Source organism: Vibrio owensii CAIM 1854 = LMG 25443, assembly GCF_000817815.1.
Lineage (GTDB): Bacteria > Pseudomonadota > Gammaproteobacteria > Enterobacterales > Vibrionaceae > Vibrio > Vibrio owensii.
This window is the reverse complement of sequence record NZ_JPRD01000001.1, coordinates 1-57,671: the sequence shown is the minus strand read 5'-3', so window position 1 is coordinate 57,671 and position 57,671 is coordinate 1. Positions and strand designations below refer to the sequence as shown.

The 57,671-nt window shown below is 46.3% G+C and carries 54 protein-coding genes, 4 tRNA genes and 1 other RNA gene (1 of these 59 running past the window's edge); 45 read left to right on the top strand and 14 right to left on the bottom strand.

Annotation, left to right across the window (positions count from 1 at the left end; all coding sequences use genetic code 11):
* Window positions 1-206, bottom strand: the 5' portion of a protein-coding gene (locus tag H735_RS00290) for a hypothetical protein (RefSeq protein ID WP_005534899.1). It extends 31 nt beyond the left edge of the window; 206 of the gene's 237 nt are visible here — the first part of the coding sequence; the start codon lies at window positions 204-206; its stop codon lies off the left edge, out of view.
* A 198-nt stretch (window positions 207-404) separates the two neighbouring features.
* Between H735_RS00290 and epd the strand changes: the two genes are divergently transcribed.
* From epd to mscS, 4 genes are all read left to right on the top strand, one after another.
* A complete protein-coding gene (epd, locus tag H735_RS00285) occupies window positions 405-1,442 on the top strand; it encodes an erythrose-4-phosphate dehydrogenase (protein ID WP_005436486.1) in 1,038 nt (345 codons plus the stop codon).
* A gap of 153 nt (window positions 1,443-1,595) precedes the next feature.
* On the top strand, window positions 1,596-2,756 hold the full coding sequence (locus H735_RS00280) for a phosphoglycerate kinase (protein ID WP_005436484.1): 1,161 nt from the start codon (window positions 1,596-1,598) through the stop codon (window positions 2,754-2,756).
* Between the two features lie 152 nt (window positions 2,757-2,908).
* Window positions 2,909-3,985 carry a class II fructose-bisphosphate aldolase gene (gene fbaA / locus H735_RS00275; RefSeq protein WP_005436482.1) on the top strand — a complete coding sequence of 359 codons (1,077 nt, stop codon included), beginning with the start codon at window positions 2,909-2,911 and terminating at the stop codon, window positions 3,983-3,985.
* A gap of 458 nt (window positions 3,986-4,443) precedes the next feature.
* Window positions 4,444-5,310, top strand: coding sequence for a small-conductance mechanosensitive channel MscS (gene mscS / locus H735_RS00270; RefSeq protein ID WP_005436480.1), 867 nt, complete (start codon window positions 4,444-4,446; stop codon window positions 5,308-5,310).
* Window positions 5,311-5,373: 63 nt separating this feature from the next.
* On the opposite strand, the gene H735_RS00265 is transcribed toward mscS, so the two are convergent.
* Both H735_RS00265 and H735_RS00260 read right to left on the bottom strand, forming a co-directional pair.
* The gene (locus tag H735_RS00265; protein WP_020196162.1) at window positions 5,374-5,856 is read right to left on the bottom strand and encodes a YbaK/EbsC family protein; all 483 of its coding nucleotides are present in this window, start codon (window positions 5,854-5,856) and stop codon (window positions 5,374-5,376) included.
* Between the two features lie 24 nt (window positions 5,857-5,880).
* A complete protein-coding gene (locus H735_RS00260; RefSeq protein WP_009707614.1) occupies window positions 5,881-6,510 on the bottom strand; it encodes a LysE/ArgO family amino acid transporter in 630 nt (209 codons plus the stop codon).
* Between the two features lie 142 nt (window positions 6,511-6,652).
* Between H735_RS00260 and H735_RS00255 the strand changes: the two genes are divergently transcribed.
* Both H735_RS00255 and H735_RS00250 read left to right on the top strand, forming a co-directional pair.
* A complete protein-coding gene (locus tag H735_RS00255; RefSeq protein ID WP_009707613.1) occupies window positions 6,653-7,549 on the top strand; it encodes a LysR family transcriptional regulator ArgP in 897 nt (298 codons plus the stop codon).
* Window positions 7,550-7,810: 261 nt separating this feature from the next.
* Window positions 7,811-8,506 carry an oxidative stress defense protein gene (locus tag H735_RS00250; RefSeq protein WP_009707611.1) on the top strand — a complete coding sequence of 232 codons (696 nt, stop codon included), beginning with the start codon at window positions 7,811-7,813 and terminating at the stop codon, window positions 8,504-8,506.
* 76 nt (window positions 8,507-8,582) lie between these two features.
* Here the strand turns inward: H735_RS00250 and serA are convergent, their stop codons facing one another.
* The 5 genes from serA to H735_RS00230 form a co-directional block, all read right to left on the bottom strand.
* Window positions 8,583-9,812 carry a phosphoglycerate dehydrogenase gene (serA, locus tag H735_RS00245; protein ID WP_009707610.1) on the bottom strand — a complete coding sequence of 410 codons (1,230 nt, stop codon included), beginning with the start codon at window positions 9,810-9,812 and terminating at the stop codon, window positions 8,583-8,585.
* 259 nt (window positions 9,813-10,071) lie between these two features.
* Window positions 10,072-10,728: a ribose-5-phosphate isomerase RpiA gene (gene rpiA / locus H735_RS00240; RefSeq protein ID WP_020196163.1), complete on the bottom strand. Its 657-nt coding sequence runs from the start codon at window positions 10,726-10,728 to the stop codon at window positions 10,072-10,074.
* Window positions 10,729-10,786: 58 nt separating this feature from the next.
* Window positions 10,787-11,380, bottom strand: coding sequence for a 5-formyltetrahydrofolate cyclo-ligase (locus H735_RS00235; protein ID WP_009707609.1), 594 nt, complete (start codon window positions 11,378-11,380; stop codon window positions 10,787-10,789).
* A gap of 5 nt (window positions 11,381-11,385) precedes the next feature.
* Window positions 11,386-11,570, bottom strand: a non-coding RNA gene (ssrS, locus tag H735_RS29725) — 6S RNA.
* A gap of 8 nt (window positions 11,571-11,578) precedes the next feature.
* Window positions 11,579-11,887 carry a cell division protein ZapA gene (locus tag H735_RS00230; RefSeq protein ID WP_005436471.1) on the bottom strand — a complete coding sequence of 103 codons (309 nt, stop codon included), beginning with the start codon at window positions 11,885-11,887 and terminating at the stop codon, window positions 11,579-11,581.
* 250 nt (window positions 11,888-12,137) lie between these two features.
* On the opposite strand from H735_RS00230, the gene H735_RS00225 reads away from it, so the two are divergent.
* The 3 genes from H735_RS00225 to H735_RS00215 are packed head-to-tail and all read left to right on the top strand — an operon-like array spanning window position 12,138 to window position 15,171.
* A complete protein-coding gene (locus tag H735_RS00225) occupies window positions 12,138-12,716 on the top strand; it encodes a YecA/YgfB family protein (protein ID WP_020196164.1) in 579 nt (192 codons plus the stop codon).
* Between the two features lie 40 nt (window positions 12,717-12,756).
* A complete protein-coding gene (gene ubiH, locus H735_RS00220; RefSeq protein ID WP_020196165.1) occupies window positions 12,757-13,935 on the top strand; it encodes a 2-octaprenyl-6-methoxyphenyl hydroxylase in 1,179 nt (392 codons plus the stop codon).
* A 27-nt stretch (window positions 13,936-13,962) separates the two neighbouring features.
* On the top strand, window positions 13,963-15,171 hold the full coding sequence (locus H735_RS00215) for an FAD-dependent 2-octaprenylphenol hydroxylase (protein WP_020196166.1): 1,209 nt from the start codon (window positions 13,963-13,965) through the stop codon (window positions 15,169-15,171).
* Window positions 15,172-15,249: 78 nt separating this feature from the next.
* Here the strand turns inward: H735_RS00215 and H735_RS00210 are convergent, their stop codons facing one another.
* The 3 genes from H735_RS00210 to ygfZ form a co-directional block, all read right to left on the bottom strand.
* Complete coding sequence (locus H735_RS00210; RefSeq protein WP_005449772.1) at window positions 15,250-15,456, bottom strand: DUF1107 domain-containing protein; 207 nt, start codon at window positions 15,454-15,456, stop codon at window positions 15,250-15,252.
* Between the two features lie 652 nt (window positions 15,457-16,108).
* Complete coding sequence (locus tag H735_RS00205) at window positions 16,109-16,582, bottom strand: aminoacyl-tRNA deacylase (protein ID WP_020196167.1); 474 nt, start codon at window positions 16,580-16,582, stop codon at window positions 16,109-16,111.
* The gene (gene ygfZ / locus H735_RS00200) at window positions 16,575-17,543 is read right to left on the bottom strand and encodes a tRNA-modifying protein YgfZ (RefSeq protein WP_020196168.1); all 969 of its coding nucleotides are present in this window, start codon (window positions 17,541-17,543) and stop codon (window positions 16,575-16,577) included. Before ygfZ ends, H735_RS00205 begins: the two co-directional genes overlap by 8 nt.
* Window positions 17,544-17,779: 236 nt before the next feature.
* On the opposite strand from ygfZ, the gene H735_RS00195 reads away from it, so the two are divergent.
* Entirely contained in the window at window positions 17,780-18,040 is a 261-nt protein-coding gene (locus H735_RS00195; protein ID WP_005429937.1) for an FAD assembly factor SdhE, read from the top strand.
* A complete protein-coding gene (locus H735_RS31505) occupies window positions 18,009-18,428 on the top strand; it encodes a protein YgfX (RefSeq protein ID WP_227741542.1) in 420 nt (139 codons plus the stop codon). Before H735_RS00195 ends, H735_RS31505 begins: the two co-directional genes overlap by 32 nt.
* A 34-nt stretch (window positions 18,429-18,462) precedes the next feature.
* On the opposite strand, the gene nadB is transcribed toward H735_RS31505, so the two are convergent.
* Complete coding sequence (nadB, locus tag H735_RS00185; RefSeq protein WP_027726688.1) at window positions 18,463-20,070, bottom strand: L-aspartate oxidase; 1,608 nt, start codon at window positions 20,068-20,070, stop codon at window positions 18,463-18,465.
* 558 nt (window positions 20,071-20,628) lie between these two features.
* On the opposite strand from nadB, the gene rpoE reads away from it, so the two are divergent.
* The 11 genes from rpoE (at window position 20,629) to acpS (ending at window position 29,848) form a co-directional block, all read left to right on the top strand.
* Window positions 20,629-21,207 (top strand): RNA polymerase sigma factor RpoE, encoded by a 579-nt coding sequence (gene rpoE, locus H735_RS00180; RefSeq protein ID WP_005449784.1) that lies wholly within the window; start codon window positions 20,629-20,631, stop codon window positions 21,205-21,207.
* Between the two features lie 26 nt (window positions 21,208-21,233).
* Window positions 21,234-21,860 (top strand): sigma-E factor negative regulatory protein, encoded by a 627-nt coding sequence (locus tag H735_RS00175; RefSeq protein ID WP_005449785.1) that lies wholly within the window; start codon window positions 21,234-21,236, stop codon window positions 21,858-21,860.
* Window positions 21,857-22,822 (top strand): sigma-E factor regulatory protein RseB, encoded by a 966-nt coding sequence (gene rseB, locus H735_RS00170; RefSeq protein WP_009707602.1) that lies wholly within the window; start codon window positions 21,857-21,859, stop codon window positions 22,820-22,822. The genes H735_RS00175 and rseB overlap by 4 nt, the downstream gene beginning before the upstream one ends.
* A complete protein-coding gene (locus H735_RS00165; protein ID WP_020196171.1) occupies window positions 22,819-23,289 on the top strand; it encodes a SoxR reducing system RseC family protein in 471 nt (156 codons plus the stop codon). The genes rseB and H735_RS00165 overlap by 4 nt, the downstream gene beginning before the upstream one ends.
* Before the next feature lie 127 nt (window positions 23,290-23,416).
* On the top strand, window positions 23,417-25,210 hold the full coding sequence (gene lepA, locus H735_RS00160) for a translation elongation factor 4 (RefSeq protein ID WP_005449790.1): 1,794 nt from the start codon (window positions 23,417-23,419) through the stop codon (window positions 25,208-25,210).
* Window positions 25,211-25,314: 104 nt separating this feature from the next.
* Window positions 25,315-26,214 carry a signal peptidase I gene (gene lepB, locus H735_RS00155; protein WP_005449792.1) on the top strand — a complete coding sequence of 300 codons (900 nt, stop codon included), beginning with the start codon at window positions 25,315-25,317 and terminating at the stop codon, window positions 26,212-26,214.
* Between the two features lie 20 nt (window positions 26,215-26,234).
* Window positions 26,235-26,912, top strand: a complete 678-nt coding sequence (rnc, locus tag H735_RS00150) for a ribonuclease III (RefSeq protein ID WP_005449793.1) — start codon at window positions 26,235-26,237, stop codon at window positions 26,910-26,912.
* Complete coding sequence (era, locus tag H735_RS00145; RefSeq protein ID WP_009698775.1) at window positions 26,905-27,867, top strand: GTPase Era; 963 nt, start codon at window positions 26,905-26,907, stop codon at window positions 27,865-27,867. Before rnc ends, era begins: the two co-directional genes overlap by 8 nt.
* Window positions 27,868-27,995: 128 nt before the next feature.
* Complete coding sequence (gene recO, locus H735_RS00140) at window positions 27,996-28,727, top strand: DNA repair protein RecO (protein ID WP_005426504.1); 732 nt, start codon at window positions 27,996-27,998, stop codon at window positions 28,725-28,727.
* The gene (pdxJ, locus tag H735_RS00135) at window positions 28,724-29,455 is read left to right on the top strand and encodes a pyridoxine 5'-phosphate synthase (RefSeq protein WP_005426507.1); all 732 of its coding nucleotides are present in this window, start codon (window positions 28,724-28,726) and stop codon (window positions 29,453-29,455) included. Before recO ends, pdxJ begins: the two co-directional genes overlap by 4 nt.
* A gap of 12 nt (window positions 29,456-29,467) precedes the next feature.
* Window positions 29,468-29,848, top strand: a complete 381-nt coding sequence (gene acpS / locus H735_RS00130) for a holo-ACP synthase (RefSeq protein ID WP_009707600.1) — start codon at window positions 29,468-29,470, stop codon at window positions 29,846-29,848.
* Between the two features lie 90 nt (window positions 29,849-29,938).
* Here the strand turns inward: acpS and barA are convergent, their stop codons facing one another.
* On the bottom strand, window positions 29,939-32,737 hold the full coding sequence (gene barA, locus H735_RS00125; RefSeq protein WP_020196172.1) for a two-component sensor histidine kinase BarA: 2,799 nt from the start codon (window positions 32,735-32,737) through the stop codon (window positions 29,939-29,941).
* Between the two features lie 192 nt (window positions 32,738-32,929).
* Between barA and rlmD the strand changes: the two genes are divergently transcribed.
* From rlmD to rpoS, 13 genes are all read left to right on the top strand, one after another.
* Entirely contained in the window at window positions 32,930-34,252 is a 1,323-nt protein-coding gene (gene rlmD, locus H735_RS00120; RefSeq protein WP_020196173.1) for a 23S rRNA (uracil(1939)-C(5))-methyltransferase RlmD, read from the top strand.
* Between the two features lie 124 nt (window positions 34,253-34,376).
* Window positions 34,377-36,596 (top strand): GTP diphosphokinase, encoded by a 2,220-nt coding sequence (gene relA / locus H735_RS00115; protein WP_005436441.1) that lies wholly within the window; start codon window positions 34,377-34,379, stop codon window positions 36,594-36,596.
* 208 nt (window positions 36,597-36,804) lie between these two features.
* Window positions 36,805-37,602 (top strand): nucleoside triphosphate pyrophosphohydrolase, encoded by a 798-nt coding sequence (gene mazG / locus H735_RS00110; protein WP_020196174.1) that lies wholly within the window; start codon window positions 36,805-36,807, stop codon window positions 37,600-37,602.
* Window positions 37,603-37,753: 151 nt separating this feature from the next.
* Entirely contained in the window at window positions 37,754-39,394 is a 1,641-nt protein-coding gene (locus tag H735_RS00105) for a CTP synthase (protein WP_009707596.1), read from the top strand.
* Window positions 39,395-39,472: 78 nt separating this feature from the next.
* Window positions 39,473-40,774: a phosphopyruvate hydratase gene (gene eno / locus H735_RS00100; protein WP_005425372.1), complete on the top strand. Its 1,302-nt coding sequence runs from the start codon at window positions 39,473-39,475 to the stop codon at window positions 40,772-40,774.
* A 654-nt stretch (window positions 40,775-41,428) separates the two neighbouring features.
* The gene (gene ftsB, locus H735_RS00095; RefSeq protein ID WP_005436434.1) at window positions 41,429-41,710 is read left to right on the top strand and encodes a cell division protein FtsB; all 282 of its coding nucleotides are present in this window, start codon (window positions 41,429-41,431) and stop codon (window positions 41,708-41,710) included.
* 1 nt (window position 41,711) lies between these two features.
* Window positions 41,712-42,419 carry a 2-C-methyl-D-erythritol 4-phosphate cytidylyltransferase gene (ispD, locus tag H735_RS00090; RefSeq protein ID WP_027726689.1) on the top strand — a complete coding sequence of 236 codons (708 nt, stop codon included), beginning with the start codon at window positions 41,712-41,714 and terminating at the stop codon, window positions 42,417-42,419.
* Between the two features lie 14 nt (window positions 42,420-42,433).
* Window positions 42,434-42,910 (top strand): 2-C-methyl-D-erythritol 2,4-cyclodiphosphate synthase, encoded by a 477-nt coding sequence (ispF, locus tag H735_RS00085; protein WP_009707591.1) that lies wholly within the window; start codon window positions 42,434-42,436, stop codon window positions 42,908-42,910.
* A gap of 45 nt (window positions 42,911-42,955) precedes the next feature.
* Window positions 42,956-43,999: a tRNA pseudouridine(13) synthase TruD gene (truD, locus tag H735_RS00080; protein WP_020196176.1), complete on the top strand. Its 1,044-nt coding sequence runs from the start codon at window positions 42,956-42,958 to the stop codon at window positions 43,997-43,999.
* On the top strand, window positions 43,999-44,775 hold the full coding sequence (gene surE / locus H735_RS00075; protein WP_005436425.1) for a 5'/3'-nucleotidase SurE: 777 nt from the start codon (window positions 43,999-44,001) through the stop codon (window positions 44,773-44,775). Before truD ends, surE begins: the two co-directional genes overlap by 1 nt.
* On the top strand, window positions 44,775-45,401 hold the full coding sequence (locus tag H735_RS00070; RefSeq protein WP_020196177.1) for a protein-L-isoaspartate(D-aspartate) O-methyltransferase: 627 nt from the start codon (window positions 44,775-44,777) through the stop codon (window positions 45,399-45,401). The genes surE and H735_RS00070 overlap by 1 nt, the downstream gene beginning before the upstream one ends.
* 14 nt (window positions 45,402-45,415) lie before the next feature.
* Window positions 45,416-46,339: a peptidoglycan DD-metalloendopeptidase family protein gene (locus H735_RS00065; RefSeq protein WP_020196178.1), complete on the top strand. Its 924-nt coding sequence runs from the start codon at window positions 45,416-45,418 to the stop codon at window positions 46,337-46,339.
* 80 nt (window positions 46,340-46,419) lie between these two features.
* On the top strand, window positions 46,420-47,403 hold the full coding sequence (gene rpoS, locus H735_RS00060) for an RNA polymerase sigma factor RpoS (protein WP_009707587.1): 984 nt from the start codon (window positions 46,420-46,422) through the stop codon (window positions 47,401-47,403).
* Window positions 47,404-47,491: 88 nt separating this feature from the next.
* On the opposite strand, the gene mutS is transcribed toward rpoS, so the two are convergent.
* Window positions 47,492-50,053, bottom strand: coding sequence for a DNA mismatch repair protein MutS (gene mutS, locus H735_RS00055; RefSeq protein ID WP_020196179.1), 2,562 nt, complete (start codon window positions 50,051-50,053; stop codon window positions 47,492-47,494).
* Between the two features lie 85 nt (window positions 50,054-50,138).
* On the opposite strand from mutS, the gene pncC reads away from it, so the two are divergent.
* From pncC to H735_RS00005, 10 genes are all read left to right on the top strand, one after another.
* Window positions 50,139-50,621 (top strand): nicotinamide-nucleotide amidase, encoded by a 483-nt coding sequence (gene pncC / locus H735_RS00050; protein ID WP_020196180.1) that lies wholly within the window; start codon window positions 50,139-50,141, stop codon window positions 50,619-50,621.
* Between the two features lie 200 nt (window positions 50,622-50,821).
* Window positions 50,822-51,865, top strand: a complete 1,044-nt coding sequence (gene recA / locus H735_RS00045) for a recombinase RecA (RefSeq protein ID WP_020196181.1) — start codon at window positions 50,822-50,824, stop codon at window positions 51,863-51,865.
* Between the two features lie 205 nt (window positions 51,866-52,070).
* Window positions 52,071-52,538: a recombination regulator RecX gene (gene recX / locus H735_RS00040; RefSeq protein WP_005425358.1), complete on the top strand. Its 468-nt coding sequence runs from the start codon at window positions 52,071-52,073 to the stop codon at window positions 52,536-52,538.
* A 142-nt stretch (window positions 52,539-52,680) separates the two neighbouring features.
* The gene (alaS, locus tag H735_RS00035) at window positions 52,681-55,263 is read left to right on the top strand and encodes an alanine--tRNA ligase (protein ID WP_020196182.1); all 2,583 of its coding nucleotides are present in this window, start codon (window positions 52,681-52,683) and stop codon (window positions 55,261-55,263) included.
* Between the two features lie 203 nt (window positions 55,264-55,466).
* Window positions 55,467-56,654, top strand: coding sequence for an aspartate kinase (locus H735_RS00030; RefSeq protein WP_020196183.1), 1,188 nt, complete (start codon window positions 55,467-55,469; stop codon window positions 56,652-56,654).
* Window positions 56,655-56,746: 92 nt separating this feature from the next.
* Complete coding sequence (csrA, locus tag H735_RS00025; RefSeq protein ID WP_004415691.1) at window positions 56,747-56,944, top strand: carbon storage regulator CsrA; 198 nt, start codon at window positions 56,747-56,749, stop codon at window positions 56,942-56,944.
* 242 nt (window positions 56,945-57,186) lie between these two features.
* Window positions 57,187-57,278: transfer RNA gene (locus H735_RS00020), tRNA-Ser, on the top strand.
* A 31-nt stretch (window positions 57,279-57,309) separates the two neighbouring features.
* A tRNA-Arg gene (locus tag H735_RS00015) sits at window positions 57,310-57,386 on the top strand.
* Window positions 57,387-57,415: 29 nt separating this feature from the next.
* A tRNA-Ser gene (locus H735_RS00010) sits at window positions 57,416-57,507 on the top strand.
* 85 nt (window positions 57,508-57,592) lie between these two features.
* Window positions 57,593-57,669, top strand: a tRNA-Arg gene (locus tag H735_RS00005).
* The last annotated feature ends 2 nt before the right edge of the window (window positions 57,670-57,671 follow it).

The following is a 57,671-nucleotide window of genomic DNA, read 5'->3' as shown; positions in this document are numbered from 1 at the left end:
TCTTTGTGTCCACATTCCTTACAGGTGACATAGCGATCCATATCGTAATAGTGACCGCCGTTCAGCAGGGTATGAGCCCAAAGCTTTAACGTTCCAAGAATTGATTTATCCGTATCATAACGACTTGGTTTACGGACCAGCACTTCTGAGTGTGGTGTTTCTCTATTGCATCGCTTGCAAAAGTGAGCAGCGGGAAAACCTGACATACGCATTTCCTTTGGTGGTCAAACAAGGAGCTAAAGTGCCAAGCGAAACACGTAACGTCAGAACTCAATATATTGGTGATATGAATATTCCGGGAAGTGAAAAGATAGTTTACCGCGAGTGAGATCACTTACTTAATGCGCTCAGCCTCCGTATCAGGTACTATCTGTGACACGAATTTTTGGTGAGGCGAAGGATAAATGCTAAAAGTTGCGATCAATGGATTTGGACGTATCGGTCGTAATGTACTGCGAGCAGTATATGAGAGCGGTAAGCATCAGCAGATAAAAGTTGTGGCGGTTAATGAACTTGCGCAACCCGAAGCGATGGCACATCTTCTTCAATATGACACCAGTCATGGCCGCTTCGGAAAGAAAATCTCGCACGACCAAGAACACCTCTATGTTCACCACGACAGTGGAGAATACGATCCCATTAGAATCCTTCACCTTGCTGAAATTGAACTCTTGCCATGGCGTGACTTAGAAGTCGACATTGTGCTCGATTGTACTGGTGTTTTCGGCTCACAAGCCGATGGCCAAGCTCATATTGAAGCGGGCGCGCAAAAAGTTCTGTTTTCACACCCTGGCGCAAGCGATCTCGATAACACCATTATCTACGGTGTGAACCACGAAACCCTCAAAGATGAACACCGCGTGGTGTCCAATGGTTCATGTACCACCAACTGTATCGTTCCTATCATCAAAGTATTAGATGAGGCCTTTGGCATTGAGTCTGGCACCATCACCACTATTCACTCTTCAATGAACGATCAGCAAGTTATCGACGCTTACCACAATGATTTACGCCGTACGCGTGCGGCCAGTCAATCCATCATTCCAGTTGATACTAAGTTGCATAAAGGTATTGAAAGAATCTTCCCGAAATTTTCCAACAAATTCGAAGCAATTTCGGTTCGAGTTCCGACAGTTAACGTCACTGCGATGGATTTAAGTGTCACAATTAGTACAAATGTGAAAGTTAATGACGTAAATCAAACCATTGTTAACGCATCTCAGTGTACATTACGTGACATTGTTGACTATACTGAATCGCCGCTCGTTTCCATCGACTTTAACCACGATCCCCATAGTGCAATTGTGGATGGAACTCAGACAAGAGTGAGTAACGGGCAACTCGTTAAAATGCTTGTTTGGTGCGATAACGAATGGGGCTTTGCTAACCGGATGCTGGATACCGCCTTAGCAATGCAAGCTTCTTCACAAGTGGAGCAATAATGGTGAAGAGGCGATGGAGAAATTTTTTATTTTAAGCCTTGAAATAAATCTGACGTATCTCCATATCAGTAACCAGTTTGAAGAATTAACGGGCTTGGCAGGATTGCCGAGTTTTTAAAAACTTTAATTATTTAATATTTGAGAGGACACATCATGTCTGTAATCAAGATGACTGACCTGGATCTTGCAGGTAAACGTGTATTTATCCGTGCTGACCTAAACGTGCCAGTAAAAGACGGTAAAGTAACTTCAGATGCACGTATCATCGCATCTCTTCCAACTATCAAGCACTGTCTAGAAGCAGGCGCTAAAGTTATGGTTACTTCTCACCTAGGTCGCCCAACTGAAGGTGAATACGCTGAAGAGTTCTCTCTACAACCAGTAGTTAACTACCTAAACGACGCACTAGACTGCGAAGTTAAACTAGCGAAAGACTACCTAAACGGTCTAGAACTAAACGCTGGTGAACTAGTTGTTCTAGAAAACGTTCGCTTCAACAAAGGCGAGAAGAAAAACGAAGAAGAACTGTCTAAGCAGTACGCTTCTCTATGTGACATCTTCGTAATGGACGCATTCGGTACAGCTCACCGTGCACAAGCATCTACTCACGGTGTTGGTATGCACGCAGACGTAGCATGTGCTGGTCCTCTACTAGCGAACGAACTAGAAGCTCTAGGTAAAGCAATGGACAAGCCTGCTCGTCCAATGGTTGCTATCGTAGGTGGTTCAAAAGTTTCTACTAAGCTAACTGTTCTTGAGTCTCTATCTAAAATCGCTGACCAACTAGTTGTTGGTGGTGGTATTGCTAACACATTCATCGCAGCTGCTGGCCACAACGTTGGTAAGTCTCTATACGAAGCAGACCTAGTTGAAACAGCTAAGAAGCTAATGGACGAGTGTGCAATTCCAGTAGCAACTGACGTTGCATGTGCGAAAGCATTCGACGAGAACGCAGAAGCTGAAATCAAGCACGTTTCTGAAGTACAAGACGACGACATGATCTTCGACCTTGGTCCAGATTCAACTGCTGAACTAGCAGAAATCCTTAAGAACGCTAAGACTATCCTATGGAACGGTCCAGTAGGCGTATTCGAATTCAAGAACTTCGAAGCAGGTACTAAAGGTATCTCTGAAGCTATCGCAGCTTCTGAAGGTTTCTCTGTTGCAGGTGGTGGTGACACGCTAGCAGCTATCGACAAGTTCGGTATCAAAGCTGACGTATCTTACATCTCTACTGGCGGCGGCGCTTTCCTTGAGTTCGTAGAAGGTAAAGTACTTCCAGCAGTTGAAATGCTAGAAGCACGCGCTAAGTAATATTAGTAAAGCGGGAGTCCTCTCCCGCTTTCTTGTTTGCTGCAACGAGAGTGGAACTCTGCTAAAATAGCCTCAGTTGTGAGCAAACGTTTGCAAGATTTTCAATTTAACAAGTTTTGTTTATAAAACGACAGATAAATAGGATTACATCCATGTCTAAGATCTTCGACTTCGTAAAACCAGGTGTTATCTCTGGCGATGACGTTCAGAAAGTATTTGAAGTAGCAAAAGAGAACAACTTTGCACTTCCAGCAGTAAACGTTGTTGGTACTGATTCTGTAAACGCAGTACTTGAAGCAGCTGCAAAAGTTAAAGCTCCAGTTGTTGTTCAGTTCTCTAACGGCGGCGCAGCTTTCTTCGCTGGTAAAGGCGTTAAACTTGAAGGTCAAGGTGCACAAATCCTTGGCGCTGTAGCTGGTGCTAAATACGTTCACGCTGTAGCTGAAGCTTACGGTGTGCCAGTAATCCTACACACTGACCACGCTGCTAAGAAACTTCTACCATGGATCGACGGTCTACTAGACGCTGGTGAAGAGTTCTTCGCTCAAACTGGTAAGCCTCTATTCTCTTCTCACATGCTAGACCTTTCTGAAGAGTCTCTAGAAGAGAACATCGAAACATGTGCTAAGTACCTAGAGCGCATGGCTAAAATGAACATGACAATCGAGATCGAACTTGGTTGTACTGGTGGTGAAGAAGACGGCGTTGATAACTCTGATATGGACGCATCTGAGCTTTACACTTCTCCAGAAGACGTTGCATACGCATACGAGAAACTAAGCGCTGTTAGCCCACGTTTCACTATCGCAGCATCTTTCGGTAACGTACACGGTGTATACAAGCCAGGTAACGTTGTTCTAACTCCAACTATCCTACGTGACTCTCAAGCATACTGTGCAGAGAAGTTCGGTATCGCACCAAACGCTCTAAACTTCGTATTCCACGGTGGTTCTGGTTCTACTGAAGCAGAAATCCAAGAGTCTATCGGCTACGGTGTTATCAAAATGAACATCGATACTGATACACAGTGGGCTACATGGGACGGTATCCGTGCATACGAAGCGGAAAACCGCGATTACCTACAAGGTCAAATCGGTAACCCAACTGGCGAAGACGCTCCAAACAAGAAGTACTACGATCCACGCGTATGGCTACGTGCAGGTCAAGCTTCAATGGTAGCTCGTCTAGAGAAAGCATTTGCTGACCTAAACGCAGTAGACGTACTATAATTCGTCTCAACTGTGTTTCTAAAAACCCGCTCTAAGAGCGGGTTTTTTTATGTCTAAACAATGAGACAGCCTAGATTCTCCTTCCTGTAGCAATTGATAACTAAATCAACTGCTATATGATCACCGCACTTCATATCCCTTCTGTTTTTGGCGCAAATTTCGAAACTCAGCGCATTTCCGCACCAAGTGGCATAAAACCAAGTAAAAAGTGTGGCGAAATGTAAATCCATTGCGTACTCTGTAACATGCCAGTATCAGAAAAATCTGATAAAGCTTTGTTTTGTAGGTCTTTGCTAAACTCTGACTTTGCAAAATTTCAGTTTTGAGATATTGTGCCAAAAATCTGACACTGCTCAGGAAAACAATAGGGATGTTGTTGTGAATAAGAACCTATAAAAAACAAGGTTCATAAATTAACGGCAATTAGATTTAATATCTTTATTTTGAGGATACGAATTATGGCAGGTGAATCGATGGGTATCGATACCTCTTTAACGGATGGTTTGAGCAAAGCTGAAACATGGCTAAATAACAACTCAGATCTTCTTATTCAGTACGGTGTGAACATCATTTCTGCACTGCTGATCCTATTTATCGGTAACATTATCGTTAAAGCGGTAGCAAACAGCGTTTCAAAAGTGCTTGAAAAGAAAAAGATGGACAAAGCTGTTGTTGAATTCGTCAATGGTTTAGTTCGTTACCTTCTATTTGTTATCGTACTTATCGCGGCACTAGGCCGTGTAGGTGTTCAAACTGCATCTGTAGTTGCGGTAATTGGTGCGGCAGGTCTTGCTGTTGGTCTTGCTCTACAAGGCTCACTATCTAACTTTGCAGCGGGCGTACTGATTGTTGCATTCCGTCCATTCAAGTCTGGTGACTACGTAGAAATCGGCGGTGTAGCAGGTAGTGTTGAAGCAATTCAAATCTTCCAAACTGTACTAAAAACACCTGACAACAAAATGGTTGTTGTACCGAACTCATCAGTTATCGGCGGCGCAATCACGAACTACTCTCGCCACGCTACGCGTCGTGTAGACCTAGTTATTGGTGTTTCTTACAGCGCTGACCTTAAACAAACTAAGCAAGTTATCCGTGACGTGCTAGAAAAAGATGAGCGTATCCTTAAAGATCCAGCAATCCAAATTGGTGTACTGGCTCTAGCAGATTCTTCAGTGAATTTCGTGGTTCGTCCATGGTGTAAAACTGCTGATTACTGGGACGTTTACTTCGATTCTACTCAAGCAATCAAAGAAGCGTTGGATGAAGCAGGCATCGAAATTCCATTCCCACAAATGGATGTTCACTTGAACAAAGTAGAAGCTTAATCCCTTCGATTGAGAACATGAAAAAGCGAGGCAATGGCCTCGCTTTTTTTATATCCTAATTTTCTAAAGTTCTAACAGAGTGTTACTGCCAGCAAGGAGCAGACGTTTAAGTTCGCTACCTGCAAAGCCAAAGGTTAACTCGGGTAAACCTGGTGTATAGAGCAACTCATCATGTTGGTAGAGTGCTGTATCGACGATAATGGTGACATGTTCAGGTAAGCCAATAGGACAAACTGCGCCGGGCACACAGCCTAGCTGCTCAATCATTTCATCGTCGCTGCAAATTGAAGGTCGTTTACCTGTGATGGCTTTGATTTGCTTGGAGTCTAAACGCGAGTCCTTGTCCGTAAGGTACACGGCATAACCTTGTCCTTTTAGCTTGAGAAAAAGACTCTTAGTATGCGTACCTGTCCAACCGAGTTGTGCGGCGACTTTGACGTCAGTTTCGAAGTCGAGAATGGCTTCGTGTTGCCATTCTCGAAAGGGGATGGAGAGCGCATTGAATCGCTCTCGATTGATTTGGTGGATTTTTTCCAGTGACTCCATGTCGTGTTTCTTTCCTATTTGTTTTTACCAGTACTTGGTGACTAGCTCATTCGCAAGAACAAAAGCGATAGTAAACATCATAGCGGCAACTGCAATATCGATGCCTTTCTTCACTTTTGGTTTTGAGAGCGTCGGACCTAATTTCGCAGCACCTAATGAGAGTGTGTAGAACCACACAAATGAAGCCATGATGGTGCCCATAGCAAATGCGATGCGATCGTTGCCTTCGAATTGACCACCAATTGAACCCAAGATTACTACGGTATCTAAGTAAAGGTGTGGGTTCAACACTGTGACGGCAAGTGCGCCAAGAATCACGGTACGACGACCTCGAGCGACGACTTCACCTTTCGATTCAGAGGCGTCTGCCGGTTTGAATGCGCTTTTTAGTGACAGTAAGCCGTAAACACTTAAGAAGGCAATGCCACCTAAAGTGACTGAGGTCAGCAGGATTTCATTTTGCGATAGGATCGCACCACCACCAAAAATACCAAGCGATATGAAGATCATATCTAGGATGCTACAGATGGTCGCGGTCGTCAGGTGATGTTGACGCTTAATACCTTGGTTAAGGACGTACGCATTCTGCGCACCGATTGGAATGATCATCGTCGCACCTAAACCGAATCCTTGTAATAACACCCAAAAGCTCACAACACACCTCAAAAAATTAGCAATAGAACAACAGAGGAATGGAAGATAAAGCTTTTATTTAAATAAGTATAATTAATGATTTTAATATATTATTAGCAATGCTTATCTGGTGTTTTGGGCGTTTATTAAGGAGGAAAAACACGTGCGAGGATTGGACTATAAATGGATAGAAGCGTTAGATGCGGTAGTACATCAAGGCAGTTTTGACCGAGCGGCTGAACACCTTTTCGTTTCACAATCCGCCATTTCCCAGCGTATCAAGCAACTAGAGAAGTACCTTGCCCAACCGGTTCTTATTCGGGAGCAACCACCCAAGCCAACCCCTATTGGTAAGAAGTTACTCGGGCTTTATCGCCGAGTAAGATTGCTTGAGCATGAAATCCTCCCTGAACTAAAAAACGACACGACAACACGTCCTGTACAGCTTTCATTGGCAACTAATGCAGACAGCCTCGCGACCTGGCTCTTACCTGCGTTGCAAGACGTAATGAAGCATCGCCAAGTGGAACTAAAACTGACTATTTATGGCGAGTCGCGCTCGATTGAGAAGCTAAGGAGTGGTGAGGTTGCAGGGGCGATCAGTTTAGAGTCTCAAGCCATCCCGGGCTGTCGAGCAGACTATCTTGGTCGCATCGATTATGTTTGTGTCGCCAACCCAGAGTTTTATCAACGTTACTTCTCGGAAGGAGTCAACAACCAGACTTTGGCCAAAGCGCCGGCGGTGTCTTATGACCAATATGATGATCTGCATAAGAAGTTTTTAACGGAACACTTCAACGTGAGGCCAGATAGCGTGATTCATCACAACATCAGTAGCTCAGAAGCTTTCCTTAAGATGGCGTTAGCAGGCGTGGCTTATTGTTTGATTCCCCGATTGCAGATCACTGATGAACTGGAGAAAGGTGAGTTGATTGATATTACGCCGGGCTTTTTGATGTCCTATCGAATTTACTGGCATCACTGGCAGTTAGAAACGGGTGTGCTTCAAGAAATCTCACAGGCGATTGTTGGCTACGCGCAACAGCATTTGCCACAATAAGTTCCCGCTTGCCTCGCGTTTTAAGCTGAAATTACGGCGAAGTAACACAGTCAAAGTTGTGTTAGAAGTCGCTTAGGGCGCTTGGATAATTGGCAGAAGTTTCTATGATGAAGCTATATACACTCCAGTTCATTGGTGCCTCTTATCTTTCTGGTTTTGATGAGGCATCAACTTAATCCGCCATGGCATTCATCGAGTATCTCGTCTTGAACTCCGGCATTTGGAGTGACTTTTCTATTTCAATACGGATGGATTTATCGAATGAAACTGTCTTCAATTTTTCTGGCTTCGGCACTAAGCCTTACTAGCGTTTCTGTACTTGCGAATGATGCACCTGATTTTGCTCATGTGAGTACGACTGGATACGGTGAAGTCGTTGCAACTCCAGATATGGCCACTTTCTCTGTGAAGGTCGTTGATACGACAATGACTGCGGAGCAAGCGAAGCAATCGGTCGATAATACCGTTGATGCGTTTCTAAAAAGCTTAGCGGATGCAGGGTTGTCAAAAGATAACATCACCAGTTCAAACTTGTACTTAGCACCGCAGTATCACTATCCGAAATCGGGCAAAGCAGAGCTAGTTGGCTACCGCGCATCACGTAGTATTGATGTGACGGTTAACGATCTTGCCAACTTGAATGAATACTTGGACATGGCGTTAAAAGCTGGCATTAATCAAGTCGATAATATTCAGCTTAAAGTGAGTAACCAGTCTGAGTATCAGCAAAAAGCGCGTATGGAAGCAATCAAAGATGCACAAAGCAAGGCGGCATCTTTAGCGACTGGTTTTGACAAAAAGTTGGGTGATGTTTGGCAGATTAACTACAACCAAATGCACGCTCGTCCAGTGCTTTTACGTTCAATGGCAATGGATGCAAGAGAGAGTTCGAATAGCTACCAAGACTCTACGCTTGTGATTCGTGACCAAGTGGATGTGGTTTACAAGCTGAAATAGTACAGAGAAAATCACGACGAATAGAAACAGAAAAGGCAGGGAAGTCCCTGCCTTTTTTATGTCGAGTAATCAGCGATTAATGAAGGATACGAGCACGGATTGTGCCTTCGATGCCTTTTAGTTTCACTAGTGCTTCCTCTGCGCGAGAAGTCTCTACGTCGATAACTACGTAACCGATCTCAGCTGCCGTTTGTAGGTACTGACCTGCGATGTTAATGCCGTCTTCCGCAAAGATGGTGTTGATTTGCGTTAGGATACCAGGGCGGTTTTTGTGGATGTGCAACAGACGTGAACATTCACGATGCTCAGGCAGTGATACCTCAGGGAAGTTCACACTTGATAGGGTTGAACCGTTGTCAGAGTATTTCGCCAGTTTACCGGCAACTTCAACACCAATGTTTTCTTGCGCTTCTTGCGTTGAACCACCAACGTGTGGAGTTAGGATGACGTTATCGAACTTCTGCAGTGGAGACTCAAATGCATCAGCATTGGTTTTTGGTTCTACTGGGAATACGTCAACCGCAGCGCCCGAGATATGACCAGACTCTAGACTGTGGCATAGAGCAGGGATATCTACGACGGTACCACGCGCTGCGTTGATAAAGATTGCGCCTGGCTTCATGCGTGCGAACTCTTCTGCACCCATCATGTTCTTGGTCTCTGGCGTTTCAGGAACGTGCAAAGAAATGACGTCACACTTGTTCAGTAGTTCGCTCATGGTGAACACTTGCGTTGCATTACCTAGCGACAGTTTGTTTTCAATGTCGTAGTAGTAAACGCGCATGCCTAAGTTTTCTGCGATGATACCCAGCTGAGTACCGATGTGGCCGTAACCGATGATACCCAGACGCTTACCACGTGCTTCGTAAGAGCTGTCTGCACTCTTCTTCCAAATACCACGGTGTGCGAGTGCGTTTTTCTCAGGGATACCACGAAGAAGCAGTAGTACTTGGCCTAACACCAACTCGGCAACACTGCGCGTGTTTGAGAATGGTGCATTAAATACAGGGACACCGCGTCGAGCGGCAGCACTTAGGTCAACTTGGTTGGTACCGATACAAAAACAGCCAATCGCAACCAGCTTATTTGCCGCATTGATCACTTCTTCAGATAGGTTCGTTCGGGAACGGATACCGATGAAGTGCACGTCTTTTACTGCTTCAATCAGCTCTTCTTCTGAAAGGGAACCTTTGTGATATTCAATGTTGCTGTAGCCAGCTGCTTGAAGAACTTCAACTGAAGAAGGGTGGAGTCCCTCTAGCAAGAGGATCTTAATCTTTTCTTTTTCCAGTGAAACTTTGGCCATTTTTCTCGTCCTTAAAATGGAAAGGTGGGCTAATGTGGCGCACATAAAGCAAAACCATTAAAAAGGGGATAACTAACAGTTTTGTCGGAAGACAAACGTTTCCCTGTGCGTCTTCTGTTCAATAAAGTAACAAAAAATTTTTGCTTTGGGTAAGAAAATTACGGAATAAGGCATGCTTTTCTTAGAAAAAGGAAGAAAAAACGGCGCCCTAGGGCGCCGTCTGTAATGAAATAACAGAAAATTTAAATCATCTAATGATTTATTCTTCTATTTTCGCACCTTCTGGTGTGCCAGTGATAACCACGTCAGCTCCACGGTGAGCAAACAGACCTACCGTTACCACACCTGCGATGCCGTTGATCTTGTCTTCAAGTTCTTTCGGGTTAGTGATTTGCATGTTGTGCACGTCTAGGATCACGTTGCCGTTGTCCGTCGTCACGCCTTCACGGTATGCAGGGTCACCACCTAGTTTTACCAATTCACGAGCAACGTATGAACGCGCCATTGGGATAACTTCAACAGGAAGTGGGAACTGACCAAGTACGTCAACTGCTTTTGTGCCGTCAACGATACATACGAATTTTTCTGAAATAGCCGCAACGATCTTTTCACGAGTCAGAGCAGCACCGCCGCCTTTGATCATTTCACGCGTTGCGTTGATTTCATCTGCACCATCAACGTAGATATCTAGCATTGCTACGTCGTTACACTCGTAAACTTCAATACCAATCTCTTTTAGACGCTCAGTAGAAGCAACAGAGCTAGACACTGCGCCTTTGATATCATCTTTGATACTGCCTAGGGCATCGATGAAGTGATTCACGGTAGAGCCAGTACCAACACCGACAATGCTGCCTTTCTCAACATACTTAAGTGCTGCCCAACCAGCCGCTTTCTTCATTTCATCTTGAGTCATGCCAATCTCCTGAATAGATGTTCGTTAACGTTTGCGGCGTGATTATAGCGGGTAAGTGTTACTTTTCCCATTGCCAGATTTGGCTTGGAGTCACGATCTTAGGTAATGGAATATCCCAACTTTCAACGGGTAGGCGCTCTACATGCTGGCAATCGTGGGCGATACCGATCGGTTTGGCACCTTCGCCAGTGCTAAACCAGCGTGAGAGAGTCCGGTCATAGTAGCCTCCGCCCATACCTAAGCGATGGCCGACACTGTCAAACCCGACTAACGGCGTACAAATGACATCAAGTTCACGAACCGGTTTCAGGAAACGGATATCAAGCGCAGGTTCTAAGATTCCGTATTTGTTATAAACCAACTGTTCATCATTGACGTATTGCAAGAACAGTAATTGACCTTTAGAGAAAGGATGAATGACGGGCAGGTAAATCGACTTACCTTGCTGCCATAGTGATTCAATCAGAGGTTTGGTGTCTAACTCACCATCGGCAGACAAATAGATGGCAATGTGCTGCGCGGTTTTGATTTCTGCTAACTGTGAAAACTGCTGAACGAGATCGAGCCCAGCTTGGAACTGAGTATCGCTACAAAGGGCGTTGCGTTTTTCACGGATGAGTTTGCGGAATTCTTGTCGAGATAAGTCTGACATAGAGAGGATACCCCAGGGTGCCGTTGAGGATTGTGGTCCTTGAACCAGCTGGTTCAAGGCGGATCAGCAATGATAACCGTAGGCTTCTCGGTGCATGCCAAGCTTGCTCAATAGCTATCAAGTACTAACCCTTTGGTATTGCTTATCGGCTCAGGGACTTAAATCCAACTGACGCACACCCCAGGGTAAATTTTGTATCTACTGCTGTCCTTGCTTTACCTTACTAAGCGCACTTTCTAAAGACGCGGTGAGCTTTTCCATTCGCTCAGTAATTTCTTGTTGCTGACCGTTAGATTCGTATGATTTTGTATGCAATTCATAACAAATGTTCAACGCAGCAAAGGTCAGTAGCTGAATTTCATTGGTTACCTTAGTACGCTCGCTCATCTCTTTCAATCGACGATCAAGATCTTTAGCCGCTGTAATTAGTGACTCTTCTTGCCCCGCAGGACAATTGACTCGTGTCATTTTGCCAAGGATTTCAACGTCGATCGCTTGATTGCTCATGATGAATAAACTCTATATTCGCGCTATCTAAGGCGTTGCGTTATACAACTACCGAGGAGGAAACTATAGGAAAACCGCTATTAAGATTCAAGCATTTCCCATCACAGAAAGAAAAATGGTGAAGTGATCACACAGGAATTGGGCAAATTGATTAAATGCTGTCCAAAATTGAATTTGATAGCCGTTTCAGCCGACTAGGCTTGATGGTAGGATATGTCGATACATTACTACGCAAGAATGAGCCAAGATTATGAGTGAAATCACCCTTCCTGAATACCAATCTATTGCTGCTGAACTGAAATCTGCAAGCCTTGCTGTGACCCCAGCAGAATTGCATGGTCTACTTGTTGGCATGCTAAGTGGTGGATTGGCGATTAACGACCAAACCTGGCAACCGATTCTGTTTGATTACACCAACGAAAGCATGGGCTGGCCATCAAGCGCATTAGCACTGGCGCAAAGCGTGTTCCAAGTAACCGTTAACGAGCTAACTGGCACTTCTATGGAGTTGTCTCTGCTGCTTCCAGATGAAGCGGGCGAAGAAGGTTTGTTTGCACTAGCAGATGGTGTGTCTGACTTTGTGAACCACTTTATCTCAGGTATGGGCTTAGCGGGCATTGCGATTGATAAGGCATCAGACGATGCAAAAGAAGCTTTGGCTGATCTAGAAGAAATCGCCAAGCTTGGTATTGACGAAGACGATGACCTAGGCGAGCAAGCGCTATTACTAGAGCAAGTAATCGAACACGTTAAAGCCTGCGTATTAACTATTCATGCAGAGTTTGGTGCTCGTCCTGAAAGCAACGAAAACAAACCAACGATTCATTAATCACTCGTTCCCCATTATCGAATAGTTTCTAGAGGTTAGCATGAGGCAATATGACGTTGTAATTGCTGGTGGTGCCATGGCTGGTGCCACACTTGCGTTAGCAATCGACCGTTTATCTAAAGGCGCGCTGCAAATTGCGGTTGTTGAGCCTTTTAAAGCCCAATCGGATCAACATCCGGGGTTTGATTCGCGCTCGATTGCTCTGTCCTACGGTACGGTCAATATTCTGCGTCACTTGCAGTTGTGGTCGGCTATCGAGCCTTGTGCAACCCCAATTGAACATATTCATGTTTCTGACCGCTCTCATGCGGGCATGACTGAGATTACCAAGCACGAAGTTGGCGTTGAAGCGCTTGGCTACGTAGTGGAACTCGCCGATGTTGGTCGCGTCTACCAAGAGCTCTTGGATAAGAGTGAGGCTATCACTCTGTTTTGCCCTGATTCGGTTGCGAACATCGAACGTGAGCAAGACAAAGCACACATTGAACTGAGCAGTGGTGAGAAGCTGGAAGCTAAGTTGCTGGTGGCTGCCGATGGGGCAGTATCGCAATGTTGTCAGCAAATCGGCTTAGAGTTGTCTGAACATGATTTCGACCAAGTGGCAGTGATTGCGAATATCGTGACGCAAGAGCCTCACCAAGGTCGCGCTTTTGAACGCTTTACCGAAAATGGTCCAGTTGCACTGCTGCCGATGAGTGACAACCGCATGTCGTTAGTATGGTGTCTGCGTCCTGAAGAAGCGCAAACCGTAGTTAGCTTATCTGATGTAGAGTTCCTTGAACGCCTGCAGAATGATTTTGGTTGGCGGCTAGGTGCGATGCAGAAAGTCGGACAACGCGCGAGTTATCCGCTTCTTCTGCGTCATCGTAAGCAGAACATTTCGCACCGCTTTGCTATTGTCGGCAATGCTGCACAAACGCTTCACCCGATTGCAGGGCAAGGCTTCAACCTTGGTATTCGTGATGTGGCATCGTTAGCGGAAGAGGTTGTTAAGCAAACTGAAGACGCGGGTCGTTACCAAGGCTTAATGCGATTTAGCCAGCGCCGTGAAGATGATCGCAGCGAAACAATTTGGCTAACCAGTTCTCTAGTGCATATTTTTTCAAATGATTTACCGGCGATGCGAATTGGGCGTAACCTCGCTCTCGCAACGATGGATAACCTTTCTACTTTTAAGCAGCCGCTGCTACGCCATACGCTTGGTCTAGTGAAACGATAAACGGCAACGAATTAGGTAACAAAAGCAATGATGCAAAGTGTAGATATCGCCATCATCGGCGGTGGAATGGTAGGTTTGGCATTAGCTGCCGCTTTTAAGGACAGTGACCTGCGAGTAGCCGTTATCGAAGGCGCAGTACCAAACGACACACTAAATGAACTGCCAGATGTACGCGTATCGGCGTTGAGTCGTTCAAGTGAAACTATCCTTCGTAACCTTGGTGCTTGGCAGGGTATCGAGCAGCGTCGTGCTTCTCCGTACCATGCGATGGAGGTCTGGGAGCAAGACAGTTTCGCTAACATCGCATTTGATGCACAAAGCATGGCTCAACCAGACCTTGGTCATATCGTTGAAAACCGCGTGATTCAATTGGCGCTGCTAGAACAAGTTCAAAAGCTGGATAACGTAACCCTGTTTATGCCTGCTCGTTGTGCAACGCTTGCGGTGGGTGAGCAAGAAAGCTGGCTAACGCTCGACAACGGTCAGACTATGACTGCTAAGTTGGTTGTTGGCGCAGATGGTGCAAACTCTTGGCTGCGTAACCAAATGGATATCCCACTAACGCATTGGGATTACGGTCATAGTGCGCTTGTCGCGAATGTAAAAACCGCTGACCCACACAACAGTGTTGCGCGTCAGATCTTTACACCGCAAGGTCCGCTGGCGTTCCTTCCAATGTCTGATCCGCACATGTGTTCGATTGTGTGGTCTACCGAGCCAAATCGTGCCGAGCAATTGCTGGCGATGAATGAGCAAGAGTTCAATAAAGCACTGACTAGCGAATTTGATGTGCGTTTAGGTTTGTGTGAAGTGGTTGGTGAACGTGCGGCATTCCCACTTAAGATGCGTTATGCGCGTGACTTTGTGGTTGAACGCGTGGCGTTAGTTGGCGATGCAGCACACACAATTCACCCACTAGCAGGGCAGGGTGTGAACCTTGGTTTATTAGATGCAGCAAGCTTAGCGCAAGAAGTGTTGGCGCTGTGGAAACAAGGGCAGGACATTGGCACCAAACGTAACCTACGTGGTTACGAGCGTTGGCGCAAAGCTGAGGCGGCGAAGATGATAGCGGCAATGCAAGGCTTCCGTGATCTGTTCTCTGGTGAGAATCCTGCCAAGAAGCTTGTTCGTGGTATTGGTTTGAGCCTAGCAGGGCAACTGCCGGGTGCGAAAGATGAAATCATGAAGCGTGCATTAGGTTTGAAAGGCAACCTGCCGGAACTAGCGCGTCAATAAACACGTTCTTCGCTTCGCAAACAAAAGAAACAAAAAAGGCTGGTTAATCCAGCCTTTCTTTTTACATCGATGTTTAAGCTAAGCGTATGCGCATCTGAGCTTCATAATCTCTTGGTTAATCTCTTTTACTGCCTGAAAGTGACGCTTCTCAGCTTTCTCTGGCAACATCAATTTTCCGTTATCAAACTCGAACTTACCGACTCCGTAAATATAGATTCTTCCTTTAAAAAGACGACTTATGTGTTTAGCAATCATACCTGGTGTATAGCGCTTAAACAGTCTCATATTTACTCTTCCTTATCTCTTACCTAGCCCAGTTATTCTACGTTTTTCGCGTAAAAATTATTGTGACAGCAATAGTATTAAGTGCAGTTGAGGTACTTGGCTTTAGAGATTTGTGCTGCCTTAGACAAATTGACAGAGTCATATCTCAAATAGCGTGAGGATTACCTCAAAAAATCATTATCGAAGGAACCAGTCCTTGAGTCCTCCTATTCTTACGTGGTGCATTAAGCATCAGTTTTGTTACAGAAATAAGAATAGAAGGAAAATGATTGTTTGCTAAATGTTTTTACTCAATGGGTTGCATTTTGTTCGTTTTGACGAGGTTGAAACCTCAAATGCATTGCTTTCATTGAGTTAGAGGAAAGAAAAGGGAAAAAGTTCCACGCAAAAAAAAGCCCGCTTCGGCGGGCGAATAGTCACAGATGCATTACACAAAAGTGGACGACTGACTTAATGAACGCTGTCATACAAGTCAGCAGATTCACTTTACGTTGGCTGAGTAGTTGTTGAAAACTTAACCAACGAATTCAGCATATACGAGTTTTTCATTTATGACTATTTATGTTTTAAAAATGATTAAAAATTCTTAAATGTAATCGGAGAGATATGAGTGAGATCACGCAGGAGTGAGAATCCTGCGCTTGATTACATGTTAGCGACAGATATCAGCCATGGTTGGTTGGCATAATTGGATTAGATCATCGATGGATAGCGCTAAGCCAGCCATACGATCTCCGCTGCTAATGGTGATTTCTTTTTCTTCAAGCAAACTTGGATCAAATACGATCGGCATGTAGCGTTTTAAGAGTAGTGGTGTGACAGTACCAATCTTGTATCCGGTAATCGCTTCTACGTCCGCTTGATCAACACACGTCATACGACGGCACTGCAGTAATGCGCGCACCTTCTTTGGATCAACGCTACGATCACCTGGTGCACAAGCAAGCGCATATTGATTTCCCATATCACGCAAAAGAATCGCTTTGACCATTTGAGAGGGGCGAATGCCGCGTTGTTGCGCGGCATCCTCAATGGTTGTTGCTGGCCTTTGATGAGAAAGAAGGCGGTACTCGATGTTTTGGTCCGCCAAAAACTGCATCAAAGGGGTATGAATGGTATTACTCATCGTCAAGGCTGTACGGCAATGCTGCGATTTCCCATTCACACTCAGGTTGAGCAACCAAGCGCAGACGAGTGTCATCGTCTAGGTTGTTTGGTAATACAATGAGCCCCATCGCTTGGTTGTCGCTGAATTGGTAATGCGTGAGCAACGTGCCTACTGAACGCCAGTTTTCACCGACACTACGTTCCAGTTCGATTGCACCTTCACCTAAGGCTTCAGCGGTTGCACCTTTAACAATGTACATTGCACGTTTGTTGGTACCGCGGTATTTCGCGCGCGCTACAGTTTCTTGACCTGTGTAGCAGCCTTTCGTAAAGCTGATGCCGCCAAGCGCTTGTAGGTTTAGTGCTTGTGGAATGTGCTCGTTTTGCGTATCTGCTGCCACGTATGGCAGTGCTGCTTCAATATCGAAACGGGTCCAAAGCTCATGGGTTGTCAGTGATGCTTTGCTATCTTCCACTAACGATTGTGCAGCTTCTGCTGTAAGCGCAAGCAACCAGCGGTTTGAAGCGACTTTGACTGCAGTGCCACCTTCAACTGTACGCACATCGCCAGAATCAGCATTTAATGTTGAGATGAACGCATCTGCATTCTCACCAGCAACACCCAGCACAACGTCGCTAGACTCTTCGATGGTCACTTTCGAGAATACCGCGTACTTTTTGATTTCTTTCAGTTCCACTTCAATCGCTGATTTCGGCTGAACCATTGCATAGCCATCGTTATGGTGGAATAGGCGGAAGACACTCCACACTTTACCTTTCGCATCACAATGTGCCCCCAACATTGATTGGTCTTTCTCAAGAGAAACCACATCGCAGGTAACTTGACCGTGTAGGTACGACTTTTTGTCGTCTCCAATCATGGTTATCATACCCAGGTTATCCAATAGCGAGATAGACAGCTCAGGTAGTGCGTCTTGTGTCGATAGGTTCAGCGGTGAAAAGCGAGTTTGCCATTCCATGATTACAATGCCTTTTGAAGATATTTTTCAGCTATGTTAAATGCAGAATCGGCATTTGTCAGCACTCAATATATCCACTCAATTTTAAGGTGTTTGGCTTTGCTGAACGTTTGTTTATTAAATGCGTTCAGGATTTGCAGCGACTTGGCTACATATTGTGACCCGCACACTAGTGACGTTGCACATCCCTTGTTACACTCCGCACTAAGAACAAGACATCTATGAAGGAATACTGAATGTACACTGCGGAAGAAAAGGCGCGTATTAAATGGGCTTGTCGTCGTGGCATGCTTGAGCTTGACGTGGTGATTATGCCGTTTTTTGAAGAGTGCTTTGATGCACTTAATGAGCAAGAGCAGCGTGATTTCGTCTCACTACTAGAATGCGATGATCCCGATCTGTTTACTTGGGTGATGGGTCACGGTCGTAGCGAAAATCTAGGTCACGCTTCGATGGTCGATAAAATTGTCGCACACAACCTCAGCAAGGTTCGTTAATCTTAAGGTTAACACTTCTCTATACGCCCAAATTACCAACCAACTTCTTCTCCTAGGTTGCGTTTGGGCGGTTATCTGCTCTGATATCCCACTCGTCTTATCAACTTATCTGTTACTACTGATTATCCGTTGCCAAATGCAAGGTGGCTTTGTCGTGCCTTCAGCCTGCGGCGGTTGGTATTTGCATCGTGATGGCACAGTACGCAATGACAAACAAACTTCGACACTATCGAGTGTTGATGTGTCGGCGGCGGCGTTAAAAGTCACGTTTGAATTAGTGTCGGGTGAGAAAGTCACGATTTGGCGAGACAGTTGTGAAGACGTGGCATATCGTCAACTGTGTTTGATATTACGACAATGGAAAATGGGAGCCGAAGCTCCCATTTGACCTTGTATCTGACGGTTACTTTTAAGTGCCAGAGCTATTTGTTTGGCGTAAGAATCGTTGGGCCGCTGTTTTCTAGCTGGTTTGGATAATCCAAGGTGTAGTGCAGACCACGGCTCTCTTTACGCTGCATCGCACAACGTACCATCAGCTCTGCGACTTGCAGCAGGTTACGTAGCTCTAGCAAGTTGTTTGATACGCGGAAGTGACTGTAGTACTCGTGCGTTTCTTGTTGCAGCATCTGGATACGGCGCAGTGCGCGTTCAAGACGTTTATCGGTACGAACGATGCCCATGTAATCCCACATAAATAGGCGCAGCTCATGCCAGTTGTGTTGGATGATCACTTCTTCATCACTGTTGGTCACTTGGCTTTCATCCCAACATGGAACCTGCGGTGCTAGTTCTACTTCGTTGTGATGTTTAAGGATGTCTTTGGCTGCCGACCATGCGTAAACCACACACTCAAGTAGCGAGTTCGATGCCATACGGTTCGCGCCGTGCAAGCCTGTGTAGCTCACTTCACCAATCGCGTAGAGGTTCTTCAGATCGGTATGACCGTTTTGATCGACCATGACGCCGCCGCACGTGTAGTGCGCCGCAGGTACGATTGGGATTGGCTCTTTGGTCATGTCGATACCCAAATCCATCAAACGAGAGTAGATGGTTGGGAAATGCTTAGTAATGAAATCCGCTGGCTTGTGGCTGATGTCGAGATACATGCAGTCAGCACCTAAGCGCTTCATTTCGAAGTCGATAGCGCGAGCCACGACATCACGTGGAGCAAGCTCTTTACGCTCATCAAAATCCGGCATAAATCGTGAGCCATCAGGACGACGTAAATACGCGCCTTCACCACGCAATGCTTCTGTTAGTAAGAAGTTGCGCGCTTCTGGGTGGAACAAACAGGTCGGGTGGAATTGGTTGAACTCTAGGTTCGCAACACGACAACCTGCACGCCACGCGATTGCGATACCATCACCAGATGACACGTCTGGGTTAGAAGTGTATTGGTAAACTTTGGAAGCGCCGCCCGTTGCGAGAACAACAAATTTAGCGCGAACAGTTTCAACTTGTTCTTCGTTGCGGTTCCAAATATAAGCGCCAATGATCTTGTTTTTGTCGCCGCCGATTTTATCTTCGGTGATCAAATCCAGAGCATTATGGCGCTCAAGAACATGAATGTTTGGGTGGCTGTGTGCATTGTCTTGTAGAGAGGTTTGCATTGCCATGCCAGTGGCATCAGCAGCGTGCAAAATACGTCGACGGCTGTGACCGCCTTCGCGAGTTAAGTGATAACGTGGCTCATCGTCAGAATCATCATCTTCACGATCGAATGGTACACCACCATCAATCAACCACTGTACACACTCTTTTGAGTTTTCCGCGATGAACTTAACAGTCTCTTCATCACAGATTCCATCCCCGGCAATTTGCGTATCTTCAACGTGAGACTCAATGGTGTCCGACTCATCAAATACGGCAGCGATACCACCTTGCGCGTAATACGTTGCGCCTTCGCTGCGCGGTCCTTTACTTAGAACCATTACCTTACAGTGGTTTGCGACACGCAAAGCCAACGACAAGCCCGCGGCGCCACTCCCTACCACTAACACATCACATTCATGTTCACGATTTGTGTTCATATTACTTTTACAATCCCAAGCTAAGGTAACAAGGCTACCTTGTGTATATTTTGCACACCATGTGCATTCCATTAACGCGACATCCGTCGCTAAGGGCTAAGTTGGGAGACGTATCGAAATCGGCGTTACCTTGGTGACTTCAGCCACTCTTATTTTGCCATGCCTTGGGCATGCAGATGCTTCCTGAGTTTTGTTTGTAACGCGATGTTCTGATAGCCATTAGCCATGCAAATGAAAAGTAATAGTTTGTCAATGCCATTGCTTTTCTATGCTCTACCCAGCACAATCTGGGACAGAGATCATCCATTATACCCATTTCCCCACCAGTATGCTCGCTTGTCAAAACGAGACTTAAGTCGGACGAGGAGCGGGATTTGGCTAGTGACATCACACTGTGAAAAAACAATGACAAAAAATTTGAGAAACCATGGAACTTTCTCATTCACGTCAGGGTCACAATAGTGCTCAAGTAAGCAGTGGTGTCAATACTACGTTTTGCATAATTAGTACCCATATCTGAGAAGAGTAGGGGCATAACAAATAGGAGTATCCGCTCGAATGAACGAGCAGCTGACCGATCAAGTATTGATTGAGCGAGTTCAGAATGGCGATAAGCAAGCATTCAACCTGCTGGTAACAAAGTACCAGAACAAGGTATGTAACCTTATCTCCAGATACGTAAGTAATCCTGGCGATGTTCCAGATGTAGCACAAGAAGCGTTTATCAAGGCTTACCGAGCTATCCCTAGTTTTCGTGGGGAGAGTGCGTTTTACACGTGGCTGTATCGCATTGCAGTGAATACTGCGAAAAATCACATCGTTGCTCAAGGTCGTAGACCACCTGCAACAGACGTTGATGCTGAAGAAGCTGAATTTTACGAAACAGGTAATGCACTTAAAGAAATTTCGAACCCTGAGAACTTAACGTTGTCCAAAGAATTGCAACGGGTAGTGTTCAGTGCAATCGAAGCCTTACCTGAAGATTTAAAAACCGCAATGACTCTGCGCGAGCTTGATGGCTTGAGCTACGAGGAAATTGCTGAAGTAATGGATTGCCCGGTGGGAACGGTACGATCGCGTATCTTCCGTGCTCGTGAGGCGGTGGAAAAGAAAATCAAACCTCTTTTGCAGCGCTAGTACAAGTGATAACTATGGTGAAAATAATGGCTGACAAAGAAAAACTTTCAGCTCTCATGGATGGAGAATTGGTCGATAAGGCTTTAATTCAAGAATTAGAGCAAGACCAAGAGAGCCGTGATGCTTGGCAGAACTATCACCTGATTGGTGATGTGATGCGAGGCGAAGCGCCAGCAAAGCCTGAGTGGAATATTGCTGAAAGCGTAGCGTTAGCGTTAGAAGACGAGCCTGTGCATCGTGCTATCGATTCGCGCAGTGCTAACGTAATTTCAATTAACGACGCGCCAAAAGAGTCGCAACCAGAGCCACAAAAAGCGAAACGCCAGTTGCCTGCATGGTTGACTCAGTTTGGTCAAGTTGCCGTTGCTGCGTGTGTGTCACTTGTTGTGATATTAGGCGTTCAACAGTACGGCGGTAGCGACCCAATGTCGCCGCAAGCTGACCAACTTCCTGTGCTTCAGACTGTGCCATTTGCGGGCAGCGCTGAACCAGTAAGCTTGACGCGTGAATCCGTAGAGCGTTCCGTTGGTGAAGCAAATATGCAAGAGCAACGCAAACGCGTTCATGCTATGCTTCGTGACTACGAACTGCAGCTAAGAATTAACAGTGATGCGTCTCAACAAGATGCACATCTGACACCGGATATTGAATGAAAAAATTTCTGATCAGCGCTTGCGCTCTGTTCAGTCTGATGTCTTCGCAAGCCTTTGCTGGTGATAAGCCAGCGGAGGCTTTATTGCATCAAATGAGCGAGGCGAGCAAGAATTTAAGCTACGAACTCTCTTATATCCTTATCAAAAAGAACAGCATTGAACCTTTGCTGTATCGTCACGCGACTCACGACAAAGACCAGTACGCACATCTTGTGTATTTGAGTGGTCCTGTACGTGAAGTGATCCGTCGCGGCACAGAAGTAAGCTATATCGAAACTGGCGCAGAACCGTTTACCATCGAATCGGGTAAAATGGTTGCTCCAATCATGCCGATGCTGAACGCTAACATCGACGAGCTAAACTTGTACTACGACTACGTAAAAGTAGGTCGTGCCCGTGAGGCTGGTGTTCCAACACAAGTGCTGCGCATCGTGCCAAAAGATGGGCTACGTTACTCTTACGTATTGTGGATTGATGAGAAGAGTAAACTGCCACTGCGTGCTGATCTCGTTGATCGTGATGGTGAAATGCTTGAGCAGTACCGTACTATTTCTTACTCAGTGAACCCTAAGATTGGTGAACTGATGAGTGGTTTGGAAGAGGTTCAGTTACCTGGTGTTTTGACTATGCCGAAAGGCGATATCGGCACCAGCGATTGGACTGTGGGTTGGATACCAGAAGGTTTCCAACCAAATGAACTGAATCGCTACCGTATGGCGGTGACCGACCAAATGGTAGAAAGCCAATTGTACTCAGATGGGCTGTTTAGTTTCTCTGTGTATGTGGCGAACAAAGATGAGCATTCGCTGAAAGGTCAGCTGGTTCGTCAAGGTCGTCGCACTCTACATAGCTTTATTAACGGCAACCACGAAATCTCTGTTGTAGGTGATATCCCACCAACAACGGCTCAGCGCATCGCACAATCGGTCACTTTTAATGTAACAAAGAGTGAAGTGCAATGATGACTGCATTGGCTACCGTGACGGGGGTTCATCGTCACGGTCAGCAATATGATGTCGATCTCAGCTGCGAGCAACAGACCAGTTGCAGCAGCTGTTCATCGCAAAAAAGTTGCGGCACTGGCGTGGTTACCAAAGCCATCGGTAACAAAACGCTGTCGTGGCATTTGCGTACCCCAAAATCCGTCAAAGTTGGTCAGGTCGTGGAAATTGGTTTCCCCGAAGCAAGCCTTATCAAATCAGCTATGGCGGTCTACCTTCTTCCTTTGTTTGGTTTGATTCTCGGTGCTGTAATTGGCAACTTCCTGCTAGTACCTTTAACCGCAGGCGGTGAGGGCATTACCATCCTAGCTTCGGTATTGTTCGCAGCAGGTGGCATGTGGCTCGCAAAACGTGTGTCACGCCCACTAGAAGATGAGTCAAAACGCCAAGTCACCCTCATTCGAGTTCTCGGTGAACCTATTCAATAAGTTCTAGACTTTAAATAAGGTGCGCCCGTTAACGAAATTGGGTAGAATCTGCCAACTTGATTGAAATGCCGTCAACAGACGGCTTTCTTACTGTCCCTATTTGTAAAGAGTTAGTCACCCTAAATCTATGAAGCACATTCGTAACTTTTCGATTATCGCCCACATCGACCATGGTAAGTCGACCCTATCTGACCGTCTAATCCAAGTTTGTGGTGGATTAAGCGATCGTGAAATGGCCGCACAGGTTCTGGATTCTATGGATCTTGAACGTGAGCGTGGTATCACCATCAAATCTCAGAGTGTGACGCTGAACTACACCGCTAAAGACGGCGAAACGTACCAGTTGAACTTCATCGATACTCCGGGACACGTTGACTTTGCGTACGAAGTATCACGTTCTCTAGCTGCTTGTGAAGGCGCGCTACTGGTGGTTGACGCAGGTCAGGGTGTAGAGGCTCAAACCCTAGCTAACTGTTACACCGCAATCGAAATGGATCTAGAGGTTGTGCCAATCCTGAACAAGATTGACCTACCAGCTGCTGATCCCGAGCGTGTAGCGGAAGAAATTGAAGAGATCGTTGGTATCGATGCAATGGAAGCAACCCGCTGTTCTGCGAAGACAGGTCTAGGTGTTGACGACGTTCTAGAAAACATCGTATCAGCAATTCCAGCACCAGAAGGTGATCCAGACGCGCCACTTCAAGCGCTGATCATCGACTCATGGTTCGATAACTACCTTGGCGTTGTTTCTTTGGTTCGTATTAAAAACGGTTCACTGAAGAAAAACGACAAGATCAAAGTAATGAGCACAGGTCAAACTTGGGGTGTGGATCGTCTAGGTATCTTCACGCCTAAGCAAGTGGACACTGATGTTCTGCGTACTGGCGAAGTAGGCTGGGTAGTTTGTGGTATCAAAGACATCCTAGGCGCACCAGTAGGTGATACGCTGACGCTAGCGAAAAACGGCAGCGAGAAGCCACTTCCAGGCTTTAAGAAAGTAAAACCTCAGGTATACGCGGGTCTGTTCCCAGTATCTTCTGATGATTACGAAAACTTCCGTGACGCACTAGGTAAACTTAGCCTAAACGATGCATCGCTATTCTACGAGCCAGAAAACTCAGCAGCACTAGGCTTTGGTTTCCGTTGTGGTTTCCTAGGCATGCTGCACATGGAAATCATCCAAGAGCGTCTAGAGCGTGAATACGACCTCGACCTGATTACAACGGCACCAACGGTAGTTTACGAAGTAGAACAAACTAACGGTGAGACTCTATACGTTGATAGCCCTGCAAAACTGCCAGCGGTTAACGACATCGAAGAGATCCGTGAGCCTATCGCGCGCTGTAACATCCTAGTACCAGCGGACTACCTAGGTAACGTAATCACACTATGTGTTGAGAAGCGTGGCGTTCAGGTGGACATGGTTTACCATGGTAACCAAGTTGCGATCACTTACGACATCCCAATGGCAGAAGTGGTACTGGACTTCTTCGACCGTTTGAAGTCGACATCACGTGGCTACGCGTCTCTGGATTACAACTTCCAACGCTTTGAAGCATCGAACATGGTACGTGTAGACGTACTACTGAACGGCGACAAAGTGGATGCGCTAGCGTTGATTACGCACAAAGATCAGTCTCAGACTCGTGGTCGTCAGCTTGTTGAGAAAATGAAAGAGTTCATTCCTCGTCAGATGTTCGACATCGCGATCCAAGCGGCTATCGGTAACCACATCATCGCGCGTTCTACTGTGAAACAGCTACGTAAGAACGTAATCGCGAAATGTTACGGTGGTGACGTGAGCCGTAAGAAGAAACTTCTGAAGAAACAGAAAGAAGGTAAGAAACGTATGAAGCAGATCGGTAACGTAGAGCTGCCTCAAGAAGCGTTCCTAGCAATTCTTCACGTTGGTAAAGACTAGAGTTGAACTATCTCGTGCTCTTGTCTGTCATAAGACGTTAGATAGTAAAATAAGTGAAAGGGTTTCGGCTCTTTCACTTTCGTATTTTTAGATAAGGGAATTTAATGGCGAATACATTCTCACTGATTCTAGTTATCGTGACTTTGGTAACTGGCGTAGTTTGGCTACTAGAAAAGCTGGTGTTTGCGAAAAAACGTCAAGCGAAAGTAGCGGAGATCCAAGCGCAAACAACCAATGGTCTGGATGCGGTGACGCTACAAAAAGTAGAAAGCCAACCGTGGTGGGTAGAGAACAGCGTTTCTATCTTCCCAGTGATTGCATTCGTATTGGTATTACGTTCTTTTATCTATGAACCGTTCCAAATCCCTTCAGGCTCAATGATGCCAACCCTACTAGTAGGTGACTTCATTTTGGTGGAGAAATACGCGTACGGATTGAAAGATCCGGTATGGCGCACGCAGCTAGTGGAAACTGGCAAGCCTGAGCGTGGCGACATCGTGGTATTCAAGTACCCACCACAGCCAAACGTTGACTACATTAAACGTGTGGTAGGTTTGCCTGGTGATACCGTTCGTTACTCTGCGGATAAGCAGGTATGTATTCAATCGAAAGGTGAGTCATCTTGTAAGCCAGTTAAGCTGAACAATGTTGAAGAAAGTCAATTCATCCAAAACGGTATTCCTCTGATTCAGATGAATGAAAAACTGGGTGAAGTTGAGCACCAAATTTTGGTGAACCCATTAACTCGTGACCGCGTGCAGAACTACCAACCACGTCCAGGTGTTAACGAGTGGGTTGTACCACAAGGTCAGTACTTCGTTATGGGTGATAACCGTGACAACAGTGCTGACAGCCGTTACTGGGGCTTTGTTCCAGAAGCAAACTTAGTCGGTAAAGCTGTTGCGATCTGGATCAGCTTCGAGTTTGATCGTGGCGCAGATAGTGTTCTACCTTCATGGATTCCAACTGGTGTGCGTTTTAACCGCGTCGGTGGCATTCACTAACCATTACATATCGAGAGAGTATGAATTCTCCAATTGAGAAACTAGAGAGAAAGCTCGGCTACCAATTTAAGGATGCTGGGCTTATCAACTTGGCGCTGACTCACCGCAGCGCCAATAGTAAGCACAATGAACGTCTTGAGTTTCTGGGCGATTCAATTTTAAGTTTTGTCATCGCTGATGATCTGTACCATCGTTTCCCGAAAGTGAACGAAGGTGACATGAGCCGTATGCGCGCGACCTTGGTTCGTGGGCACACATTGGCGGAACTGGGTCGTGAATTCGATCTAGGAGATTATTTAAAATTAGGTCCAGGTGAATTGAAGAGTGGCGGATTCCGCCGAGACTCTATTCTAGCCGATGCGGTAGAAGCCATTATTGGTGCGATTTACCTTGATAGTGATATTGAACAAGTTCGCGGTATCGTACTGAGCTGGTACAACTCGCGTCTTGAGGCGATTAAGCCTGGTGTATCACAAAAAGATCCAAAAACTCGCCTACAAGAGTTCCTGCAAGGCAGAAGAAAACCGCTGCCTGTCTACACAGTGACTAATATTAAAGGTGAAGCGCACAACCAAGAGTTCACGGTTGAGTGTGACGTAGCAGGTGTGGATAAGCCTGTAATTGGTAAAGGCACCAGCCGCCGCAAGGCAGAACAAGCGGCTGCAGAAACGGCACTTGAGCAATTAACGAATGGCTGATAACGAATTCGACATTGATGCGTTTTTCGCATCACACGGTGAAGTAAGTTCACCAGAGAACCAACACTGTGGCTTCATTGCGATTGTTGGTCGTCCAAACGTAGGTAAATCGACGCTTCTGAACAAAATCTTGGGTCAGAAGATTTCGATCACGTCTCGTAAACCGCAAACGACGCGTCACCGCATCATGGGTGTGGATACCGATGGTGATTACCAAGCGATCTACGTAGATACGCCGGGACTTCACATTGAAGAGAAGCGCGCGATTAACCGCTTGATGAACCGTGCAGCCAACTCATCTCTAAGTGATGTGAACCTAGTATTCTTCTTGGTCGACGGTACGCATTGGACCAAAGACGATGAGATGGTGCTGACTAAGCTTCAAAAGTCGAACTTCCCTGTTGTGCTTTGTGTGAACAAGGTAGACAACGTGCAAGATCGTAACGAAGTGATGATGCACATGGCCGAGATGTCGAAGAAGATGGACTTCGTTGACGTTGTGCCAATCTCTGCAAAGCAAGGTAAGAACATCGACGTACTGCGCAAGCACGTTCGCGATCACTTGCCAGAAGCAACGCATCACTTCCCAGAAGAATACGTAACCGACCGTTCTCAGCGTTTCATGGCGTCTGAAATCGTGCGTGAAAAGCTGATGCGTTTTACTGGTGAAGAGCTGCCATATTCAGTAACGGTTGAGATTGAGCGTTTCGATTACAACCCAGAAACGGACGGTTTCCATATCAACGCCCTGATTCTTGTTGAACGTAATGGTCAGAAGAAAATGGTGATTGGTAAAGGCGGCGAGAAGATCAAGACAATTGGTCGTGAAGCACGTCTAGATATGGAAGAGCTATTCGGTCGTAAGGTTTACCTAGAGACTTGGGTAAAAGTGAAATCTGGTTGGGCAGACGACGAACGTGCACTGCGCTCACTAGGTTACATCGACGATCTATAAGTTTGGTTGCTTGTACGTTTGGTAACGAGGACACTTCGTTCCAACATCGACTAAAATATAATATCGATTAGAATAAGGAGCCGCTTGGCTCCTTATTTTTTATTACCGACTTAGGCACACTGATTGAAATGAGCAACCAGTCTTCAGAAGGCTTCCAGCGCTGCTTTGTATTGCACCGACGCCCTTACAGTGAATCGAGCTTGATCCTTGATGTATTCAGCGAGGAGTATGGTCGTATCACGTTGATGGCGAAAGGCGCGCGCAGCAAACGCTCCAATCTGAAAGGGGCATTGCAGCCCTTCACGCCGCTATTGCTGAAATGGTCCGGAAAAGGTTCGATGAAAACCTTACGTCAGGCTGAGCCAATCAGTTTAGGCTTGCCGTTGTTCGGGATAAACCTTTATTCCGCGATGTACGTAAATGAATTGGTCGGGCGCGTGTTAATGGCGGAAGTGCCTATGCCAGCCCTGTTTCATGATTATCTGCATGCACTAACGGAATTGGCTCAGAGTGACAACCCTGAACCGGGATTGCGTCGTTTTGAATTGGCTCTGCTTTCTTCAATGGGCTATGGCGTCGATTTCTTGCATTGCGCCGGGACAGGTGAGCCAGTCGATCCTGAGATGACTTACCGCTATCGTGAGCAAAAGGGATTCATAGCTTCAGTAAGGCGCGACAACCTGACATTTTTAGGTAATGAATTGATTGCGATTAGTGAACGGCGATTCGTCACTAAAGAGCAATTAAAAGCGGCGAAACGCTTTACACGTATGGCATTAAAGCCGTATCTTGGCGGCAAACCTTTAAAAAGTCGCGAATTATTCATTCAGACATATCGAGCACGGAGTAACGGAAAATGAGCTCAATCTACTTAGGCGTTAATATCGACCATATTGCCACTCTACGTAATGCACGTGGTACTAAATACCCAGATCCAGTTCATGCTGCTGAGATCGCAGAGCGTGCGGGTGCTGACGGTATTACCATCCACCTACGTGAAGACCGTCGCCACATCCTAGATCGTGACGTTCGCATCCTACGTGAAACCATTCAAACTCGCATGAACCTTGAAATGGCAGTAACGGACGAGATGGTTGAGATTGCGCTACAAACTAAGCCTGAGTTCGTTTGTCTGGTTCCTGAAAAACGTGAAGAGTTGACAACAGAAGGTGGTCTGGACGTTGTAGGCCAACTTGAGAAAGTGAAGGCAGCAACGCAAAAGCTAACCGAAGCAGGCATCAAAGTATCTTTGTTCATCGATGCTGACCGTCAACAGATCGATGCGGCAAAAGCTTGTGGCGCACCTTACATTGAGCTTCACACTGGTCACTACGCTGATGCGACAACAGAAGAAGATCAGCAAGATGAGCTGAAGAAGATCGCAGCAGGCGCTAGCTACGCTGATGACCTAGGTATCATCGTAAACGCAGGTCACGGTCTGACTTACCACAACGTTGCACCAATCGCAGCTCTGCCAGAAATCTACGAGCTAAACATCGGTCACTCGATCATTGGTCGTGCCGTTTTCGATGGTCTAGAAAAATCTGTGGCAGAAATGAAAGCCATCATGGTTGCGGCTCGTAAGTAATCAGATTTAAGCATGGCAATTTTAGGATTAGGCACTGACATCGCAGAGATTGAGCGCATTGAAAAAGCGCTCGGTCGTACTGGTGAACCCTTCGCAAAGCGCATTTTGTCGCAAGATGAAATGATAAAGTTTGCTGAATTGAAGCAAAAAGGGCGTTACCTTGCGAAGCGTTTCGCAGTAAAAGAGGCGGCCTCAAAAGCGTTAGGAACTGGCATCGCAAAAGGCGTGACCTTTCATGATTTTACGGTTTCGAATGATGAGTTTGGTAAACCAGTATTGACCTTATCCGGTGTGGCGAAACAAATCGCTGAGTCGATGGGCGTCAATCATGTTCATCTGTCTATTTCGGATGAGCGTCATTACGCCGTTGCGACGGTGATTTTTGAATCCTAACTTAGCCTGACTACGGATTAATAACCGAATACGAAAAAGCCAGAGTCGATGCTCTGGCTTTTTTATTGCTCTGATTTATGACGTCACTATCTACTGCTCAAGATAGAGTTTCGCGGTGCTAGTAACCTTTATCATCTCATCTTGCAGTTCAAACATTTCTGGCTCGATGTCTTCAATGCTAGCCCCTGAGCGCAGTGCTTGTTCCAAGGTTGCACACAATGACTTCAATCTTGGCACACCGCAGTAAGAGCTGCTGCCGTGAAGTTTATGCACCACATGGATAAGGTCATCACGCGAGAAGTCTTCTTGCTCTAATGCTTGATCGACCACTTCTTCCACCTCAGGAATAAAATCAATCAGCATGCGCAGCATGTCTTTGGCTAGGTCTTCTTTGTTGGCACTCTGCTTCAACGCTGCTTGCCAGTCGATGATGACATCTTGCTGTGGTTTTTCTGGTGCTGGTGGCGCAGTCTCCACAACAGGCTCGACATAAGAAGGCGCGATTTTGTCGACACTTTCAGTACAAGTATTTGGGTTCCAATGAACCAAAACCTGTTGCAGTACATGTTCTTCAATTGGCTTGGTTAGGTAGTCATCCATACCCGCTGCCAGTAGTCGGTCACGTTCGCCCGCCATGGCATGCGCGGTTACCGCAATCACTGGGGTGTCTTTGTTCAGCTCTAGCTCTTTAATGTGCTGACAAGCGGTCACTCCGTCCATCAATGGCATTTGAATATCCATGAAGATCAGGTCGTATTTCTTCTCAGTCGCGAGATTCACTGCTTGCTGACCATTGCTGCACGCCGTTACCGTTTCTACACGCTCTTTTAGTAGCGCAGAGATCAGTTTCAAGTTTGCAGGGTTATCATCAACCGCAAGCACCGTAAGTGGTAAGCGTTCATTCACCACTGGATCAATTGGAGCAATTACCGCTTGTGGTGTTTCAACATGGTCCGTGATCAGGCTTTGTAAAAGCTTACGGCGTGATAATGGCTTGGTCAGACATTGGATCTGATGATCGTTCATCACTTGATCTGCCAGGGCCAATTCGGTACTTGGCGTACCCATGATCACACTCGGAGCCATGCGTTTGGCTTGTTCAATCCAAGCTGCTACCGATTGTTCGTCGTAGGTTTGGTTGGCAGCCAAGTTCAACAAGACGTAATCGTAGTTCTCGTCGTTTTCTGGCAACGAAGAGCGGTAGGTCACCAGAATGCCTTCTTGGCTTAGGATCTGCTGTGTCACTGACGCCGCTTGCATGTTTGGTTCAACCAACAGCAATTGCTTACCAGTTAGTAGTTCGACTTCAATCAGATCGCTCATTGGCATTTCAGTCGAGTGCAAGCGAACCGTAAACCAGAAGGTAGAACCTTGGTGTAGGCGACTGGTTAGGCTGATTTCACCGCCCATCTGGCTTACCAGTTTTTGAGTGATAACCAGACCCAGACCGGTACCACCATAGCGACGTGAAATACTTGCATCTGCTTGGCTAAACGCTTGGAACAACTGCGCTTGCTGGCGTTCGGAGATACCAATACCAGTATCGCGCACCATGAATTGCAGTTCGACCGAATCACCAGATTGTGAGCGCATCTCAACGCTGATGTCGATGTTACCGCGCTCAGTAAACTTGATGGAGTTGCCGACCAAGTTAGTGAGGATTTGTTGGATACGAAGTGGGTCACCCACCAAGCCTTGCGGGATTTTCGGATCCACTTTCAAGGTGATTTCCAAACCTTTCTCATGCGCGCTGGTGGCTTGTAGGTTGATTACTTCTTCTAAGCTTTCACGAAACTCAAACGGTATGTTTTCCAGTGCCAGCTTACCGGCTTCCAGTTTCGAGAAGTCGAGGATGTCGTTGATGATATTCAGTAGGTTGTTTGCGGACTTCTCAATAGTCTGCAAGTAATCCGTTTGGCTGTTTGAAAGCTGTGTTTTCAGCATTTGACGGGTAAAACCAATCACACCATTCAGCGGAGTACGAAGCTCGTGAGACATGTTCGCTAAGAATTCGGATTTCACACGTGCTGCTTCTTGGGCACGCTTCTTCGCGATGTCTAACTCCACGTTCTGAATCTCTAGCTGTTCCAGAGTCTCACGTAAGTCTGATGTCGCTTGGTCTATACTGTGCTGCATCTCAACGTGGTATTCCGACAGCGAGACCGCCATGGCGTTGATACCGTTTTTCAGCTGGTCTAACTCACCGTGCATTTTGCCTTCGATACGCACATCAAGGTGACCACGACGAATGCGGTCAACCACGTTCTTCATGTGGGTGATCGGTTGGGTTACGTCATGCATGAGGCGAGAGGCGAACACACTCGCGAGACCAAGGCCGAGGATCAACACCAAGAACGCAGAGAACACTTCTTGGTATTGCTGTAATCGAAGTGACGAAAGATCCATTTCCACAGCGATGTAGCCGATGGCTTTTGTGCCCTGATTCTCATTTGAGAGCTCCGAAAGATAGTGACCTTCAGATAGAATCGGCACGCGCAGAATAAGCGAGTTATCGAAGATTTCCGAATCGCCTAATTGAGGGATAGGCTTATCCTTCGGGAACATCAGAGCTTCAAAATTGGGATGGAAGTTAGAAGTAACGAAAAGCTCATGATTTTCATCGAACACCGCGATACTACGAACCAGTTTCGAGTTTTTGCGGTGGGCGTAACTGATAAGGCGACGAACGGCTTCGCGACTTTCGGAAAGTAGGTGAGTTTCACTGGCAATCGCAAGCGGTTCGATGATGCTATTGCCTGTGGTGATAACTTGTTTCTCGAGGTCTTGGTAGCGGTTAAATGAGAAAAAGCCGCTCAGTAATAAACCAATAATGAGAGTGGGAGCGAGAGTTAGTGTAATTACACGTGCTCTTAAGCCATATCTGGTCATGTTATCTAATTACATCGGAGTCTGGATATGGGAAAATAACGCATTATTTCTCAAGCGCACGATAAAGCCTTGAGCAAAGAAGTGACGTCACCGGATAAACGGTAAGCATAATCAAGTCACTCGAATCACACAACGGCTGCAATCAAGAATAGTGAAGCAGTAGAGCAATTAGACACAAATCAGGCACAGAGCATGGCACGTATCTTTCAACCTAAAAAGAAAACGCAACTGAATACCCGCCACCAAGCGGTACAAGTGGAGCGTTTGGATCACCACGGCGCAGGCATTGCTTACCTTAAGAAGAAACCATTGTTTATTGATGGTGCGCTACCGGGTGAGGAAGTGGTAACCCAATTGATGGAAGAAAAGAGCAAGTTCGCTCGTGGTAAGTTGATTAAAATCCTTAAACCGAGTGACGCTCGCGTGGAGCCATTTTGTCCGCACTACCATGAATGCGGTGGCTGTGACCTGCAGCATCTGAACTATGACCAACAATTGACGCACAAGCAGCAAACGCTTAGTCAGTTGATGAGAAAATTTGCCGGCAGTGATATCGAGTTGGATGCGCCTGTATTGGGAGAGTCTCTTGGCTATCGTCGCCGTGCTCGTGTGAGCTTGTTCGTAGATAAAAAGACTCGTCAGTTGCACTTTGGTTTCCGCAAGAAACAGAGTAAGCAAATCGCGCAAGTGACGGATTGTCCAGTGCTCGCACCTGAGTTAAATGCGCTATTGCCAGAAATCTACTCGACGTTAAAAGCGTTTAAGAAGCCAGAGCAACTTGGTCACGTAGAGTTGGTGCTAGGCGACAACGGTCCATGCATCACATTGCGTCATCTAAGCAAACTGACTGAAAAAGAAACCAACTCGTTGGTGGAATTGGCGAAGCGTCACGATGCATCGCTCTACTTGATGCCAGAAACCGATCAGCTTGATTTGATTGAAGGTGAGGTGCCTTTCTATCAAGAAGCGGGTGTCACCGTGCCATTTACGCCAAATAACTTTATTCAAGTGAACCAAGCGGTAAACCAGAAAATGGTCGCTCAGGCAGTAGAGTGGTTAGACCCACAAAGTGACGAACGAGTGTTAGATTTGTTCTGTGGCTTGGGTAACTTTAGTTTACCTATCGCAAAACGTGCAAAACACGTGGTTGGCGTAGAAGGTGTGGCAGAAATGGTGGAAAAGGCGGCAAATAATGCATCTTTGAACCAAATCAATAACGCGCAATTTTATCACGCTAACCTTGAGCAAGATTTTGAAGGGCAAGTTTGGGCGGCTGAACAATTCGACAAAGTGCTGCTTGATCCGGCACGTGCTGGCGCGAGTGGGATCATCGATCAAGTTTCTGCGCTTGGCGCACAGCGTGTAGTTTATGTTTCGTGTAATCCTGCTACCCTTGCAAGGGATAGCCAGAGCTTGCTGGAGCAAGGCTACCAATTAACCAAATTAGGTATGCTGGACATGTTCCCTCATACCAGCCATCTAGAATCGATGGCACTGTTTGAAAAGTCCTTATAATTGGGACTTTGTTGATCACTTACACGTGGTGGGTGGTCAATAAGCCAACGCTTAAAGCTTGGCACAAGAACTAACCTGGATGGTGTTAGTCAAACCACACAAATATAATAATTAGGATGATGAGATGGTTGCGGTAAGAAGCGCGCATTTAAACCAAGATGAACAGTTTGAACTTGAAAACTGGGTGGCTAGCCTAGGTCAAGAGAAGAACACAGCGAAACGCTTAACCGAAGTGTATCGTGATTGCCAATCGATTTTGGCGAACCACGAGCAGGCGGAGCTTTTGTTGTGGCGTGGACGAGAGATGATCGAAATCTTGATCACCTTGTCGATGGATAAAGCGACACTCGTCGCTGCGCAACTGTTCCCTTTGGTCTCAAGCGGTGCTTTTGATAGAGAACTCCTTGAGGAAAAATACAGCAAAGAAATCATTAAGCTGATCGATGGCGTCGACGAAATGGCGGCAATCGGCCAGTTGAATGTAACAATGGATGGTGGTGCTGCCTCGTCTCAAGTAGATAATGTTCGTCGTATGTTGTTGGCCATGGTGGATGATTTCCGCTGCGTGGTCATCAAGCTGGCGGAACGTATCTGCAACCTGATTGAAGTAAAAAAAGCGCCGGACGAAGTTCGTCGTGCAGCGGCAAAAGAGTGTGCAAATATCTATGCGCCTCTGGCAAACCGCCTTGGTATTGGTCAGTTGAAGTGGGAAATCGAAGATTACGCCTTCCGCTACCAACAACCAGAAACCTACAAGCAAATCGCGAAGCAATTGGCAGAGCGTCGTATTGTCCGTGAACAATACATCAAAGACTTTGTCGACGACCTTACTCAAGAAATGACCGTATGCGGCATCAACGCAGAAGTCAGTGGTCGTCCAAAGCACATCTACAGTATCTGGCGCAAAATGCAGAAGAAGAGTCTGGCGTTTGATGAATTGTTTGACGTACGTGCGGTACGTATCATCGCTGACAAACTTCAAGACTGTTATGCCGCTCTGGGTGTGGTTCACACCAAATACAAACACTTACCAAGTGAGTTCGACGATTACGTTGCGAACCCGAAACCAAATGGCTATCAGTCCATCCATACCGTGATTCTTGGCCCTGAAGGCAAGACCATCGAGATCCAGATTCGTACTAAAGAGATGCACGAAGACTCGGAGCTAGGTGTTGCAGCGCACTGGAAATACAAAGAAGGCGCAAGCAGCCGCAGCGGTTACGATGAGAAGATCACGTGGCTGCGTAAGCTACTGGATTGGCAAGAAGAGATGTCCGACTCTGGCGAGATGTTGGATGAGCTGCGTAGTCAGGTATTTGATGACCGTGTGTATGCCTTTACCCCACGTGGTGATGTCGTCGACCTACCAATGGGCGCAACACCGCTCGATTTCGCTTACCACATTCACTCAGAAGTGGGGCATCGTTGTATCGGTGCCAAAGTAGCGGGTCGTATCGTACCGTTCACTCATAAACTGCAAATGGGCGATCAGGTTGAAATCATCACCCAGAAAGAACCAAACCCTTCGCGAGACTGGTTGAACCCGTCGCTAGGCTTTGTGACTTCAAGCCGAGCGCGTGCGAAGATCAACGCATGGTTCCGCAAGCAAAGTCGTGAGAAGAACCTAGAAGCGGGTCGTGAAATTCTAGAACACGAACTGGCGAAAATCGGCGCAACACTGAAAGACGCTGATAACTACGCATTGAAACGCTTTAACGTTAATAGTGCCGATGAGTTGTATGTTGGTATTGGTAGTGGTGACTTGCGTATCAACCAGATCATCAACCACATTAACGCATTGGTGAACAAACCGACCGCGGAAGAAGAAGACCAGCAAGCGCTAGAAAAACTGCAAGAAGCAGAAAGTCGCGCGCCAGCACAGAGTCGTCCGAAGAAAGATGCGGTCGTAGTAGAAGGCGTTGATAACTTAATGACGCACCTAGCGCGCTGTTGTCAGCCTATCCCAGGTGATGAAATCGCAGGTTACATCACACAAGGTCGTGGTATTTCGGTCCACCGCAGTGACTGTGAGCAGCTTGAGGAGCTTCGTCATCACGCACCAGAACGTATCATCGATACCGTCTGGGGCAGCGGCTTTGTCGGTTCTTACATCTTGACGGTTCGTGTTGAAGCAATGGAGCGTGGCGGTCTACTTAAAGACATCACAACGCTATTTGCGAACGAGAAAATCAAAGTCACCAGTATGAAGAGTCGCGTCGATTACCGCACGCAAATGTCGATCATGGACTTTGACCTTGAAGTGACCAACCTTGAAGTGTTCTCGCGCGTCTCGAAACGTGTTGAGCAGATCAAGGATGTTATGTCGGTGAAACGCTTAGGCTAATTTTTACGTCGTATTTGGCTTTCTAGCGGCGTTAGCTGCACTTATGTGGCCCAATCTCATAGGCAAGCTATGCTCATGGGGCTCATAAGTTTACTGCCTTGCCAGAAGAACCAACTACTTGGTAAAAAAAGTTAGAAAACAAATTAAAGGTGAGTGGTTTTGACTGCTCACCTTTTTCTTTAGATAGAAAGGTTTAAAGGAACAGAAAATGAGTCATCCAATTGAACAGTTAGAACAAATCATGGCGAAGTTGCGTGACCCAGAAAGCGGTTGCCCTTGGGACTTAAAGCAGACCTTCAACACCATTGTTCCGCACACTATCGAAGAAACTTACGAAGTGGTGGATGCGATTCAAAACCGTGATTGGTCGAACTTGCAAGAAGAGTTGGGTGACTTATTGTTCCAAGTTATTTTCTACAGCCAAATGGCGAAAGAGCAGGGACTATTCGACTTTTCTGATGTGGTGGAAACCGTCAATGAGAAACTGACGCGTCGCCATCCACATGTTTTTTCAGAAGTAGAGTTCGATTCTGAAGAGGCGATTAACGCTAATTGGGAGGCGGAAAAAGCCAAAGAGAAAGCGCAAGTAGGCAAAGCTGAAGAAAGTATTCTAGACTCAATACCAAACTCTCTACCCGCGCTTTCGCGTGCTACAAAGATCCAGAAAAAGTGCGCAAAATTCGGCTTTGATTGGGACTCGCTTGGCCCTGTCGTCGGAAAAGTGCAGGAAGAAATTGAAGAGGTGATGGAAGAAGCGCTTCAAATTACTCCGGATGAGGAAAAAGTCGAACTTGAATTAGGCGATCTTTTATTTGCTACCGTGAACCTGTCTCGTCACCTAGGGAAAGACCCTGAAGTGGCACTGGCAAAAGCCAACTTAAAGTTCTCGAAACGCTTTAAAGGCGTGGAAACTAAAGTTGCAGCGCACGGTAAGCAGCTCACAGACTTTACTCTAGATGAACTCGATTCAATGTGGGATGAAGTGAAACGAGAAGAGCAAAGCTGAAATTGCATGAATACTCGACTTTGATTTGAAGCAAAAAATAAAAAATTACGGTGTGATAGATTTCACGTTGTGGCGGTTAGGAGCTTCTGGTATATTTACGTCCCGTCCAGAAGCACTCCATTTCCCTCATTCAACCAATTTCAGGTTAAACATGACGACAAATTACATTTTTGTTACTGGCGGGGTTGTATCCTCTCTAGGTAAAGGTATTGCAGCAGCATCTCTTGCAGCTATTCTAGAAGCTCGTGGTCTAAAAGTGACTATGATGAAGCTTGACCCTTACATCAACGTTGATCCAGGCACAATGAGCCCAACTCAACACGGTGAAGTGTTCGTTACGGAAGATGGCGCAGAGACTGACCTTGACCTTGGTCACTACGAGCGTTTCATCCGCACCAAGATGACTAAGCGTAACAACTTCACTGCTGGTCGTGTTTATGCAGACGTACTACGTAAAGAACGTCGCGGCGATTACCTAGGTGCAACCATTCAGGTTATCCCTCACATCACTAACGCTATCAAAGACCGCGTAATCGCAGGTTCTGAAGGCCATGATGTTGCTATCGTTGAAGTCGGTGGTACGGTAGGTGATATCGAATCACTACCATTTATGGAAGCTATCCGTCAGCTTGCTGTAGAACTAGGCCGTGAACGCGCAATGTTCATGCACCTAACGCTAGTTCCTTACCTAGCAGCTGCAGGTGAAGTGAAAACTAAGCCAACTCAGCACTCTGTTAAAGAGCTGCTATCTATCGGTATCCAACCAGATATTCTTGTTTGCCGCTCAGATCGTATGATCCCAGCGAACGAGCGTAAGAAAATTGCGCTATTCTGTAACGTTCCTGAGAAAGCGGTAATCTCAATGAAGGACGTAGATTCAATCTACAAGATCCCTCAACTTGTTAAGTCTCAAGGTCTAGATGACCTAGTTTGTGCTCGCTTTGGTATCAACGCACCAGAAGCTGACCTGTCTGAATGGGAACAGGTTATCTATGAAGAAGCGAACCCAACTGGCGAAGTAACTATCGGTATGGTCGGTAAATACATCGAACTACCAGATGCTTACAAGTCAGTAAACGAAGCACTTAAACACGCAGGCTTGAAAAACCGTCTAAACGTCACAATTAAATACGTAGACTCTCAAGATGTTGAGACGAAAGGCGTAGAAGTTCTTGAAGGTCTAGATGCAATCCTAGTACCTGGTGGCTTCGGTGACCGTGGTATCGAAGGTAAGATTCGCGCAGCACAATACGCTCGTGAAAACAAAGTACCTTACCTAGGTATCTGTCTAGGCATGCAAGTAGCACTTATCGAATACGCGCGTAACGTAGCGGGTATGGAAGGTGCACATTCAACAGAATTTAACAAAGACACTAAGTACCCTGTGGTAGGTTTGATCACTGAATGGGTAGACGGCGAAGGTAAAGTTGAAGAACGTACTGAAACGTCTGACCTAGGTGGTACGATGCGTCTTGGTTCACAGCTATGTCACCTAGAGAAAGGTACGAAAGCTCGTGAACTATACGGCAACGCGACAATTCATGAGCGTCACCGTCACCGTTACGAAGTAAACAACAATCTTCGTCCGCAAATCGAAAAAGCAGGTCTGAAAGTATCTGGTCTATCAGCGGACAAGAAACTAGTGGAAATGATTGAGAACCCAGCTCACCCATGGTTTGTAGCGGCTCAATTCCACCCAGAATTCACCTCGACGCCTCGCGATGGTCACCCACTATTCGCAGGTTTCGTTAAAGCTGCAGGCCAAAACGCTCGCGGCGAATTCGAGAAGTAAAAGGATACGGGCAGCGGCAAAGGTTGTACTGCTGCCCTTTAAAATTGACATTTATATTTGAAACGAGAGGAAACATTAATGTCTAAGATCGTTAAAGTTCTAGGTCGTGAAATCATCGACTCACGTGGTAACCCAACTGTAGAAGCTGAAGTACACCTAGAAGGCGGTTTCGTAGGTATGGCAGCAGCTCCATCTGGCGCATCTACTGGTTCTCGCGAAGCTCTTGAGCTACGTGACGGTGACAAAGCACGTTTCCTAGGTAAAGGTGTTCTTAAAGCTGTTGAAGCTGTAAACGGCGCAATCGCTGAAGCTCTAGTTGGCAAAGACGCTAAAGACCAAGCTGCAATCGACGCAGTAATGATCGAACTAGACGGCACTGAAAACAAATCTAAGTTCGGTGCGAACGCTATCCTAGCTGTTTCTCTAGCAAACGCTAAAGCTGCAGCAGCAGCTAAAGGCATGCCTCTATACGAGCACATCGCTGAGCTAAATGGCACAGCTGGTCAGTTCTCTATGCCTCTACCAATGATGAACATCATCAACGGTGGTGAGCACGCAGACAACAACGTTGACATCCAAGAGTTCATGATCCAACCAGTTGGTGCTAAGACTCTTAAAGAAGGTCTACGTATCGGTGCTGAAGTATTCCACAACCTAGCTAAAGTTCTTAAGTCTAAAGGCTACAGCACTGCAGTTGGTGACGAAGGTGGTTTCGCTCCTAACCTTAAGTCTAACGCTGAAGCTCTAGAAGTTATCGCAGAAGCTGTTGCAGCTGCTGGTTACGAACTAGGTAAAGACGTTACTCTAGCTATGGACTGTGCTGCATCTGAGTTCTTCGACAAAGAAGCTGGCATCTACAACATGAAAGGCGAAGGTAAAACTTTCACTTCTGAAGAGTTCAACCACTACCTAGCTGAGCTAGCTAACCAATTCCCAATCGTTTCTATCGAAGACGGTCTAGACGAGTCTGATTGGGCTGGCTTCAAGCACCAAACTGAACTACTAGGTGACAAGCTTCAACTAGTAGGTGACGACCTATTCGTTACTAACACTAAGATCCTTGCTGAAGGTATCGAGAAAGGCGTAGCTAACTCTATCCTTATCAAGTTCAACCAAATCGGTTCTCTAACTGAGACTCTAGCTGCAATCAAGATGGCTAAAGACGCAGGTTACACAGCAGTAATCTCTCACCGTTCTGGCGAAACTGAAGATGCAACTATCGCTGACCTAGCGGTAGGTACAGCTGCAGGTCAAATCAAAACTGGTTCTATGAGCCGTTCTGACCGTGTTGCTAAGTACAACCAACTAATCCGTATCGAGGAAGCTCTAGGTGAGCGCGCTCCTTTCAACGGTCTTAAAGAAGTTAAAGGTCAAGCTTAATTCTTAACTGAATTAACCGCTTAACTTAAAGCTTTTGAAAACGCCTCGCGCTTGCGGGGCGTTTTTTATATGACGGAAGCTCTAGGTGAGCGCGCTCCTCCATGTTTCAAGGAAGCGGCCTTAAAGAAGTTAAAGATCAAGCTTAATTCTTAATTGAATTAACCGCTTAACTTAAAGCTTTTGAAAACGCCTCGCACTTGCGGGGCGTTTTTTTATATGGCGGAAGCTCTAAGTGAGCGCGCTCCTCCATGTTTCAAGGAAGCGGTCTCAAAGAAGTTAAAGGTCAAGCTTAATCCTTCACTGGGTTAACGGCTTAATTTAAAGCTCTTAAAAACACCCTGCCTTGGCGGGGTGTTTTTGTATCTGACATATGGGAACGCTTCGCTTCGAAAGGTGTGAGTGGACTTGGCTCTTCGAGGGAGTTCACTTGGATATATGAGAACAGGCTTTGCTTTTTGATGTCTTTTGCTCACGTTCATTTGTCATTCGATAGAACGAGGATGGAGAGGGTAGGGAAGTCTCTTTGTTTCATTTTGCTGCTTTTTTCCTGTAAGGAGCGTGTGAGTCTCTTTTTCTGCCCTAGAGCCAACCACGCATTTATGCTATATATGTCACCTTATCTAATCCCTTCCGGTACAGAATGTTAGCAACGATATGCGAATCTTTGTTATAGCCCTTACGTTACTGTTTGGCTGGCTTCAATATACCCTTTGGTTTGGCAAAAACGGGGTGTCTGACTACTACACAGTAGAAGATGAAATTGAAGTGCAGCAGCAAGTAAACAGCAAGCTGCAAGCTCGTAATAACGAGATGTTCGCTGAGATTGATGACTTACGACAAGGTCTTGATGCGATCGAAGAACGTGCGCGTCACGAACTTGGTTTGGTCAAAGATGGCGAAACCTTCTACCGAATCGTAGGTGAGGATGAACAATAAGATGTTGGATACTTCACCATCTCATATTGCTATCGTGCCAGCTGCTGGCGTTGGTAGTCGAATGAAGGCAGACCGTCCAAAACAGTACCTGTTGATTGACGGCAAAGCGGTATTGGAACATACCGTGGAAAAACTGCTTTCTCACCCCAAAATTTCTAAGGTTGTCGTGGCTATTACCGACGGTGACCCATACTACCCTGAACTGTCCATTGCCCATCACCCAGACGTGATTCGTGTGGCTGGTGGTAAAGAAAGGGCAGACTCTGTGCTTTCAGGGCTAAACTATGTAAGTACACATCTTGAGAGCGAGTGGGTTTTAGTTCACGACGCAGCAAGGCCATGTGTACTCACATCCGATATTGACCATTTGATCGACGTTTGTAGCGCACACCCAACAGGTGGCATCCTTGCCTCTCCAGTGAGAGACACAATGAAGCGAGCAAACGTGGCACAAGATATCGATCATACGGTAGATAGAGAAGCATTGTGGCATGCATTGACTCCACAAATGTTTAAAACTCAGCAGCTTACTCAAGCACTGGCTGACGCGTTAGAACAAGGTGCAACCATCACTGATGAAGCCTCAGCTTTGGAATGGTTAGGCGAAAAGCCGGCACTTGTTCAAGGGAATGCGAATAATATAAAAATTACTCAGCCAGAAGATCTTGCGTTAGCCGAGTTTTATCTAAGCCGTGAGCGCGGCGAATAAAGAAAGGATAAAAAATGATTCGAATTGGTCATGGTTTCGACGTACATAAATTCGGCGGTGAAGGTCCGGTAATCATCGGTGGTGTAGCGATTCCTTACGAACAAGGTTTGATTGCTCATTCTGATGGTGATGTCGCACTGCATGCATTGAGTGATGCTTTGTTAGGAGCGATCGCTGCAGGTGATATTGGTCGTCACTTCCCTGATACCGACGATAAATGGAAAGGCGCGGATAGCCGTGAATTATTGAAAGACGTATACCGTCGAGTCAAAGAACAAGGCTACCGACTTGGTAATGCTGACATCACTATCATTGCACAAGCGCCTAAGATGGCTCCGTACATTGAAGCTATGTGCGCAGCGATTGCCGAAGACTTGGAAACCGACATTAACAATATTAACGTAAAAGCGACGACGACAGAACGTCTTGGTTTTACTGGACGCAAAGAAGGCATTGCAACGGAAGCAGTTGTACTTCTGTTTAAGCAATAACTAGCAATTTGCTCCTCTAAGCTGTGATATCAGCGGAAACACATCATGTCAGACATTTTATCTTCATTGGCTTACCTAACAGGTAAGCCAGTTGCATCTGCAAAAATCAAAGCGCAACCAGAGCACTTCCAGGTTCGCGAAGATTTAGGTTTTGCCTTTACGGGTGAAGGCGAGCACTTAATGGTTCGTATCCGTAAAACCGGCGAGAACACCAGCTTTGTTGCTAACGAGTTAGCTAAAGCCTGTGGTGTTAAGTCGAAAGACGTCAGCTGGGCAGGTCTTAAAGACCGTCATGCTGTGACTGAACAGTGGCTAAGCGTTCATTTACCAAAAGGTGAAACACCAGACTTTTCAGCATTTTTGGCGCAATACCCGAGCATCGAAATCCTTGCAACAGATCGTCACAACAAAAAACTGCGTCCTGGTGACTTAGTAGGGAACGAGTTCGTGGTTACTTTGTCTGAAGTGACAGATGTAGCGGATGTTGAGCAACGTCTTGAAAAAGTGAAACAAGTGGGTGTGCCAAACTACTTTGGTAGTCAGCGTTTTGGTAACGATGGCAACAACCTTGAAGAAGCACGTCGATGGGGACGCGAGAACGTTCGTACCCGCAACCAAAATAAGCGCAGCATGTACTTGTCAGCGGCTCGCTCGTGGATCTTTAACCGTATTGTTTCAGCTCGCCTAGAGAATGGTGTGTTTGATAAGTTTATCGACGGTGATGTGGCGCAGACAGCTTCTGGCACTCAGTTGGTTGATGCAAGTAACATGGCGGAGCTACAAGCACAGTTTGCTCAAGGTGAAGTGGCGATCACTGCTGCACTGGCAGGCGATAACGCACTACCGACTCAAGCGGATGCGCTAACCTTAGAGCAGCCGTTCTTAGATGAAGAACCAGATTTGATGGCACTGATTCGCGGTAACCGTATGCGTCATGACCGCCGTGATATCGCACTCAAGCCACAAGACTTAGCTTGGACTGTCGATGGTAACAATATCACAATGACGTTCTCGCTGGATGCGGGCTCCTTTGCGACTTCAATCGTGCGCGAATTGGTTATCGAAGAAAAGGTAGAAAGAGAATATTAATGGAAATGGATTCACACAACGCGAAGCCATTAAGAATACTGCTCAGTAATGATGACGGTGTTCATGCTCAGGGAATTCATGCGCTTGCTGATGAGCTAAGAAGCATTGCTGAAGTGACAATCGTAGCACCAGACAGAAACCGTTCAGGTGCTTCTAACTCGCTCACGTTGGAGCAGCCACTACGCGTTACTGAGATTGCGCCGAAAACCTTCTCTGTGCAGGGGACGCCAACTGACTGTGTCCACTTCGCGCTGAATGAGTTGATGAAAGATGACCTGCCAGACCTCGTGCTGTCAGGCATCAATCATGGTGCCAACTTAGGTGACGACGTGCTGTACTCTGGTACAGTCGCTGCGGCGATGGAAGGGCACTTCCTTGGTGTACAGGCCATTGCTTTCTCCCTCGTCGGCAAACAGCATTTTGAATCTGCTGCGAAAGTTGCGCGTCAGCTGGTTGAGCAACACTTGGTTCGTCCGATCCCAACTAACCGATTATTGAATGTAAACGTGCCCGATCTTCCATTTGAAGAGCTTGGGGAGATTGAAGTGACTCGCTTAGGTGCTCGTCATCACGCTGAGAATATGATCAAGCAGAAAGATCCGCGCGGACATGATATTTATTGGCTCGGCCCTCCGGGTAAAGAGCAAGATGCTGGTATTGGTACAGACTTTTATGCGATTGAACATGGCTTTGTTTCAATCACGCCGCTACAAGTCGACTTAACAGCTCATGAGTCATTACGTGCAATGGATAGTTGGTTAAAGGAAGAGAATTAATGAGTAACCCACATGCTGACAGGTTGATAGCGTTTCTTATCTCCAGTGGCATCAGTGATCAACGCGTGTTGGATGCAATTTATCGTTTGCCACGTGAGAGTTTTGTCTCACAAGCGATGATGCACCAAGCATACGACAACAATGCGTTGCCGATTGGTCAGGGACAAACTATTTCTCAACCTTACATCGTCGCGAAAATGACAGAACTGTTGGATCTAAAGCCGAACAGCAATGTATTAGAAATTGGTACCGGCTCAGGTTACCAAACCGCTGTCCTCGCTCAGATTGTCGATCATGTTTATTCCGTTGAACGCATCAAATCCTTGCAATGGGATGCGAAGCGCCGTCTGAAACAACTCGATATTTATAATGTATCGACTAAACATGGTGATGGTTGGCTTGGTTGGGAAGGCAAAGGTCCTTTCGATGCGATTATCGTCACTGCCGCCGCAGAGAGTGTTCCCCAAGCACTTTTATCGCAGCTAAAAGAAGGCGGAAAGATGGTCATTCCGGTGGGTGACGATGAGCAACAACTATTAAAAATTGAACGTCAGGGTGAACAATATCTGTCGACTGTGGTAGAAATGGTAAGATTTGTGCCACTAGTTGCAGGTGATTTAGCTTAAAGGTTAAAGACTAGGTGAAGAAGTTATTACATCGTTTTGTTATTAGCTGTTTGTTGGCTGCGGGACTTGTTGGTTGTGCGGCTCATTCACCTGCACCTGTTTCAAGCCTAAATAAAGATTACTCGACGGTTGAGCGTGGTAGTTATAGAGGGAGTTATTACGAAGTAAAGAAAGGTGATACCCTTTATTTTATAGCCTACGTCACAGATAAGAATGTAAATGATCTAGTTCGTTACAATGAATTGTCTGCTCCTTACACGATTTTTCCGGGTCAGAGGTTGAAACTTTGGGCTCCAAAATATGTGGCGCCTAAATATGGTCACAAAGTGGAACCCGTTGTCGCTCCTGTTGTTGCAGCAAAACCTGCTCCGGTGACTAAAACATCAACAACGTCAAAGGTGTCAAATTCAAGTAAAAGCTCTACTCAGAAACCTAAGACAACTACGACTCAGGTTGCACAAAAACAACCGCCAAAGAAGGTTGAACAATCCAAACCAAAGGAGTATGTTGGGTCAAAAGGTAATCAGAATGTTAAACCGAAACCACCAACAACCACCGCGAAAAATGAAAAAGTCTCGAAGTGGTTATGGCCGACAAAAGGGAGAGTAATCAGTAACTTCTCAGCGGGAGAACAAGGAAATAAAGGTATCGACATCGCAGGACAGCGTGGTCAACCTATCGTTTCAACCGCAGCTGGCACCGTCGTTTATTCGGGTAATGCGCTACGAGGTTATGGCAACCTAATTATAGTGAAGCATAACGACAATTATTTAAGCGCATACGCACACAACGACAGACTGCTGGTATCAGAAGGACAAAGTGTTAAGAGCGGACAAAAAATAGCAACCATGGGTAGTTCAGGTGCTAAATCCGTCAAACTACATTTTGAAATTCGTTATCAAGGTAAATCAGTGAATCCAAAGCGCTATTTACCGTAAAACTTTGAATAACAACTTGCGACATCATTTAGCGGCATATTGAGTTGTCATGTCTTGCTAACTCGCCAGGGGGAGGCGTTATGAGTATCAGCAACACAGTAACCAAAGTTGAAGAGTTCGACTACGACAATGCACAATCGGAAGGCATTTCAAACGAACCTGCAAAAACATCTACTGGAACCAAATCAGCGGCGCGCGAAGAATTTGACGCGAGCAGTAAGAGCTTAGATGCAACACAGCTCTACTTGGGCGAAATTGGTTTCTCACCACTACTAACTGCAGAAGAAGAAGTACTTTATGCTCGACGTGCGCTGCGTGGCGATGAAGCTGCTCGCAAGCGTATGATCGAAAGTAACTTGCGTCTTGTAGTGAAAATCTCTCGTCGATACAGCAACCGTGGTCTCGCACTTCTTGATCTCATCGAAGAAGGTAACCTAGGTTTGATCCGTGCGGTCGAGAAGTTTGATCCAGAACGCGGTTTCCGTTTCTCAACTTACGCGACGTGGTGGATTCGCCAAACGATCGAACGTGCGTTGATGAACCAAACTCGTACGATCCGTCTGCCAATTCATGTGGTTAAAGAGCTGAACATTTATCTGCGTACTGCGCGTGAACTTTCTCAGAAGCTCGACCATGAACCAACAGCAGAAGAGATCGCTGCACAGTTAGATATCCCAGTAGAAGACGTAAGCAAAATGCTACGCCTCAATGAGCGCATCAGTTCTGTTGACACACCAATCGGTGGTGACGGCGAGAAAGCGCTATTGGATATCATTCCTGATGCAAACAACTCGGATCCTGAAGTTTCCACTCAAGACGATGACATCAAATCTTCATTGATCCATTGGCTAGAAGAGCTGAATCCAAAACAGAAAGAAGTGCTGGCACGTCGTTTTGGTCTGCTTGGTTACGAGCCATCAACGCTTGAAGAAGTGGGACGTGAAATCGGACTAACACGCGAACGTGTTCGTCAGATCCAAGTGGAAGGTTTACGTCGACTACGCGAGATCTTGATTAAGCAAGGTTTAAACATGGAAAACCTGTTTAACGTTGAAGACGACTAAACAAGTCAGCTTTAAAAGCGAGTTCAGAATAAACAAAAGGCTATGGGTGACCATAGCCTTTTTGCTTTTTACTGTGTCAGTACAGAAACTAGAGCATCTTCTTCAAGCGATATAGCTCTTCCAGTGCCTGACGCGGTGTTAGATCGTCAGGATCGATGTTCGACAATGCTTGTTCAACATCGCTTGGTTCTGGGATCAGACTAAGTTGGTTTGCCACATCAACAGTATTCGGACGAGGTGAGTCAGTTCCTTGACCTAATTGCTCAAGCTGTGACAGTTTGTGACGCGCATTCTTGATGACTGGTTTTGGAACGCCCGCTAGACCAGCAACCGCTAAACCATAAGACTTGCTTGCCGCGCCTTCTTGTACCGCGTGCATAAAAGCAATGCTGTCACCGTGTTCTACCGCATCAAGGTGAACGTTGGCTAGATTTGGCAGTAAGTTTGGCAGCTCAGTCAGTTCGAAGTAGTGCGTTGCGAATAGCGTCATTGCCCCAATCTGAGTTGCAAGCCATTCTGCACTTGCCCATGCTAAAGACAGACCATCGTAAGTACTGGTACCGCGACCGATTTCATCCATTAGTACCAAGCTGTTCTTGGTCGCGTTGTGAAGGATGTTGGCTGTTTCAGTCATTTCTACCATGAAGGTTGAACGGCCAGATGCCAAATCATCAGATGCACCGATACGGGTAAAGATGCGATCCAAAGAACCGATATGAGCTGATTCTGCAGGTACGTATGAACCAATGTGAGCCATCAAAGCAATCAACGCAGTCTGGCGCATATAGGTCGATTTACCGCCCATGTTTGGACCGGTGATGATCAGCATCTTACGGTTTGAGCTTAGCTCAATAGGGTTCGCGATAAATGGTTCGCTTGTCACTTGCTCCACGACAGGGTGACGACCTGCTTGAATGCTAATGCCTGCTTCTTTGTCCAATGTTGGGCGACAGTAATCAAGTGAATCTGCACGCTCGGCTAGGTTTTGTAGTACGTCCAACTGAGAAATCGCCGAAGCAAGGTTTTGCATCTTCTCAAGGTTTGGCATCAACAAATCAAACAGCTCTTCCCACAGTTTTTTCTCAACAGCTAGCGCTTTTGACTTAGAGTTTAGTACCTTGTCTTCGTGCTCTTTCAACTCAGGAATGATGTAGCGTTCTGCGTTTTTCAGCGTTTGGCGACGTACATAGTGTGGTGGAACCAAATGGCTTTGACCACGACTAACCTGAATGAAGAAACCGTGTACAGCGTTGTAGCCAACTTTTAGAGTGTCGATACCATGACGTTCACGTTCGTCTGCTTCGAGCTTTTCAAGATACTCGGTTGCGCCGTCTGCAAGCTTGCGCCATTCATCAAGTTCCGCATTGTAGCCTTCTGCAATCACGCCACCCTCGCGAATCACCACAGGTGGGTTTTCTTTGATTGCGCGCTCAAGTAAGTCACATACCTCATCCATTGGCGCAGCAAATTGAGCCAGCTTTTTAAGGTATGGGTGAGCTAGAGAAGAAGTGACGGCTTCCAACTCTGGCAACTGCTGCATCGCATGACGTAAGCGAGCCATATCGCGCGGACGTGCCGAGCGAAGCGCCAAACGAGCAAGGATACGTTCAATATCACCAATCTGTTTGAAGATCGGTTGAATGTCGGTAAACAAGCTTTGGTCTTTGATTTCACCAATCGCATCAAGACGGTTGTTGAGAGTATCGACACAGCGCATTGGCTGATGCAACCAACGTTTCAGCATACGGCTGCCCATTGGGGTCGCACAGTGATCGAGCACTTCAGCTAGCGTGTTATCAGTGCCGCCTGATAGGTTTTGCGTCAGCTCTAAGTTACGACGTGTAGCCGCATCAAGAATGACCGAGTGATCTTGGCGATCAAACGTCAATGAACGAATGTGCGGTAAGGCAGTACGCTGAGTATCTTTCACGTACTGAATCAAACAACCCGCAGCACACAGGCCCAGTGAAGCGTGCTCAACACCAAAACCCACCAAATCGCGCGTACCAAATTGTTGGTTCAACTGCTGCTTAGCGGTATCTAGTTCAAATTCCCAGACTGGGCGACGACGGTTGCCGTTGCGGCTAGACATGAGGTGAACTGCTTCAAAATCTTCAGGGAAGAGTAATTCGCGGGGTGCCGTGCGCTGCAACTCAGCAGCCATTGCTTCTTCGGTTTCTGGCTCGACTAGCTGGAAACGACCCGAAGTCACATCCAATGTCGCGTAACCGAACTTACCATTGTGTTGGTAAATCGCTGCAATCAGGTTGTCGATACGCTCAGACAACAGTGCTTCGTCGGTCACCGTGCCTGGAGTGACGATACGCACTACTTTACGTTCAACCGGACCTTTGCTTGTCGCTGGGTCGCCAATCTGTTCACAGATTGCAACAGACTCACCTAGTTGAACAAGTTTAGCCAGATAACCTTCAACAGCGTGGAATGGGACGCCAGCCATAGGAATTGGTTCACCTGCCGATGCACCGCGTTTGGTCAACGAGATATCTAACAATTGAGATGCACGTTTTGCATCGTCGTAGAAGAGTTCGTAGAAGTCGCCCATGCGATAGAACAGCAAGATTTCTGGGTTCTCAGCCTTTAGCTTGAGATATTGCTGCATCATCGGAGTATGTTTTTGTTCAGCTTTCACAGGTAAGTACTTTTGTTTATTTCCGTAGCGGCTTAGGATACGTGAATCCCTATCAAGTAAAAAGAGACAAAGGGCATTTTTGGCTATGGAAAGAGCAACAAAATTGAGTGCCGATCTAGGCGCATTATTGGCTAAGCATGGACATGTTTTAACCACCGCAGAATCATGCACGGGTGGTGGTGTCGCAACCGCTATTACTGACATTGCTGGTAGTTCTGCGTGGTTTGATCGCGCGTTCGTTACTTACAGTAATGAAGCCAAAATGGAGATGCTTGGTGTACAAGCTTCAACGTTAGAAGCGCACGGTGCAGTGAGTGAGCCTGTTGTGATTGAAATGGTGCAGGGGGCAATTAAAAACTCCAACGCGACCATCGGCGTATCCATCAGTGGTATTGCTGGTCCGGGAGGAGGCAGTGAAGAGAAACCTGTCGGAACGGTCTGCTTTGCTTTTGCTGATAATCAAAATTGGCAGCAAGTAGAAACCATGAATTTTACTGGTGACCGTGCAGAAGTTCGCAAAAAAGCGGTCGAGCATGCACTGACTCAATTGCATCAACATCTGATTTAGAATTTGTGAAATTGTCTTAGCCCAGCGTTGATAAGGGCTAGAGCAAATCACAGCTTTAGGTCAGCCAAATTTTTTTCATACAGGTATAGACACTGTATGAATCAACAGTATAATAACTTTCATTGCTGAGCAGTTCTTCTGCTTAAGAAAAATGAATTACTATTCGTCGCCCAAAGAAGATGAATAAATCGGAGAAAGTAATGGACGAGAACAAACAGAAAGCGCTCGCCGCTGCGCTAGGTCAAATTGAAAAGCAATTCGGTAAAGGCTCTATCATGCGCCTTGGTGATAACCGCGCAATGGACGTAGAAACCATCTCAACGGGTTCTCTTTCTCTTGATATCGCTTTGGGTGCTGGTGGTCTACCAATGGGTCGTATCGTAGAAATCTACGGTCCAGAATCTTCAGGTAAAACAACGCTAACTCTTGAACTTATTGCTGCTGCGCAACGCGAAGGCAAAACTTGTGCGTTTATCGATGCAGAGCACGCTCTAGATCCTGTATACGCAAAGAAACTTGGCGTTGATATCGATGCACTATTGGTTTCTCAGCCAGACACTGGTGAGCAAGCGCTAGAAATCTGTGACGCACTTGCACGCTCTGGTGCGATTGACGTTATGGTAGTCGACTCAGTTGCAGCACTAACACCAAAAGCAGAAATTGAAGGCGAAATGGGCGACAGCCACATGGGTCTTCAAGCACGTATGCTTTCTCAAGCGATGCGTAAGCTAACGGGTAACCTAAAGCAATCTAACTGTATGTGTATCTTCATCAACCAAATCCGTATGAAGATTGGTGTGATGTTCGGTAACCCAGAAACAACGACTGGTGGTAACGCACTTAAGTTCTACGCTTCTGTTCGTCTAGATATCCGTCGTACTGGCGCAATCAAAGAAGGTGACGAAGTAGTAGGTAACGAAACGCGCATCAAAGTTGTTAAGAACAAGATTGCTGCACCGTTTAAAGAAGCAAACACGCAAATCATGTACGGCCAAGGTTTCAACCGCGAAGGCGAACTGATTGACCTAGGCGTGAAGCACAAGCTAGTTGAAAAAGCGGGTGCATGGTACAGCTACCAAGGCGACAAGATCGGCCAAGGTAAAGCAAACGCTTGTAACTACCTACGCGAAAACCCAGAAATCGGTAAAACTATCGATGCTAGACTGCGTGAAATGCTACTTTCACCAGCACTACCTGAAGCACCAGAATCGGGTGAAAAATCAGAGCAAGAAGAAGAGTTTTAATCTTCTGATTGAATCATATTGAACAAAGCCCTGCTATGCGGGGCTTTGTTGTATCTGCTGAAATCAAAATCAAAAAACAAAGGCTAGGTTAATATCAATTAGGGTAGGCAAGCGATCAGAACTAGCGCATTGGTAAGCTAGAGTGAGCGGTTATTTACTGCGATTGTTATAAAGCCTGTACAGCAAAAACAGTTTTAGGATCATCATGTACCAAAAGCGTCAAGCACCGACTCTATCTAGCAAAGAAGCGGCTATCCAATTATTGAGCCGTCGAGACCATGGGCAATACGAGTTATACCAAAAGCTGGCTCTAAAAGGGTATGAAGAGGCAGACATCGAAGCGGCCATTAATTTTTGTCTCGACCACAACTATTTAGATGACCTGCGTTATGCCAAAAGCCAAGTGCGCCAACATGTTTACAAAGGTCACGGTGAGCGCCGTATTCGTCAAGAATTGAATCAAAAGCGTGTGGCAGAATCCATCATTGATATGGCGATGGCAGAAGAGCCCCAAGATTGGTTTGAACTGGCAAGAATGGCTGCTGAGAAGAAATTCAAAGGAATAAAAGCCAAAGACCAGAAAGAGTACGCTAAACAGGTGCGATTTCTGCAATATCGTGGCTACAGTTTTGACCAAATCAGCTACGCGCTGAGCTTTGAGGACGAAGATTAACGGTCATTCGTTCGCACTGTTTTTTGTTTTGCTTCAAATTTTTTCTTCTAATGCCTCTTTTCCGCAAGAAAACTAGTCGTAGCTGATTGCATGATCTACAATACGGCAAAATTCTAACTCGACTATTTTCAGGAAGAGCTGCATGTACATGAGCACTGATGAGGTTCGTAACGCGTTCCTCAAGTTCTTTGAGAGCAAAGGACACCAAATCGTAGAAAGTTCATCGTTAGTTCCACATAACGACCCAACCCTGCTGTTCACAAACGCGGGTATGAACCAATTTAAAGATTGTTTCTTAGGCTTAGAAAAACGAGCCTACACTCGAGCGACTACGGCTCAACGTTGTGTACGTGCTGGTGGTAAACACAACGACCTGGAAAACGTTGGCTTCACTGCTCGTCACCACACATTCTTTGAAATGCTAGGTAACTTCAGCTTTGGCGATTACTTCAAAGAAGACGCTATCGCGTTCGCTTGGGAATTCCTAACAGTAACCCTTAAGCTGCCAGCAGACCGTCTACTTGTAACCGTTTACGAGACAGACGACGAAGCATTCGATATCTGGAACCAAAAAGTAGGTGTTCCAGCAGACCGCATTATTCGCATCGGCGACAAGAAAGGTGGTAAACCATACGAGTCAGATAACTTCTGGCAAATGGGTGACACGGGTCCTTGTGGCCCATGTACTGAAATCTTCTACGATCACGGTGAGCACATCTGGGGTGGCCGTCCTGGCACACCTGAAGAAGATGGTGACCGTTTCATCGAGATCTGGAACAACGTATTCATGCAGTTCAACCGTCACGCAGACGGCACTATGGAACCGCTACCAAAACCATCGGTAGATACTGGTATGGGTATCGAGCGTATCTCTGCAATCATGCAAGGCGTTCACTCAAACTACGAAATCGATGTATTCCAAGCTCTTATCAAAGCTGCTGCTGAAGTGATTGGCTACGAAGATCTATCAAACCAATCGCTACGCGTTATCGCTGACCACATCCGTTCATGTTCATTCCTGATCGTTGATGGCGTTATGCCTTCAAACGAAGGCCGCGGTTACGTTCTACGTCGTATCATCCGTCGTGCAGTTCGTCACGGTAACAAGCTGGGCGCACAAGGTGCATTCTTCCACAAACTGGTTGGTGTACTAGCGGAAATCATGGGCACGGCTGGTGAAGAGCTGAAGCGTCAACAAGCTGTGGTTGAAAAAGTACTGCGTATCGAAGAAGAAAACTTCGGTCGTACACTTGAGCGCGGTATGGCGATTCTAAACGAAGCACTAGATAACCTAGACGGTAAAGTACTAGACGGCGAAACCGTATTTAAACTTTACGATACTTACGGCTTCCCAGCTGACTTAACTAACGACGTTGCACGTGAGCGTGAGTTCGCTATCGACGAAGAAGGTTTCGAGAAAGCGATGGAAGAGCAGCGTCAACGTGCGCGTGAAGCTGGTAACTTCGGTACTGACTACAACGCAGCAATCAAAGTTGATACGCAAACAGAATTCTGTGGTTACACAGGTACTAAAGGCTCTAGCTCTGTAGCGGCGATGTTCGTTGAAGGCAACGAAGTAGAATCTCTATCTGCAGGCGACAAAGCAATCATCGTACTTGGTGAAACACCATTCTACGCAGAGTCAGGCGGTCAATGTGGTGACGCTGGTGAAATCCGTACTGAAGCTGGTGTATTCCGTGTTGAAGACACTCAAAAGCTAGGTAACGCAATCGCACACCACGGTGTAATGGCAGAAGGCGTTCTAGCGAAAGGCGACGAAGTAGCAACTATCGTAGATGCAGAGCGTCGCGCAGCTATCTCTCTAAACCACTCAGCAACGCACTTACTACACGCAGCTCTTCGCCAAGTTCTTGGTGAGCACGTAACGCAGAAAGGCTCTCTAGTGAAAGCTGACAGCCTACGTTTCGACTTCTCACACCTAGAAGCAGTAACTGCAGCTGAACTGAAAGAAGTTGAGCGTCTAGTTAACGCGCAAATTCGTCGTAACCATACGATTGAAACCAACGTGATGGACATTGAGTCTGCTAAGAAGAAAGGCGCAATGGCTCTATTTGGCGAGAAGTACGACGACGAAGTACGCGTACTGTCTATGGGCGACTTCTCTACTGAACTTTGTGGTGGTATTCACGCTTCAAACACAGGTGATATCGGTCTATTCAAGATCATATCTGAAGGTGGTATCGCAGCAGGTATCCGTCGTATCGAAGCGGTAACGGGTGAAGGTGCGCTAGACGCAATCGAAGCTCAAGCGGCTAAGTACGAAGAGAAACTGGCTGAATCAGCGCAGAAAGCAAAATCTCTAGAGAAAGAAATCCAGAAACTGAAAGACAAGATGGCTGCGGCAGAAAGCGCAAACATCATGGGTAAAGTTCAGGACATCAACGGTACTAAAGTACTGATCGCTGCTCTAGAAGGCGCAGATAACAAGAACCTACGTACTATGGTTGATGACATCAAGAACCAAGTAGGTAGCGGCGTAATCCTTCTTGCTAACGTGAACGATGACAAGATCGGTCTGATTGCAGGCGTAACCAAAGACCTTATCGGTAAAGTGAAAGCAGGTGACCTAGTTAAGATGGTTGCTGAGCAAGTTGGCGGTAAAGGCGGTGGTCGTCCTGACATGGCGCAAGCGGGTGGTACTGATGTTGCCGCGCTGCCTGCGGCGATTCAGTCAGTACAGCCTTGGCTAGAAGAACGCCTATAAGCTTTTAAAATAATGAATTACGCTCAATCAAGCTTCTTTGATTGAGCGTAATTTTTTTATGGTAACCAAGTGGTTTAATTGACCGTATTTTAACCAGGTCATTTACGCTGCTTGGTTTTTGTTGTAACTACCGCTTATATAATTTATCTCAATGGAGTATGAGTGGTCCTAATGAGACTTTGGTCTTGGGAAGGTGAAGACTGGTGAAAAAGCCCCTTATCGTGCAAAAGTTTGGCGGAACCTCAGTGGGTTCAATTGAAAGAATCCACCAGGTAGCTGAACACATCATTAAGGCGAAAAATGATGGTAATCAAGTTGTCGTTGTTGTGTCTGCAATGTCAGGCGAAACAAATCGACTAATGGATCTCGCTAAGCAAGTAGATAGCGTTCCAACGGCTCGAGAACTTGATGTTTTGCTCTCTGCTGGTGAGCAAGTGTCGATGGCACTGCTGGCGATGACTCTGAATAAATTGGGTTATGCAGCGCGCTCACTTACCGGAGCACAAGCGAACATTGTGACGGACAATCAACACAATGACGCGACGATTAAACACATTGATACATCTACGATTATGGATTTGCTTGAACAAGACCAAATCGTCATCGTAGCTGGCTTCCAAGGTGTGAATGAAAATGGGGATATCACCACATTAGGTCGAGGTGGCTCAGATACGAGCGCAGTGACACTGGCTGGCGCATTATGCGCGGATGAGTGTCAAATCTTTACCGACGTTGATGGTATATATACTTGTGATCCACGTGTAGTGAAAAACGCTCAAAAGATGGCGGTTATCGATTTTCCTTCAATGGAAGCGATGGCGAGCCGTGGAGCGAAAGTGTTACATCTACCTTCTGTGCAGTATGCATGGAAGAATAATGTCCCACTGCGCGTGCTTTCGACATTTGAGCTGAATGAAGGCAGTTTGGTGAAAGGGGAGTCAGGCTCAAAAGCCGTCTCTGGTCTAGCCATTCAACGTGACCTTGCCATTATTGAAGTTGACGACGAACATTTGCCTAGCGTTACAAAGCAATGTCAGATGTTAGGTATCGACATTTGGAATGTGATCGAGGAAACAGAACGAACAGGTATCATGATAAAACAAGATGCATGTGCCAAGTTGGATCTGGTGTTCAGCGATAAAATCCGTAATAGTGAAGTAGTAAGCCTGTTGACCGCTGTGGGGCTAGAAGCCAATGGAATGGTTGACCATGCCTGTGAATTGTTGGCACAGCAAGATATTGCGATCAATTTCTGCTCAACGAATGCACTCACTATGATGCTAGTCTTACCACCTGAGAGTGTGGATGCAGCAGCAAACATTCTTCATAATGCTTACGTTACATCTAGTGAAGTATTAAACATTCAGCAAAAACATGCCTTTTTGGGCTAATTTTCGGTAACAAGGTAGTTTACGAAAATATAACTTTTGTTGGATAATAGCTTTGTAGCAAGAAAATTTAGAGATTACTCAAGGAGCAAAGAATGCTAATTTTGACTCGCCGCGTAGGCGAAACACTTATGATTGGTGATGAAGTGACTGTAACTGTACTAGGTGTTAAAGGTAACCAAGTACGTATCGGCGTTAACGCTCCGAAAGAGGTTTCTGTTCACCGTGAAGAAATCTACATGCGCATTCAAGCTGAAAAAGGCAACGGTAACGTTGCTTCAGGTAACTACTAAGCCGCTCCTGTTTACAGAGCTTAGTTTGAATGAAAAAGGCTAGCCGAATGGCTAGCCTTTTTAGTTTCGAAAAAATGTCATTTTTTAAGGGAAGACTCTCTTTTTTTCATCATAATAGAGTGATAAAGTTTGTTTAATAATCACTTTGATTAAATCCGCATCGGTTAAGCGATTTTTGCGTTTTTTTCAAAGAAAGTGTTTGACATATTTTCGGTAAAACGTAATATGTGCCTCCGCAAGACGGTGAGGTGGCCGAGAGGCTGAAGGCGCTCCCCTGCTAAGGGAGTATACGGTTTATCCCGTATCGAGGGTTCGAATCCCTCCTTCACCGCCATTCTTGCAACGTTGATTTATCAACAAAAAGTGCGTCCTTAGCTCAGCTGGATAGAGTACCTGGCTACGAACCAGGCGGTCGGAGGTTCGAATCCTCCAGGACGCGCCATATCTCTTCTGAGATATAACAATGAAAACGGTGAGGTGGCCGAGAGGCTGAAGGCGCTCCCCTGCTAAGGGAGTATACGGTTTATCCCGTATCGAGGGTTCGAATCCCTCCTTCACCGCCATTCATTGACTGGCCCGACGGCCTTTTTTTTGTTTCGTAAGAAATGAATGTGATTTACTTCACAACTTCCTAGCAAGAAGATCTGCGCGTCCTTAGCTCAGCTGGATAGAGTACCTGGCTACGAACCAGGCGGTCGGAGGTTCGAATCCTCCAGGACGCGCCACT

Excerpts from the sequence above, each read along its gene's own strand:
- epd (WP_005436486.1), top strand. The coding sequence starts at position 405 with ATGCTAAAAGTTGCGATCAATGGATTTGGACGTATCGGTCGTAATGTA.
- H735_RS00280 (WP_005436484.1), top strand. The coding sequence starts at position 1,596 with ATGTCTGTAATCAAGATGACTGACCTGGATCTTGCAGGTAAACGTGTA.
- fbaA (WP_005436482.1), top strand. The coding sequence starts at position 2,909 with ATGTCTAAGATCTTCGACTTCGTAAAACCAGGTGTTATCTCTGGCGAT.
- mscS (WP_005436480.1), top strand. The coding sequence starts at position 4,444 with ATGGCAGGTGAATCGATGGGTATCGATACCTCTTTAACGGATGGTTTG.
- H735_RS00265 (WP_020196162.1), bottom strand. The coding sequence starts at position 5,856 with ATGGAGTCACTGGAAAAAATCCACCAAATCAATCGAGAGCGATTCAAT.
- H735_RS00250 (WP_009707611.1), top strand. The coding sequence starts at position 7,811 with ATGAAACTGTCTTCAATTTTTCTGGCTTCGGCACTAAGCCTTACTAGC.
- serA (WP_009707610.1), bottom strand. The coding sequence starts at position 9,812 with ATGGCCAAAGTTTCACTGGAAAAAGAAAAGATTAAGATCCTCTTGCTA.
- rpiA (WP_020196163.1), bottom strand. The coding sequence starts at position 10,728 with ATGACTCAAGATGAAATGAAGAAAGCGGCTGGTTGGGCAGCACTTAAG.
- H735_RS00235 (WP_009707609.1), bottom strand. The coding sequence starts at position 11,380 with ATGTCAGACTTATCTCGACAAGAATTCCGCAAACTCATCCGTGAAAAA.
- H735_RS00230 (WP_005436471.1), bottom strand. The coding sequence starts at position 11,887 with ATGAGCAATCAAGCGATCGACGTTGAAATCCTTGGCAAAATGACACGA.
- H735_RS00225 (WP_020196164.1), top strand. The coding sequence starts at position 12,138 with ATGAGTGAAATCACCCTTCCTGAATACCAATCTATTGCTGCTGAACTG.
- ubiH (WP_020196165.1), top strand. The coding sequence starts at position 12,757 with ATGAGGCAATATGACGTTGTAATTGCTGGTGGTGCCATGGCTGGTGCC.
- H735_RS00215 (WP_020196166.1), top strand. The coding sequence starts at position 13,963 with ATGATGCAAAGTGTAGATATCGCCATCATCGGCGGTGGAATGGTAGGT.
- H735_RS00210 (WP_005449772.1), bottom strand. The coding sequence starts at position 15,456 with ATGAGACTGTTTAAGCGCTATACACCAGGTATGATTGCTAAACACATA.
- H735_RS00205 (WP_020196167.1), bottom strand. The coding sequence starts at position 16,582 with ATGAGTAATACCATTCATACCCCTTTGATGCAGTTTTTGGCGGACCAA.
- ygfZ (WP_020196168.1), bottom strand. The coding sequence starts at position 17,543 with ATGGAATGGCAAACTCGCTTTTCACCGCTGAACCTATCGACACAAGAC.
- H735_RS00195 (WP_005429937.1), top strand. The coding sequence starts at position 17,780 with ATGTACACTGCGGAAGAAAAGGCGCGTATTAAATGGGCTTGTCGTCGT.
- nadB (WP_027726688.1), bottom strand. The coding sequence starts at position 20,070 with ATGAACACAAATCGTGAACATGAATGTGATGTGTTAGTGGTAGGGAGT.
- rpoE (WP_005449784.1), top strand. The coding sequence starts at position 20,629 with ATGAACGAGCAGCTGACCGATCAAGTATTGATTGAGCGAGTTCAGAAT.
- H735_RS00175 (WP_005449785.1), top strand. The coding sequence starts at position 21,234 with ATGGCTGACAAAGAAAAACTTTCAGCTCTCATGGATGGAGAATTGGTC.
- rseB (WP_009707602.1), top strand. The coding sequence starts at position 21,857 with ATGAAAAAATTTCTGATCAGCGCTTGCGCTCTGTTCAGTCTGATGTCT.
- H735_RS00165 (WP_020196171.1), top strand. The coding sequence starts at position 22,819 with ATGATGACTGCATTGGCTACCGTGACGGGGGTTCATCGTCACGGTCAG.
- lepA (WP_005449790.1), top strand. The coding sequence starts at position 23,417 with ATGAAGCACATTCGTAACTTTTCGATTATCGCCCACATCGACCATGGT.
- lepB (WP_005449792.1), top strand. The coding sequence starts at position 25,315 with ATGGCGAATACATTCTCACTGATTCTAGTTATCGTGACTTTGGTAACT.
- rnc (WP_005449793.1), top strand. The coding sequence starts at position 26,235 with ATGAATTCTCCAATTGAGAAACTAGAGAGAAAGCTCGGCTACCAATTT.
- era (WP_009698775.1), top strand. The coding sequence starts at position 26,905 with ATGGCTGATAACGAATTCGACATTGATGCGTTTTTCGCATCACACGGT.
- recO (WP_005426504.1), top strand. The coding sequence starts at position 27,996 with ATGAGCAACCAGTCTTCAGAAGGCTTCCAGCGCTGCTTTGTATTGCAC.
- pdxJ (WP_005426507.1), top strand. The coding sequence starts at position 28,724 with ATGAGCTCAATCTACTTAGGCGTTAATATCGACCATATTGCCACTCTA.
- acpS (WP_009707600.1), top strand. The coding sequence starts at position 29,468 with ATGGCAATTTTAGGATTAGGCACTGACATCGCAGAGATTGAGCGCATT.
- barA (WP_020196172.1), bottom strand. The coding sequence starts at position 32,737 with ATGACCAGATATGGCTTAAGAGCACGTGTAATTACACTAACTCTCGCT.
- rlmD (WP_020196173.1), top strand. The coding sequence starts at position 32,930 with ATGGCACGTATCTTTCAACCTAAAAAGAAAACGCAACTGAATACCCGC.
- relA (WP_005436441.1), top strand. The coding sequence starts at position 34,377 with ATGGTTGCGGTAAGAAGCGCGCATTTAAACCAAGATGAACAGTTTGAA.
- mazG (WP_020196174.1), top strand. The coding sequence starts at position 36,805 with ATGAGTCATCCAATTGAACAGTTAGAACAAATCATGGCGAAGTTGCGT.
- H735_RS00105 (WP_009707596.1), top strand. The coding sequence starts at position 37,754 with ATGACGACAAATTACATTTTTGTTACTGGCGGGGTTGTATCCTCTCTA.
- eno (WP_005425372.1), top strand. The coding sequence starts at position 39,473 with ATGTCTAAGATCGTTAAAGTTCTAGGTCGTGAAATCATCGACTCACGT.
- ftsB (WP_005436434.1), top strand. The coding sequence starts at position 41,429 with ATGCGAATCTTTGTTATAGCCCTTACGTTACTGTTTGGCTGGCTTCAA.
- ispD (WP_027726689.1), top strand. The coding sequence starts at position 41,712 with ATGTTGGATACTTCACCATCTCATATTGCTATCGTGCCAGCTGCTGGC.
- ispF (WP_009707591.1), top strand. The coding sequence starts at position 42,434 with ATGATTCGAATTGGTCATGGTTTCGACGTACATAAATTCGGCGGTGAA.
- truD (WP_020196176.1), top strand. The coding sequence starts at position 42,956 with ATGTCAGACATTTTATCTTCATTGGCTTACCTAACAGGTAAGCCAGTT.
- surE (WP_005436425.1), top strand. The coding sequence starts at position 43,999 with ATGGAAATGGATTCACACAACGCGAAGCCATTAAGAATACTGCTCAGT.
- H735_RS00070 (WP_020196177.1), top strand. The coding sequence starts at position 44,775 with ATGAGTAACCCACATGCTGACAGGTTGATAGCGTTTCTTATCTCCAGT.
- rpoS (WP_009707587.1), top strand. The coding sequence starts at position 46,420 with ATGAGTATCAGCAACACAGTAACCAAAGTTGAAGAGTTCGACTACGAC.
- pncC (WP_020196180.1), top strand. The coding sequence starts at position 50,139 with ATGGAAAGAGCAACAAAATTGAGTGCCGATCTAGGCGCATTATTGGCT.
- recA (WP_020196181.1), top strand. The coding sequence starts at position 50,822 with ATGGACGAGAACAAACAGAAAGCGCTCGCCGCTGCGCTAGGTCAAATT.
- recX (WP_005425358.1), top strand. The coding sequence starts at position 52,071 with ATGTACCAAAAGCGTCAAGCACCGACTCTATCTAGCAAAGAAGCGGCT.
- alaS (WP_020196182.1), top strand. The coding sequence starts at position 52,681 with ATGTACATGAGCACTGATGAGGTTCGTAACGCGTTCCTCAAGTTCTTT.
- csrA (WP_004415691.1), top strand. The coding sequence starts at position 56,747 with ATGCTAATTTTGACTCGCCGCGTAGGCGAAACACTTATGATTGGTGAT.